Annotated in this window: 47 protein-coding genes and 1 riboswitch (1 of these 48 running past the window's edge); of the genes, 29 read left to right on the forward strand and 18 right to left on the reverse strand. The window is 55.4% G+C overall.

The features are described from left to right. The first annotated feature begins 185 nt into the window (after positions 1 to 185). The 6 genes from M6D89_RS14885 (at position 186) to M6D89_RS14910 (ending at position 9,200) form a co-directional block, all read left to right on the forward strand. Complete coding sequence (locus tag M6D89_RS14885; RefSeq protein ID WP_253968886.1) at positions 186 to 2,516, forward strand: TonB-dependent receptor domain-containing protein; 2,331 nt, start codon at positions 186 to 188, stop codon at positions 2,514 to 2,516. A gap of 18 nt (positions 2,517 to 2,534) precedes the next feature. Continuing rightward, complete coding sequence (locus M6D89_RS14890; RefSeq protein WP_253968887.1) at positions 2,535 to 3,896, forward strand: YncE family protein; 1,362 nt, start codon at positions 2,535 to 2,537, stop codon at positions 3,894 to 3,896. A gap of 147 nt (positions 3,897 to 4,043) precedes the next feature. After that, positions 4,044 to 5,810, forward strand: a complete 1,767-nt coding sequence (locus tag M6D89_RS14895; protein WP_253968888.1) for a DUF1631 family protein — start codon at positions 4,044 to 4,046, stop codon at positions 5,808 to 5,810. Between the two features lie 256 nt (positions 5,811 to 6,066). Next, positions 6,067 to 7,689 carry a tetratricopeptide repeat protein gene (locus M6D89_RS14900; protein WP_253968889.1) on the forward strand — a complete coding sequence of 541 codons (1,623 nt, stop codon included), beginning with the start codon at positions 6,067 to 6,069 and terminating at the stop codon, positions 7,687 to 7,689. A 21-nt stretch (positions 7,690 to 7,710) separates the two neighbouring features. After that, the gene (locus M6D89_RS14905) at positions 7,711 to 8,214 is read left to right on the forward strand and encodes a magnetosome magnetite crystal formation protein family (RefSeq protein ID WP_253968890.1); all 504 of its coding nucleotides are present in this window, start codon (positions 7,711 to 7,713) and stop codon (positions 8,212 to 8,214) included. Between the two features lie 5 nt (positions 8,215 to 8,219). Next, entirely contained in the window at positions 8,220 to 9,200 is a 981-nt protein-coding gene (locus tag M6D89_RS14910; RefSeq protein WP_253968891.1) for a 2-hydroxyacid dehydrogenase, read from the forward strand. A 45-nt stretch (positions 9,201 to 9,245) separates the two neighbouring features. On the opposite strand, the gene M6D89_RS14915 is transcribed toward M6D89_RS14910, so the two are convergent. Genes M6D89_RS14915 through M6D89_RS14930 form a run of 4 tightly spaced genes read right to left on the reverse strand, consistent with a single transcriptional unit; the run spans position 9,246 to position 14,213 of the window. Continuing rightward, complete coding sequence (locus M6D89_RS14915) at positions 9,246 to 10,466, reverse strand: hypothetical protein (protein WP_253968892.1); 1,221 nt, start codon at positions 10,464 to 10,466, stop codon at positions 9,246 to 9,248. A gap of 19 nt (positions 10,467 to 10,485) precedes the next feature. Further along, positions 10,486 to 11,226 (reverse strand): outer membrane lipoprotein-sorting protein, encoded by a 741-nt coding sequence (locus M6D89_RS14920; protein WP_253968893.1) that lies wholly within the window; start codon positions 11,224 to 11,226, stop codon positions 10,486 to 10,488. A 49-nt stretch (positions 11,227 to 11,275) separates the two neighbouring features. Further along, positions 11,276 to 13,645 carry an efflux RND transporter permease subunit gene (locus tag M6D89_RS14925; RefSeq protein WP_253968894.1) on the reverse strand — a complete coding sequence of 790 codons (2,370 nt, stop codon included), beginning with the start codon at positions 13,643 to 13,645 and terminating at the stop codon, positions 11,276 to 11,278. Positions 13,646 to 13,682: 37 nt separating this feature from the next. Next, positions 13,683 to 14,213 carry a peroxiredoxin-like family protein gene (locus tag M6D89_RS14930; RefSeq protein WP_253968895.1) on the reverse strand — a complete coding sequence of 177 codons (531 nt, stop codon included), beginning with the start codon at positions 14,211 to 14,213 and terminating at the stop codon, positions 13,683 to 13,685. Positions 14,214 to 14,449: 236 nt separating this feature from the next. On the opposite strand from M6D89_RS14930, the gene M6D89_RS14935 reads away from it, so the two are divergent. The 11 genes from M6D89_RS14935 (at position 14,450) to panD (ending at position 24,527) form a co-directional block, all read left to right on the forward strand. Continuing rightward, the gene (locus M6D89_RS14935) at positions 14,450 to 15,076 is read left to right on the forward strand and encodes a TetR/AcrR family transcriptional regulator (RefSeq protein ID WP_253968896.1); all 627 of its coding nucleotides are present in this window, start codon (positions 14,450 to 14,452) and stop codon (positions 15,074 to 15,076) included. A 180-nt stretch (positions 15,077 to 15,256) separates the two neighbouring features. Then, positions 15,257 to 16,519, forward strand: coding sequence for a serine hydroxymethyltransferase (gene glyA / locus M6D89_RS14940; RefSeq protein ID WP_253968897.1), 1,263 nt, complete (start codon positions 15,257 to 15,259; stop codon positions 16,517 to 16,519). Between the two features lie 406 nt (positions 16,520 to 16,925). Further along, positions 16,926 to 17,375: a 30S ribosomal protein S6 gene (gene rpsF, locus M6D89_RS14945; protein ID WP_253968898.1), complete on the forward strand. Its 450-nt coding sequence runs from the start codon at positions 16,926 to 16,928 to the stop codon at positions 17,373 to 17,375. Positions 17,376 to 17,378: 3 nt separating this feature from the next. Further along, positions 17,379 to 17,606, forward strand: coding sequence for a 30S ribosomal protein S18 (rpsR, locus tag M6D89_RS14950; RefSeq protein WP_020209937.1), 228 nt, complete (start codon positions 17,379 to 17,381; stop codon positions 17,604 to 17,606). A gap of 11 nt (positions 17,607 to 17,617) precedes the next feature. Beyond that, positions 17,618 to 18,466, forward strand: a complete 849-nt coding sequence (locus tag M6D89_RS14955; protein ID WP_253968899.1) for a hypothetical protein — start codon at positions 17,618 to 17,620, stop codon at positions 18,464 to 18,466. A 36-nt stretch (positions 18,467 to 18,502) separates the two neighbouring features. Beyond that, complete coding sequence (gene rplI, locus M6D89_RS14960) at positions 18,503 to 18,949, forward strand: 50S ribosomal protein L9 (protein ID WP_253968900.1); 447 nt, start codon at positions 18,503 to 18,505, stop codon at positions 18,947 to 18,949. 141 nt (positions 18,950 to 19,090) lie between these two features. Beyond that, on the forward strand, positions 19,091 to 20,494 hold the full coding sequence (gene dnaB, locus M6D89_RS14965; RefSeq protein WP_253968901.1) for a replicative DNA helicase: 1,404 nt from the start codon (positions 19,091 to 19,093) through the stop codon (positions 20,492 to 20,494). A 137-nt stretch (positions 20,495 to 20,631) separates the two neighbouring features. Next, complete coding sequence (locus M6D89_RS14970) at positions 20,632 to 22,332, forward strand: M64 family metallopeptidase (RefSeq protein ID WP_253968902.1); 1,701 nt, start codon at positions 20,632 to 20,634, stop codon at positions 22,330 to 22,332. A 200-nt stretch (positions 22,333 to 22,532) separates the two neighbouring features. After that, positions 22,533 to 23,075 carry an MOSC domain-containing protein gene (locus tag M6D89_RS14975; RefSeq protein WP_253968903.1) on the forward strand — a complete coding sequence of 181 codons (543 nt, stop codon included), beginning with the start codon at positions 22,533 to 22,535 and terminating at the stop codon, positions 23,073 to 23,075. Positions 23,076 to 23,231: 156 nt separating this feature from the next. Beyond that, complete coding sequence (gene panC / locus M6D89_RS14980; RefSeq protein ID WP_253968904.1) at positions 23,232 to 24,083, forward strand: pantoate--beta-alanine ligase; 852 nt, start codon at positions 23,232 to 23,234, stop codon at positions 24,081 to 24,083. Between the two features lie 63 nt (positions 24,084 to 24,146). After that, complete coding sequence (gene panD, locus M6D89_RS14985; RefSeq protein ID WP_253968905.1) at positions 24,147 to 24,527, forward strand: aspartate 1-decarboxylase; 381 nt, start codon at positions 24,147 to 24,149, stop codon at positions 24,525 to 24,527. A 267-nt stretch (positions 24,528 to 24,794) separates the two neighbouring features. On the opposite strand, the gene M6D89_RS14990 is transcribed toward panD, so the two are convergent. Beyond that, positions 24,795 to 27,305 carry a G8 domain-containing protein gene (locus M6D89_RS14990; RefSeq protein WP_253968906.1) on the reverse strand — a complete coding sequence of 837 codons (2,511 nt, stop codon included), beginning with the start codon at positions 27,303 to 27,305 and terminating at the stop codon, positions 24,795 to 24,797. Here M6D89_RS14990 and M6D89_RS14995 point away from each other — a divergent pair. Next, entirely contained in the window at positions 27,304 to 27,540 is a 237-nt protein-coding gene (locus M6D89_RS14995; RefSeq protein WP_253968907.1) for a hypothetical protein, read from the forward strand. The genes M6D89_RS14990 and M6D89_RS14995 overlap by 2 nt on opposite strands. A gap of 586 nt (positions 27,541 to 28,126) precedes the next feature. Then, on the forward strand, positions 28,127 to 30,064 hold the full coding sequence (gene acs, locus M6D89_RS15000) for an acetate--CoA ligase (RefSeq protein WP_253968908.1): 1,938 nt from the start codon (positions 28,127 to 28,129) through the stop codon (positions 30,062 to 30,064). A 4-nt stretch (positions 30,065 to 30,068) separates the two neighbouring features. On the opposite strand, the gene M6D89_RS15005 is transcribed toward acs, so the two are convergent. Further along, entirely contained in the window at positions 30,069 to 30,959 is an 891-nt protein-coding gene (locus M6D89_RS15005; protein WP_253968909.1) for a GGDEF domain-containing protein, read from the reverse strand. 88 nt (positions 30,960 to 31,047) lie between these two features. Here M6D89_RS15005 and smrA point away from each other — a divergent pair, with 88 nt between their 5' ends. From smrA to M6D89_RS15025, 4 genes are all read left to right on the forward strand, one after another. Further along, the gene (smrA, locus tag M6D89_RS15010) at positions 31,048 to 31,626 is read left to right on the forward strand and encodes a DNA endonuclease SmrA (RefSeq protein ID WP_253968910.1); all 579 of its coding nucleotides are present in this window, start codon (positions 31,048 to 31,050) and stop codon (positions 31,624 to 31,626) included. A 337-nt stretch (positions 31,627 to 31,963) separates the two neighbouring features. Next, positions 31,964 to 33,148, forward strand: a complete 1,185-nt coding sequence (locus tag M6D89_RS15015) for an efflux RND transporter periplasmic adaptor subunit (protein WP_253968911.1) — start codon at positions 31,964 to 31,966, stop codon at positions 33,146 to 33,148. Beyond that, on the forward strand, positions 33,148 to 36,282 hold the full coding sequence (locus tag M6D89_RS15020) for an efflux RND transporter permease subunit (protein WP_253968912.1): 3,135 nt from the start codon (positions 33,148 to 33,150) through the stop codon (positions 36,280 to 36,282). Before M6D89_RS15015 ends, M6D89_RS15020 begins: the two co-directional genes overlap by 1 nt. A 134-nt stretch (positions 36,283 to 36,416) precedes the next feature. Then, entirely contained in the window at positions 36,417 to 36,620 is a 204-nt protein-coding gene (locus M6D89_RS15025; RefSeq protein ID WP_253968913.1) for a DUF1418 family protein, read from the forward strand. Between the two features lie 135 nt (positions 36,621 to 36,755). Here M6D89_RS15025 and M6D89_RS15030 read toward each other — a convergent pair whose 3' ends face one another. From M6D89_RS15030 to M6D89_RS15070, 9 genes are all read right to left on the reverse strand, one after another. After that, positions 36,756 to 37,043 carry a helix-turn-helix domain-containing protein gene (locus tag M6D89_RS15030; protein WP_253968914.1) on the reverse strand — a complete coding sequence of 96 codons (288 nt, stop codon included), beginning with the start codon at positions 37,041 to 37,043 and terminating at the stop codon, positions 36,756 to 36,758. Next, positions 37,030 to 38,364: a type II toxin-antitoxin system HipA family toxin gene (locus M6D89_RS15035; RefSeq protein WP_253968915.1), complete on the reverse strand. Its 1,335-nt coding sequence runs from the start codon at positions 38,362 to 38,364 to the stop codon at positions 37,030 to 37,032. The genes M6D89_RS15030 and M6D89_RS15035 overlap by 14 nt, the downstream gene beginning before the upstream one ends. A 332-nt stretch (positions 38,365 to 38,696) precedes the next feature. Next, positions 38,697 to 39,608 carry a bile acid:sodium symporter family protein gene (locus M6D89_RS15040; RefSeq protein WP_253968916.1) on the reverse strand — a complete coding sequence of 304 codons (912 nt, stop codon included), beginning with the start codon at positions 39,606 to 39,608 and terminating at the stop codon, positions 38,697 to 38,699. 112 nt (positions 39,609 to 39,720) lie between these two features. After that, positions 39,721 to 40,296 (reverse strand): YdeI/OmpD-associated family protein, encoded by a 576-nt coding sequence (locus tag M6D89_RS15045; RefSeq protein ID WP_253968917.1) that lies wholly within the window; start codon positions 40,294 to 40,296, stop codon positions 39,721 to 39,723. A 95-nt stretch (positions 40,297 to 40,391) separates the two neighbouring features. Beyond that, a complete protein-coding gene (locus tag M6D89_RS15050; RefSeq protein ID WP_253968918.1) occupies positions 40,392 to 40,859 on the reverse strand; it encodes a GNAT family N-acetyltransferase in 468 nt (155 codons plus the stop codon). A 24-nt stretch (positions 40,860 to 40,883) separates the two neighbouring features. Then, positions 40,884 to 42,677 (reverse strand): GmrSD restriction endonuclease domain-containing protein, encoded by a 1,794-nt coding sequence (locus M6D89_RS15055; RefSeq protein WP_253968919.1) that lies wholly within the window; start codon positions 42,675 to 42,677, stop codon positions 40,884 to 40,886. Positions 42,678 to 43,191: 514 nt separating this feature from the next. After that, positions 43,192 to 43,620: a DUF3429 domain-containing protein gene (locus M6D89_RS15060; protein ID WP_253968920.1), complete on the reverse strand. Its 429-nt coding sequence runs from the start codon at positions 43,618 to 43,620 to the stop codon at positions 43,192 to 43,194. 199 nt (positions 43,621 to 43,819) lie between these two features. After that, on the reverse strand, positions 43,820 to 44,101 hold the full coding sequence (locus M6D89_RS15065; protein WP_253968921.1) for a peptidylprolyl isomerase: 282 nt from the start codon (positions 44,099 to 44,101) through the stop codon (positions 43,820 to 43,822). A gap of 94 nt (positions 44,102 to 44,195) precedes the next feature. Continuing rightward, positions 44,196 to 44,411 (reverse strand): dodecin, encoded by a 216-nt coding sequence (locus tag M6D89_RS15070; RefSeq protein WP_253968922.1) that lies wholly within the window; start codon positions 44,409 to 44,411, stop codon positions 44,196 to 44,198. Positions 44,412 to 44,574: 163 nt separating this feature from the next. On the opposite strand from M6D89_RS15070, the gene M6D89_RS15075 reads away from it, so the two are divergent. Continuing rightward, positions 44,575 to 45,990, forward strand: coding sequence for a GTPase (locus tag M6D89_RS15075; RefSeq protein ID WP_253968923.1), 1,416 nt, complete (start codon positions 44,575 to 44,577; stop codon positions 45,988 to 45,990). Positions 45,991 to 46,010: 20 nt separating this feature from the next. Here M6D89_RS15075 and M6D89_RS15080 read toward each other — a convergent pair whose 3' ends face one another. After that, positions 46,011 to 47,777 carry a serine hydrolase domain-containing protein gene (locus tag M6D89_RS15080; RefSeq protein ID WP_253968924.1) on the reverse strand — a complete coding sequence of 589 codons (1,767 nt, stop codon included), beginning with the start codon at positions 47,775 to 47,777 and terminating at the stop codon, positions 46,011 to 46,013. A 125-nt stretch (positions 47,778 to 47,902) separates the two neighbouring features. On the opposite strand from M6D89_RS15080, the gene M6D89_RS15085 reads away from it, so the two are divergent. Together M6D89_RS15085 and M6D89_RS15090 are read left to right on the forward strand one after the other, a co-directional pair. After that, a complete protein-coding gene (locus M6D89_RS15085) occupies positions 47,903 to 48,421 on the forward strand; it encodes a thermonuclease family protein (RefSeq protein ID WP_253968925.1) in 519 nt (172 codons plus the stop codon). A gap of 373 nt (positions 48,422 to 48,794) precedes the next feature. Further along, complete coding sequence (locus M6D89_RS15090; RefSeq protein ID WP_253968926.1) at positions 48,795 to 50,615, forward strand: glycosyl hydrolase; 1,821 nt, start codon at positions 48,795 to 48,797, stop codon at positions 50,613 to 50,615. Positions 50,616 to 50,708: 93 nt separating this feature from the next. On the opposite strand, the gene M6D89_RS15095 is transcribed toward M6D89_RS15090, so the two are convergent. Then, complete coding sequence (locus M6D89_RS15095) at positions 50,709 to 51,761, reverse strand: aldo/keto reductase (protein ID WP_253968927.1); 1,053 nt, start codon at positions 51,759 to 51,761, stop codon at positions 50,709 to 50,711. A 289-nt stretch (positions 51,762 to 52,050) separates the two neighbouring features. Between M6D89_RS15095 and M6D89_RS15100 the strand changes: the two genes are divergently transcribed. Next, complete coding sequence (locus M6D89_RS15100; protein ID WP_253968928.1) at positions 52,051 to 52,782, forward strand: sulfite exporter TauE/SafE family protein; 732 nt, start codon at positions 52,051 to 52,053, stop codon at positions 52,780 to 52,782. Between the two features lie 559 nt (positions 52,783 to 53,341). On the opposite strand, the gene M6D89_RS15105 is transcribed toward M6D89_RS15100, so the two are convergent. Beyond that, positions 53,342 to 54,724, reverse strand: coding sequence for a TolC family outer membrane protein (locus M6D89_RS15105; protein WP_253968929.1), 1,383 nt, complete (start codon positions 54,722 to 54,724; stop codon positions 53,342 to 53,344). Positions 54,725 to 54,976: 252 nt separating this feature from the next. Beyond that, positions 54,977 to 55,072: riboswitch (TPP riboswitch) on the forward strand. 107 nt (positions 55,073 to 55,179) lie between these two features. Between M6D89_RS15105 and thiD the strand changes: the two genes are divergently transcribed. Both thiD and thiC read left to right on the forward strand, forming a co-directional pair. Then, complete coding sequence (thiD, locus tag M6D89_RS15110; RefSeq protein WP_253968930.1) at positions 55,180 to 56,064, forward strand: bifunctional hydroxymethylpyrimidine kinase/phosphomethylpyrimidine kinase; 885 nt, start codon at positions 55,180 to 55,182, stop codon at positions 56,062 to 56,064. Beyond that, on the forward strand, positions 56,051 to 57,671 hold the 5' portion of the coding sequence (gene thiC, locus M6D89_RS15115; RefSeq protein WP_253968931.1) for a phosphomethylpyrimidine synthase ThiC. 296 nt of this gene lie beyond the right edge of the window; only the first 1,621 of its 1,917 coding nucleotides appear in the window; the start codon lies at positions 56,051 to 56,053; its stop codon lies beyond the right edge, outside the window. The genes thiD and thiC overlap by 14 nt, the downstream gene beginning before the upstream one ends.

The following is a 57,671-nucleotide window of genomic DNA, read 5'->3' on the forward strand; positions in this document are numbered from 1 at the left end:
AGCGTCCAGCGTCCAGCGTCCAGCGTCCAGCGTCCAGCGTCCAGCGTCCAGCGTCCAGCGTCCAGCGTCCAGCGTCCGAAATGTTATATTGTTGCAATACGTGTTTGTTATGTTATAACATATGCGTCTTTCGCGGAACCCGTTCGGGTCGCTTTTCATTTTTTCTTCCGCCATCAGGGGGTTATGTGTTGAAACGGTCTTTGTTGTATCTGGGCTGTATGGTGCTGCCGGGGTTGGCCAGCGCCGCTACTATTCAAGGGGTTGTCCTCGACAGTAAGGGGCAGCCTGTTAGTGACGCCACTGTGCAGGTTGTGGGCGCGCGCGATAGCGTGATGACTAACAGCCAGGGCGAGTTTTCGCTCGAAGACCTGTCCAGTGATGATCTCGAGCTGCATGTCCGCGCGCCGCGCTATATGCACAAGAATGTTCACGTTCACGGCAGTCGCTCCGACCTGGAAATCACCCTGGATGGCACGGTGATGGAAGTGGTCGATGTGACCGGTTTGCCTTGGCACGTGTCGCAGCTGGAGTCGGCCACGCCGGTGACCGTCCTGAGTGGTGACTCCTTGCGCGATGCGCAGTCCGGGACCTTGGGCGATACCCTGAATGAACAGGTCGGGGTGCACTCCAGTTACTACGGCCCTGTTGCGGGCACGCCGATTATTCGCGGTTTGTCTGGCCCGCGGGTGCTGGTGGCGCAAAACGGCCTGGATGTGGGTGATGTCTCGCGCTCGGGCCCCGATCACGCGGTTACCGCCGAGGCGACTACTGCGCGTCAGGTCGAGGTTCTGCGCGGCCCGGCCACCTTGTTTTATGGCAATGGCGCTATCGGCGGGGTAGTGAATGTGGTTGATGATCGCATTCCCCAAGATACCGACACATTCGGCCAGGTGCAGTTGGAGTACAACAGCGCCAGCGACGAGCCGGTGGTCGAGGGCAGCGCCAATGTGGGTGTCAGTGACAGTGTGGCACTGCACGTAGATGCCTTTTGGCGCGATGCGGACGATCTGGAAATTCCAGGTTACGCCGAGGTTGATCCCGATGCCGATGCGACCTACGGAATTTTAGAAAACTCTGCTTACGAAAGTCAGGGCGCCACCTTGGGCGGCAGCTACATTGGTGACAATGGTTTTACCGGTCTCAGCGTAGGGCGTTTAGAGCGCACTTATGGCATTCCGGGGCACAGCCACGATGGCGTTGCGGTACAGGCCGAGCTAGAGCAGGACCGTTTGCAGTTGGTGGGTGAGTACAGTCTGGATCACGATCTTCTCTCGGAAGTACGCTTTCGCTACGGCTATACCGATTACGAGCACCGCGAGCTTGAGGGGGACGCCATTGGCACCACCTTCGCTAACGAACTGCACGAAGCGCGTGTTGAGCTTTTTCATCAGCCGTTGAATGAGTGGCGCGGCGCGGTCAGTTTTCACGTCAAGCGTGAAGACACCGAAGCCCAGGGCGAAGAAGCTTTTACGCCTCCCTCGGTGACTGACTCGTTTGCGGTTGCATTAATGGAAGAAAAACACTACGGCGACTGGCTGGTGCAGTTGGGTGCCCGTGTCGAGCAAGTAGACATTGACGCGACCGGTGTGCGCTTGGACGGCGAAGGCGAGCGCGGGTTGTATCGAGTGGAGGAGTCCTTTACCCCTTATAGTTTTTCTGCGGGCACTGTGTGGGATTTTACCGAGGGCTACAACATAGGCCTATCGGTGTCCCACTCATTGCGCGCGCCCAGTGCCACCGAAACCTTGTCACTGGGGCCGCACATTGGTGCAGGCAGTTATGAGGTGGGCGCGCTTTTCGATGTCCTTGCCAACGATCACGGCGACTGGGTGGTGAACTTCTCCCACGAGCCGTTAGAGATGGAAACCGCCAACAATATCGATATATCGCTGCGTAAATTTTCGGACGATGTCGGTTTTGTAGTGGGCGCGTTTTATAACCGTGTAGACGATTTCTACTACGCACGCGCGACGGGGCTGGAGGCCGAATCCGGTCACGACCACGACCATGAGCACGAGCACGCCGAAGACACCCACGAGGACGAGCACGATCACGGCGATGAGGAAATGCTGCCGGTGTATCAATTTACCGCGGCGGATGTGGATTTATACGGTTTTGAAGGCGAGCTGCACTGGCAGGTGACCGATCCGTTAATGCTGCGTTTTACCACCGACTATATCCGCGCCTCGATACGCGACGGGGGTAACTTACCTCGCATTCCCCCTATGCGTGTAGGTGCACAGGCCGAATATGAAGTGGGCCCCTGGCGCCTGGATGCCGGAGCGACCCATTACTTTGAGGCCGATAAAACCGCCGAGTTTGAAACCGCCACCGATGAGTACACCTGGGTGACCGCCGAGGTGAGCTACCAGCTACCAATTGGCAGCGATGCCAAGGTGTTCGTTCGCGGCGACAACCTGCTGGATGAAACAGCCCGGGTTCACAGCTCGTTTATTAAAGATATTGCACCGCGTGCAGGCCGTTCGGTCTCCGCCGGTATTCGCGCTAGTTTTTAAAGAATGTGGAGTTTACAGATGTCGTTACAAAACAAAATGAAGCCTTTGTCAGCCGTTATTCTGGCGTTAATGCTGAGCGCCTGCGGCGACAGCGAAACCAATATTTACGCCGAAGATGTGGCCGAGCCGGATCACGACGAGGATCATGATCACGACCACGACGAGCTTAGCCAGTCGCGTCTGCTGGTGGTCGAGGCAGGTACCGAACTTGCCCATGTTTTCGACACCACCGACGGTGACGAGGTGGCAAGCTTAACGCTACCGGCCCCGATTGGTTACGCCTATTCTGTGCCCGGCAACCGCTATGCGGCTTTTGTTCATCGCGATGACAACTGGGTAAGCTTTGTCGATGGTGGTGTGTGGACGGAAGACCACGGTGATCACGATCACCCCTATGCCGAAGCGCCAGCTATTCAGGATTTTTTCCTGGATGGGGTTAAGCCCACCCATTACACGTTCAACGACGAGCAAGTGGCCGTTTTTTACGATGGCAACAGCGAAACCGGTGACCCGGCGGGCGTTGCCAGCTTTGACGCCCACGCTGTGGCAGACAACGGCATGGCTGCTACCTTGACCTTGTCTACTCATATGCACGGCGCCGCGCAGGTACGCGGTGAGCACTTGCTGGCAACCATTCGGGATGCAGACAGCGCGAGTACCCTGCCCGAGCAAGTGGCGTTGTACCACCTGCACGACACTGAATATGAGCAAGAAAAAGTTTTTGCCGAGACTTGTCCGGTACTGCACGGCAGCGCGCAAAACGAAAATCACATCTTCTTTGCCTGCGGCGATGGGGTACTCGTGATTGACGAGAGCGCAGACTTTGCGGCCAGCAAAGTGGCCAACGGCGATGCTCTACCCGAGGACGCCCGTATCGGCACACTGCGTGGGCACGACCACATTCACGATGCGGTGGGCTGGACCGGCGGCACGATCGTTTTGGTTGAGCCCGACGCCGATACACTCGAGACGCTCAGCTGGGAAAACAGCGCCGGCGCTTCGGTAGTCAGTGGTGAATTTGCCGATAGTGGCGAGCTGTTTGTTACCTTGCTGGATAACGGATCGCTGGTGGTGTTCGACAGCCACGACTGGAGTGTTCACGGTGAAGTCGAAGCCGTAGACGCCAGTGTGCTGGGCGAAGACCAGCGCTTAAAGCTGGTGGTCGAGCCCCAGGGGCACACGGCCTACATCGTTAACCCGGGCGCGCAAAGCGTTGCGCTGGTGGATCTGGAGGTGATGGAGGTCAGCACCAAGTGGGAGTTGGACTTTACGCCTTTGACCGCCGCGTGGGTAGGCTATGCCGAGGAGCATGAAGAGGGCGAAGATCACGATCACGAACAAGAGCATGATCATGAAGAAGGGGAGGGTCACGCTCACTAAGCTTGGGCGGTTAAAAGCCGCCGTTTGATGTGGTTGTAATTCGATGGCGCCAATCCTCTTTTGTGTTTTATGATAAAAGAGGATTAGGCGCCATTTTTGCTTGGCCCCAGGGACCCTTTCAGTTTCATCGCATGGACTTAGACCGACGTGGTAGTAGACCGCAAGAGCAAACAGCGCGATCTGGCGCAAGCGCTGGATGATTTACGTCAGTGGCAGGGCGCCTCAGCCATCTTGCCAGACGACGCCGTCGCCCCGTTGTTGCAGGCCCAGCGCCTGTCTTTCGAGGACTTTAATGCGCTTCATCCGGGCATTGATCCAGCTTGGGTGGTTGCCCTTTGGTTGGTCCGCAGCCTGCGCGATAACCTGTCGTTAGATCCGGCACTGATTCCCCGGGTCGATAAGCTGCAGCACTGGCTGCTGGCTTTTATTGCCCGCGAACAGGGCTCAGCGCTTTGGTCTGAACCCAACTGGTGCGAGGCGTTGGATCGTCTTCTCTTTCACTGGCAAACTTGGTACCCCCATTTGGGTAGGGCGGGCGAAAAGTTTTTAGCTCGCACCGAGCAGTTGTTGGATAGTCTGGCCGTGCAAGCGCCGCCAGTTGCCCTGGTTGCGGTTCAAGATTTTAATCGCCGCTGCGATCGCGATTTGGAGCGAGCCGCACAGTTGGCGGGGCGTATTCGCGATTCTGAACTGGGGCAGCAAAAAGTCCAGCAAGCGCAGCGCCAAGTGGATGAGAGTGTCAGCCAGTGGGTTGCTGGCAGCCGGTTGCCCGACCCGGTTTTGCGCTATGTGCGCGAACAGATGGGGCCGGCCTTGGCCTATTACCTGATTAACGATCAGCACCGCGAGTGGCAGCAGTGGGGTGAACTATTGCAGTCCTTGTGTGCGGTGTTTGCGCCCAATAAAACCTCCGAGCAACTGGCGCTTTTGCGGCGCAGCGCACAGGCTTTGGAGGCGCGGTTAAGCGCGACCAAACCGCCCCCTGGCTGCGACAATTTGGGGTATCACGAATTTATTAACGACGCCATTAGTGCTATTGAAAACTTGTTGGACGGTGGTTTAGTCGACGCTCATATCGCGCCGCCCATGTCTCGCCCGAAAGGTGTCGCACGTTTGCGCTCCCACCGCCGCGATGACCAGGCCCATCAACTGCGTTGTGGTGACTGGGTGATTTTTAGTTCGTCGCAGCAAGGTGAGCTGCGTTGTCAGTATTTGTTGCAGTCGCCGGTCAGTGACGAGCTGATTTTTATTAACCGTCAAGGTCACAAGGTGTGTCAACAGTCGGTAGGGAAATACTTGGATGCCCGCGATCTCGGCCACGCCGCGCCCGTGGCCGATATTAAGATTTACAGTACGGCTTTAAATCAAGCGGTTGCGCGTCTGCAATATTGCTATGCCGAGCAAAGTGCCCAGAGGCAGTTGCGACTGGCACTAGAGGCGCGCGAGCGCGAGAGCCAGCGGAGGATAAAAGCCGAGCGCGAGCGCACCATGGCCGCCCGCAGGCAGGCCGACAAGGCGGCGCGTCAGAAAGCCATGGCAGAGGAAATGGCGCGTTTGCAGGCGTTAAAGCTGGCGCGGGAAAAAGCCGAGCAAGAGGCCCAGCACGCCCTGCAGCAACAGCGCTTGCAGGCGGCCCTGGAGCGCGTAGACACGTTGCGCGAAGGAGCTTGGGCTGAAATTCTCCGCCCGGACGGCGGTCGTGAGCGCTGCTCCCTGGGCATGATAATGCCCTCTACGCAAAAATACCTGTTCTTTGATAAATACCAGCGCAAGGTCGGCGAGTGGCGTCGCGAAGCATTGGCGCAGCTGTTGCTGGATGAGTGCATCGAGTTCTTCGAGGCCGAGCCGGGCTTTGATAGCCGCCTGGAACAAATAGTCTTCGGTCAGCGCCGCGGCGAGATCGCCGCCCCCTAGCGCACTGTTGAAAAACCCCTTACGTGCTCAGCCTTTCAGGCTGGTTCGTAATCTAGGCGCCGCTTTGAAGGTGTGCGCCCACCCATCGAGAAGTGGCAACGACGAGTAGGGGCCAGCCTGCTAGCCCCTAAAACGGTGTCCGCAAGCCCCTTCCTCGTGGTATAAAAGCTATTCTGTGTGGCAGTAGGTTAGGGCGCCGCTTGAGTGGTTGCCGCACCTGCCCACCCTTGGGGGTGACGGAAAAAAGGAGCGAACAATGGGTGCCTCTGGCGTAGAAGAACAATACCAACAAGCCCAGGACTGTCTGGAGCAGGGTAAGTACAAAGCGGCGTTAAAACGGTTGGCCCCGTTATACCAAGCGCAGCCTCATAATACCGATATCATATTGGCAACGGTAGAAGCGCTAGTGGCGCTGGATCAGGGCACCAAGGCCCGCTCGCTGCTGTTGTACAGTTTAAAACGCGATCCGCGCCAGGCCCGATTGTGGGGCGCGCTGGCCGACAGCTACTGGGATGAAGACGATCAGGCTTCGGCTCATAAGGCGTTGGACAAAGCCCAGGTGGTGCTACCCAATCACTTCGACTTAATGCTGCAGCGGGCCGATTTTTATGCCGATTGTGAAGACCGCGAGGCGCTGCAGCAACAGTTTGATGCCGCCATTGCCGCACACCCAGAGTCCGAAGTAGCGCTGTTGCGCCATCGCGCCGAAGCTTTAATTGGCCTGGCTTACGGGGCCGACGATGACGAGGCACAGGTCAAAGGCGGTCTGGGAATGGTGTTTGCCGTGGTGCCGCTACAGGCGGCACTAAACGATTTAACCCGTATTATCGAGCGCGACGGCGATTGGAATCACTATTTTAAGCGCGCCGATGTTCACAAAAAGCTGCAGAACTATGACGATGCCATCGCCGATTTTGACGCGGCCCTGGCGCGCTTGCCCGAGTCCGAAACCGATCTGCGCGAGCACCTGCAGCAAGAGCGCGACGGCTGCTTGAACAACGGCCGCAACGAGCGCGAGCGCCTGGCGCAAAACATGCGTGAATCCTTGACCCAGGTCGATGCCAGGGGCGTGAGCCTGGAGGATCACATGGCCAATAATATGGTGCGCGCGGTGGCCAATCAGCACGCTCAGGGCGGCGATATACTCGCCCTGCTAGAAGAAGTGGGTGACGATCCCCAGGAACAGATGGCTTTTAATGTCGCCCAGGAGATTGTCGCTAATGCCACCGAAGCCCCGGCCGATTACACGGCGGTTGATCCTGCAGAGTTTCCCCCACCAGCTCGTAAGTACAACGCCCGAGTGGGCGCACAGTTGGCGGATCTAGGTTTTCACTCGCTGGGAGATTTTGAACCTCGCGGGCTGCGCCAGCAAATGGGGCGGGCGGTATTGGTGAGTATATTCGTTTGTGAAGATCACACCGTGGCCGCTGCCTGTTATCGCCTGACACCTTTGCGTCCAGCCTGGTGGCTGTGGCTTATCCAGTGCTTGCTGGGCCAGTATAAAAGCTCGGAGGTCGTCGAGTTCGAAAGTGTTACCGAAGAGGGTGACTACATCATTACCAACAACACAGCCCAGGTCAACGTCTTTAGCGCCCCCATCAAAGGGGTGGATCTATTGGCGATGGAACCCAAGGCTGGTTTGGCCGAAGTGCTGCGGGTTCATAATACCCGCCTGGCCGGTTGTCAGCTGCAGGCGCTTAGTGATACTGAGGCGCTGTTCGCCGAACAAGAGCGCCTGCGCCAGATAAAGGTCGAACATCGCCAAAGCATCGGCTATGTCACCGAAGAAGAGCTTAAAAAACTGCTGGGTAAGCACTATGATGGACTGGCTGAGCGAGTGAAAAAATACCTTAACCTATTGAGTTCACAATCGGTTTAATGAGTGAAAAAGGAGTTGACGATGGATCTGGATAAAATTGAAAAGCTCAACGAGCTGAAAGAAAAAGGCATGATTTCCGATGAGGAGTATCAGCGCGCTAAAGCCAAAGCCCTGGGCAGTGCCAGTGCCTCGGATGTAGTGGGCGATGTCGATAATCGCAGCTACAGCATGTTAATGCATCTGGCGCAATTGTGTGGCTTTGTCATTCCCATGTGCGGGCTGGTGGTGCCACTGATTATGTGGGTGGTCAAAAAAGACGATGCCTATATTAACGAGCAGGGCAAGGTGGTGTTTAACTGGGTGATCAGTTCATTTATCTACTTTGTGATCTGCATTGTGTTGGCGATCTTTATCATTGGTATTTTCCTGGTCATTGCCCTGGGCATTGTCTCTATCGTGTTTATTATTATGGGCGCCATTCGGGCCAAAGACGGCACGATTCAAAACTACCCTATGAGTATTCCGTTTTTTACCGTCGATCCGGGCGCCGTCGAAAAAGCTGAGGCGTTAGAGAAAAAGGACTAGGCCCCATGAAAGTCGCGGTGTTTAACACCAAGCGCTATGACCGGCAAAATTTGGAATCGATTGCCGGTCATGCGCTGACATACATCGAAGCACACTTAAACGCTCAAACTGCTCCTTTGGCCCAGGGGTTTGACGCCGTGTGCTGTTTTGTTAACGATGAGTTAAACGAGGCGGTGTTAACCCAGCTGGCCCAGGGTGGGGTAAAGTTGGTGGCCATGCGCTGCGCCGGGTACAACAATGTCGACATGCCTGTTGCAGAGCGCTTGGGGTTATCGGTATGCCGCGTGCCCGAGTACTCGCCCTACGCGGTGGCCGAACACGCCGCCGCGCTCATCTTAGATTTAAACCGCCATCTGCGCCGGGCCCACAACCGCGTGCGCGAGCAAGATTACTCGCTGGACGGCTTGCTGGGGTTCGATCTACATGGCAAAACCGTGGGTATTGTCGGCAGCGGCAAAATCGGCCAGGCCTTTGCGCGCATTATGCAGGGCTTTGGGTGCCGGTTGTTGGTCACGGATCCATACCCCAACGACACCATGGCAGCCATGGCCGACTATGTGTCCCAGCAAGAGCTCTGGCGCCAGGCGGATATCATTTCGTTGCACTGTCCGCTGCTCGACTCCACCTACCATCTGATCAACGCCGACAGCATCCGCCAGATGAAACCCGGGGTTATGATTATTAACACCAGCCGCGGTGGCTTGATTGACACCCGTGCCGTGATTGCCGGGCTCAAGTCGGGGTGTGTCGGTTATCTGGGGTTGGATGTCTACGAAGAGGAGGCCAGCCTGTTTTTTGACGACAAGTCCGACAGTATTATTCAGGACGATGTATTCGCCCGTCTGCTCACCTTTCCCAACGTGCTGGTTACCGGCCACCAGGGCTTTTTTACCCGCGAAGCGCTGGGCCAGATTGCCCGGGTGACGGGCGAGAACCTGGATGCGTTTGCCCGTGGCGAGCGCAGTGGCCCGACGTTTGTGGCCTGACTCGACAATTTTTCGGGGCGCGATATTCGCTGTCAGATAAATTATTCAAAAATATCGTCGCAACTCAAGCTGTACATAATCGTCGTTCCTGATTGTGTATAACGGGTCGGTGGCTGGGACATGGTCGAATACTCTTATTTCTGCCTCTAGAGACCAGTAATTGCTCAGCCTGCGGCTCGCCTCGACGGATAGAAACCGAGTTCCCCAATCCAGATCTACACTGGCCGAGGCCAGCACTTCGGTGCTTTGAAAATCGTTGAGTCGCCAGCGCGCGCCCACCGCCAGATCGTTCTGATAGGAGGTGGCACGGCGGCCGCGGCGATCATCAAACTGGTATTCCAGCAGCAGGCCCACATCCGCAGCCGAGTCGGCGATACCAAAAATGCTGTATTCAAAGCCACCCACCACGGCGGTGTTACGTCCGTCTCCCCGTTGCTTGACGCTGATCGCCTCCAGTTTCCATAACCAGGCGCCGTGGGTTTTTTGTAAATCCAGTCCGCTTTGCTCGATCAGGGGGTAGTAGGGCGCCAGTACCGGCGCGCGGTTTCCGGGCACGGGTTTTAAAATGGGTTTGCGCGATGTGCCGGAAAAGTGCGACAGCCCGATATCCCAGCTGCCTAACACCCGGCTCCAGCGCAACGCCAGATCGATGCGCTTTTTCCCTGAACTGGATTGGTAGCTGGCTTTGTCGTGGTCCACCACGCGTGCGTCTCGCAAGCGCCCCTCGGGGCCGGGAAAGCTTCGCTCGCGAAATCCCAGCAAGGCGAAAATTTCCACCGTGCCCCACGCTTGTTCTGATAACAAACTGAACATCGGTTGGCCGAGTTTTTCCTCGCCATCAATGTCTTCTACCCAGTCGGTTTGATTGATGATGTCCACCAGGTGAACCGTTTCGGTTACGCCCCAAAAGACCTGACGAATCCCGGCATAGAGTTCTTTGTCGTCCAGCTCGCGCCACCAATAAAGCTCCGACAAGTCGGCGTGAGATCGCTCGGCGTCGGCGCTGTCGATTCGGGCAAAAGCCGAGATCACCAGGCGCTGGCGATAATTATCCCAATCGCGGTAGTAATCGAGTTGTGCGGCGACGGAATAGGCGTTGTCGGCTTGCTCGGCGTAGAGGTTGCTCTGCGTAAACCAGCGCGACTGTAAATCCACCGAGCCGCTAAGCTCACTGGTCTCAGCCGATACCTGCGCCGCGAGTAGGGTCCATAGTAGCAGCGCCGGAACTGCAGCTCTCAGTTGCGCCTTTAAAGAAACATAAAACATATCGTTAAAACAGCGGGCGCTACCTGGCCCGTTTAAGACTGTTTTTATTGAAGTCCCGATCCGAAAAGCCATTTTGAAACTGCCATTGGGTAAAGGTTAGCTCGGTACTTTTGCCGGTTTGGTGGTTAACCATTTCGAAGGTTTCGGCGCGCCAGTACTGGTCGAGATGCTGGCGATAATTGGACGCGGTCAGAGTTTTTAAATGCTCGCCCTTGCGGTCATAAAAATCAATTTTCCAGACGCGGTACTCGCTCTTATCAAGCCAAACCTCCTGTCGCGAATAGCCGGACTTGGGATCAACCGGAATGCGTTCAATAACAAAATGATCGCGTGCGTCAAAGTGCTCATCTCGAAGGTAGCGGTAGGTGTATTTTTCGATTTCCTGTGACGATAAATCTTCAAAGGCAAACTCGCTGCCCATAAAAGGGCCAGATTTGTTGCTCGATGAAATTCGCTTTACGCGCTTTAGCGCGGGCAGGTACAGCCACTGATCATCGGGCCCTGTTTTGTGGGTGAATGACAAAAACGCAGTGCCCTTCACATCGCGAGGGTTGTCAAAAACAATCAGAGTTTTGTCTCCGTCGTTTTGCTGCTCCAGCGTTTTGCTGCGCATGCGCCTTTCGGTTTGTTCGCCGTGTCGGTTGCGCAGCACCATCGCCATTTGGCTGCTGGTATCGCCAAAGCCGGCATCTCTGCGGTCGGCCTCGCGAGCAATGTTAAGGCCCCTTTTCTGAGAGGCGTCGCTCGGAGTGTCGGCCAATAGATTCGTCGACGGGGTTATGAAGATAGTGAAACATAGCATTAAGCGTCTAAACGGAGTTGCGTACATAGTCGGTGCCCTCGCTATCAGTAGTTGAAAGGGTTAAATGGCTGGGTTGGCGTTCTTTGCAGAGGCTTAACAGGGCGGGTAAAAGAGTGAAAACGGCTACGAGCGCAAAGGCGATAGTGATGGCGGTCAATACGGCCATCTTGGCATTCATGCCGAAGGAGGATTGGGCCAGCACGGTAAATCCGGCCACCAAAATAATCGATGTCACTACAATAGCGGCGCCCACAGAGTTAAAGGCGTAGCGAATGGCCGCGTTATTGTCGAGGCCCAGCTCCACACGGGCGCGTTGATACTTGCTGAGAAAGTGCACGGTGTCATCCACCACAATCCCCAGCGCCATACCCGCCACCATGGAAATGGCGACGTTAATCTCGCCCACCAGACCGCCCCAAACCCCAAAGGCCAGACCTGCGGGTAGCAAAGTTGGCAGTAGGCTTATGATTCCCAGTCGTAAACTTCGCAGCGCGAGCATGATGAGTGCCGCGATAATGAATACGGCCACCAAGGTGCCTATCAGCATGTTCTTAATATTGCGTTCGGCAATATAGGCGAACATGATGGCCGGGCCCACGCCGTGAGCTTGCAGCCCCGTTTTTTGTTGCAGCCATCGAGTCCCCCGCTCGGCGAATTGGCGCAATTGCGCCGAGGGCATATCTTTGAGGGTCACCACAAGCTGGGTCGAAGACTTTTTGACATTGAGCCGGTTGTTTAAATCCAGCCCGTAGGGCAAGGATAACTCGTACAGCAGCAGGTACTGAGCCGCCAGCTCAGCGTCGTTTGGCAGGCGATAAAAGTTTGGGTTGTCGGCATGCAAATTTTTATTAAGGCGCTGAAAGGTATCGCTGATGGAGTTGACGTGACGCACCTCCGGTTGTTGGCGCAACCATTGGGTAAAGTCGTGAACCTTGCGCAGAAACAGCGGATGGCTGACGCCGTTTTCGATGTTTGAATTGAGCGAGTACTGCACCTGATAAATGCCGGAGAAATGCTCATTGATAAAGTCAGTGTCCTGGCGAAAGGATGTGGACTCATCAAAGTAGGTGACAAAGTTATCGTCTAACTCATTAAGCGGAATCAGCGCTAATAAGCTCGCCGACACCAGTGTTACAGCCATTAAAACCCCCTTGGGGTGGTGCACGACGACATTCGCGAGGCGGTCGATAGTGCGATCGCCGACGGTTGCGCTTTGGGATTGGCGCGCTCTTAGCGGCAAGAGAGCAATGAGCGCGGGTAGCAGAGCCGTTGAGTAGACAAACGCGGCCATCACGCCAATGGCGGTAATGTTTCCCAGATCCCGAAAGGGTTGTGCATCGCTGAAGTTCATCGACAAGAAGCCCACCGCCGTGGTGGCCGATGTGAGAAATACCGGCCCAAGATTGACGCGGATACTCTCGCGCAGCGCTTCCAATTTACCCAGCCCTCGCCGCATGCCGGCGAGCAAGGTGATCAGAATGTGGATGGAGTCGGCCACGGCCAGGGTCATAATGATCGTGGGCGCCGCTGACGAGGGGGGCGTTAATTGAATACCAATATGACCCGCGGCCCCCATGGCTGAGAGTATGGAAAAAACAATAACCGCTGTCGTGGCGAGTGTGGCGGTGACCGAGCGCAACAGTAAAACGGTAATAAGTAAGATGACGCCATACATCATCGGGATTAGGCTGCTCATGTCGTTCATGGAGGCCTCGAAAAAGGCGTTAAACAACATCACCGTGCCCGTAGCCCGCACTTGCACGCCGTATTCGTTCTCAATGTTTTTCATTAATGCCCGAGCGGCGGCGACGGCTTCGGGGCCGGCATTCATGGATTTGTCGGGCAGCTGGAAGGTGACATTGACACCGACGATGGAGCCATCGGTGTTAACCAGCTTGCCTGCAAGGGCGGGCTCATTCAGGGCGATAGCCTTGGCCGCATTGCGCTCGGTGGGTGTCATGTCGATGGCGTTTTCCACCAAATCCTGGACCACCAGGCTGTCGCCATCGGCGCGGGTGTGTTGAAAGTTGGTCACCGAGTCGACGCGCAGAGAATAGGGCAGCTGCCAAGCCTGTTCTGTAAGCTGCTCAACCGCTGCAAGCGTATTGGCGGAAAAGCCCTCGCCCTCGCGGGGCACCACGGCGAACAGAATATTGTCCACTTTGGTGTAGGTGCGCTGGAGCTGCTCAAACGCTTGGCGCTGGGGGTTATCTTCGCTAAAGAAAACCCGGTAGTCGTTGTTCATTTGCACAAACCGCCCGCCCGATGCGGCCAGTATTGCCAGCGCGATGGATGCCAGTAGCACCCACCAGCGCCAGCGGATTACCCAATCGGCATAACGTGCGGCCCAGTGATGGCCGTTATTGTACGTGTGCATGGTGTTGTCTCCCTGTCTTTACGTCGCTTCCCGGTGCTTAATGGGTTCCGCGAATGGGGTAGTGATTGTCGGGATTGAGGATGAATTTAAGCCCCATCAGGATGGAGGCGGGCTCTGGGCGAGAAAAAGGCACGTTGGCAATATCAACCACAAAGAGTTCGCCTTTGCGGTTAATGGCAAACAGGGCGGGCTCGGCAAAGGGGTGATCTGTTTCGGTATTGGCCAGTGGGGTGGAAATATAGAGCCCGAGCCGTCTCATTTGGGCGACGCTCAAGCCGTAGCCTACCTCAAAATCCGGCGCCACCGACTTCATCTGCTCGCGCGCTTGCACGGCGCTGTCGGCCGAGACCGCGACCACATCCACACCCAGCGTCCGGAACTCCGGCAGCTGATGGTTCAGTTTTTTCAAGTGGTTGGTGCACAGAGGGCAGTGCTTGCCTCGATAGATAACGATCAGTCGCCACTGATATCCCTCGGGCGGCCGCGAGAGGTCCAGCTCTCCGCCTTCGAGTTTAGGCGTGGTAACGGCGGGGATTGTCTCGCCGGGCGTCAGTTTGGTGGAAGTCATATCGTCTCCATTTCTCGATAGTGTTTTGTAGTGATCGTTATTAAAGTCTATTTCCGAGGTGTGGGTCAAGGGGTTTTGTTGTGATCGATACAAAACATTGGTTGGGGTGACGGGTACGCGATATGGAAAAGATGTAACGGGGATAGGGTGGTCGGGTAGTCTTCGTGTTAAACTGCTAGAGTTTCATAGCGTTTAATATGTAAACGGCTACGGACTTCTAAGAGGCACTGGTGCAAATGACGAAGAAAAAAACCGGCAGACCGCTGTCTTTCGATAGAGGCGAAGCTTTGTTGGCCTCAATGCATGTGTTTTGGGCTAAGGGCTATGAAGGGGCGTCAATTAAAGATCTTACGTCCGCCATGGGTATTAATAGCCCCAGTCTGTATGCGGCGTTTGGCGATAAGCACCAGTTGTATTTGCAAGCTATCGACCACTACGCATCCAACGACGCCTGCGCACCGCTGGTAGCGTTTGAGACCGAGCCGGATATTGTTCAGGCTGTGCGCTCGTTTTTACTGGCGGTCATCGATTATAGCGTCGGCAACTCCAGTGGTGTGCGCGGCTGTTTTTTGAGTTCGTGCGTGTCCACCAGTGCGGGCGAGGTCGAGGGCGCACAGGAGCGGTTGCACAGTGCGATCGCGGAAACTGACGCGCGTATCGCGAGAAGGTTTGAGCTAGAAAAGGCGCGCGGGGCCTTGCCCGAGAGCTTCCCCTCGTTTGAGCGTGCCCAGTTGATGCTGGATCTGCGCCAGGGTTATGTGTTCCGTTGCCGCGCCGGGCAAGATGCTGACAGCATGCGGGCTGATATTGAGTTCAGAGTTAATATGGTACTGGCTCCGCCCCTTACGGTTTCGCCCGATTAAGAGTGTGTCGTTTCGGGGGCGATGGTGATCGTTTGCCGGGGAGCCTGTCGCCATCTTGGCTCGTTGAAATCGTGGCATATCGCTGAACGTTTGGTGTACAATCGCGGCCTTCTTTTTTTAACCTATCCCCTTTCAACAATCCGGTAGTGCCAGCGCTGCCCGTTAGTGTAGGAATTGTCCATGTTTGATAAAAGCCAAACAATCGCCTCGTTTGACCCCGAAATCTGGGACTCTATCGAGAACGAAAGCCGTCGTCAGGAAGAGCACATCGAGCTGATTGCCTCTGAAAACTACACCAGCCCGCTGGTAATGGCGGCCCAAGGCACCAAACTGACCAACAAATACGCCGAAGGTTATCCGGGTAAGCGCTACTACGGTGGCTGCGAGTACGTCGACAAAAGCGAGCAGTTGGCCATCGAGCGCGCCTGCGAATTGTTTGGCGCCGATTACGCCAATGTCCAGCCGCACTCGGGTTCACAGGCCAACGGTGCGGTATACCAGGCGCTGTGTAAGCCGGGCGACACCATTTTGGGTATGAGCCTGGACGCCGGTGGTCACCTGACTCACGGTGCCAAGCCTAATTTCTCGGGCAAGACCTACAACGCGGTGCAATATGGCTTGAACCCGGACACAGGTCTGGTGGATATGGAAGAGGTAGAGCGCCTGGCCGTGGAGCACAAACCCACCATGATCGTGGCTGGTTTTTCGGCTTACTCGCAGGTGTTGGATTGGGCCAAGTTCCGCGAAATCGCCGACAAAGTTGGCGCTTACTTACTGGTTGATATGGCCCATGTGGCCGGTTTAGTGGCAGCGGGCGTATACCCCAGCCCCATCCCCCACGCTCACGTGGTGACCTCAACCACCCACAAAACTCTGCGTGGGCCCCGTGGCGGTATCATCCTGGCCAAAGCCAACGAAGAGATTGAGAAAAAGCTCAACTCGGCGGTATTCCCCGGCGGTCAGGGCGGCCCTTTAATGCACGTAATCGCCGCCAAGGCCATCAGCTTTAAAGAAGCCATGAGCGATGATTACAAAACCTACCAACAGCAGGTGGTTAAAAATGCTAAGGCGATGGCCAAGGTGTTTCTGGAGCGCGGCCTGGATGTGGTCTCCGGCGGTACCGAAAACCACCTGATGCTGGTAAGCCTGATCGGTAAAGAGTACTCGGGTAAAGACGCCGATGCCGCGCTGGGCGAGGCCAACATCACCGTAAACAAAAACGCGGTACCCAACGACCCACGCTCACCGTTTGTTACCAGTGGCCTGCGCGTAGGCACCCCGGCCATCACCACCCGCGGCTTTGGCGAAAGCGAATGTACCGATCTGGCCCACTGGATGTGCGACGTACTCGACGGCCTGGAAAAAGGCAATGCCGAAGAGGCCATCGCCAGCGTGAAGCAGAAAGTGTTGGATGTGTGCGCGAAGTTTCCGGTTTATGGTTAATGGGCGCTGCGCGCGTCTGAGGTCGGATGTCTGACGTCAGACGCGCTGAACGCGGATTGCATAACGCGGGACGTTCAAAGGGTGGCTCTATTATCGAGCCGCCTTTTTTTATTTGGGCCGCCCATAAAATCATGCCGAAACTCGTTTTATCAAGGATAGGGGCAGTATTACCATCTTGTTCCGCGTTCCGCGTTCCGCGTTCCGCGTTCCGCGTCAGACATCCGACCCCAGACGTCCGACAGTTTTTTTTGCCCAAAATTTAACCTTGCTTTCCTCCCCCAAACTCCCTAGAATACCGCGCCCCTGTACCCTCTGGGTGCGGGTAGTAACCGGCTAAGCCCTGTGCTCGGCCACTCCTTGTCTTACCGGCAATGGCTGGAAGACTTTAATCCGTAAGGAGCGATTAATGCGTCATTACGAAATCGTATTTATGGTCCACCCGGACCAAAGCGAACAAGTGCCCGGTATGATCGAGCGCTACACCGCTACCGTTACCAACGGTGGTGGCCAGGTTCACCGCCTGGAAGATTGGGGTCGCCGTCAACTGGCTTACTCCATCAACAAAATCCATAAAGCACACTATGTTCTGATGAACGTTGAGTGTAGCGACGAAGCGCTCGAAGAGCTGACCACCAACTTCCGCTACAACGATGCCGTGCTGCGTAACATGGTTATCCGCACTGACGAGGCTGTTACCGAAGAGTCTCCGATTGCCAAGGCTGACAAAGAGAGCCGCGAGCGCAAGCAACCGCGCGCCCCACGTCGTGAAGAGTCTGAAAAGCCTGCCGAAAAGTCTGAAGAGAAATCAGAAGACAAAGCAGAAGAACAGACTACCACCGAGAAAGAGGGAGAATAATCCATGGCTCGTTTTTTCCGTCGCCGCAAGTTCTGCCGTTTCACTGCTGAAGGTGTAAAACAGATCGACTACAAAGATCTGGAAACACTGAAAGCCTACATCACTGAAACCGGTAAAATCGTACCCAGCCGTATCACGGGTACTAAAGCCAAGTACCAGCGTCAGCTGTCCACTGCTGTTAAGCGTGCACGCTACCTGGCACTGCTGCCGTACACCGACAGCCACGAGTAAGACTAACAGTTGTGCGCGCGCTGGCTGAATTTATTATGCGTGGCCGCGCTCAGGCTGCAGCGGTTGCCCTGTTAGGGCACTGGATTCCTCTACTGAGTCCGGCCACTGTTGCCCTGGTAACGCTTAGGCGGGGCCTGGCCGATGGGGCCATGGTTTTAGCCTGGGCAATGTTGCCCGCGATAGTGCTGGTCGCTATGGGGCAACACAACGCCGCACTGGCCATTATTGGCGCCGTCAGTATCTTTTTGACGGCAGGCATATTGCGCCGCAGTGCATCATGGCAGCACACCTTAATGGGGTTGGTAGCATTAAATACCCTGGGTGCGCTGTTGCTGGGAGCTGCTTTACCGCAGCTGGTCAGCGCCGCTGTCGACGGCATTGGTGAGATTTTAAAAGCCATTGTCGCCGAGGCCGAGCAGCCCATATCGCTGCCCGAGCCCAATGCCACCATGGTGTTGGGTTTATTGGCCGCCATGACCACCTTAAGTGGTGCACTGGGGCTGGTGTTAGGGCGCTGGTGGCAGGCGCTGCTGTACAACCCGGGCGGTTTCGCAGCCGAGTTTCGCGCTTTGCGCTTAGGCCCGGTGGCAGCGTTGGTGAGCTTGGGAGCAGCGCTTTACTGCTACCTGCAGCCGGCCACTATGGCGGTCTGGGCGTTGGTGTTTGCGCAGCCCTTGTTGTTCGCTGGTATTGCCTTGGTGCATTCGCTGGTGGCAAAGAAAGGCATGGGCGTGCAGTGGTTGGTGTTGTTTTACTCGGCGCTGATATTGTTGCAGCCGTTTAAGATTCTGTTAGTGATCGTCGCCTTTGGCGACACGTGGTTGGATATTCGCGGACGCATTAAGCCCAAACAGGTTTAATCCCGCAGGCAAAATTGAAACTAGAGGGTTAACGAGATGGAAGTTATTCTGCTCGAGAAAGTAGGTAAGCTGGGCGCCATTGGCGACAAAGTTACCGTTAAGTCAGGCTTTGGCCGCAACTTCCTGGTTCCGCAAGGTAAAGCGGTACCGGCAACGGCGTCTAACATTGCCGAATTTGAAGCGCGTCGCGCTGAGCTGGAAGCCGCTGCTGCGGAGAAGAAAGCCGAAGCCGAGAAGCGTGCCGAGAAACTGGCCGATCTGGCCGTTACCATCGAAGCCAACGCTGGCGACGAAGGTAAGCTGTTTGGTTCTATCGGTACTCGCGATATCGCCGAAGCCATCACCGCCGCCGGTGTTGATGTGGTGAAATCTGAAGTTCGTCTGCCGGAAGGCGTTATTCGCGAAGTTGGCGAATACGACATCGACGTTCAGGTTCACGCCGAAGTGATCCAGGCGATCAAACTGTCTGTTGTTCCCGAGTAAGTCTATCTACCGCCCGGGCTAAGCACCGGGCGTTAGTCTTACACGGCTGACAAACCGACAAAAATCGGGCACTATCGACAGCTTGACTGTTCGGGTGTCCGATTTTTTTTGCCCGCAATTTAAGGAATAAAAACTGCCGTCATGTCTTCCGAGGCTCTCACAAATTACAGCGCCGATAACGATGCCCCCACCAAGGGCGCACTGCCCAGCTCGGTAGAGGCCGAGCAGGCCGTATTGGGCGGCCTGATGTTGGACAACAGCCGCTTGGATGCGGTGCTGGAAATTGCCTCAGAGGTCGATTTTTACCGCGACGATCATAAGCAAATCTTGCGAATGATGATCGAGCTGCAGGAAGACGCCCAGCCGCTAGACCCCGTAACCTTATCCGAAGCGCTGGAGCGCCACGGCGAATTAGAGCGCGTGGGTGGGCTGGGTTACCTGACCGAGCTGGCCGCCAATACCCCGGGCGCGGCGAATATTACCGCCTATGCGCGTATCGTGCGCGAGCGCTCCACCCTGCGCCAGCTGATTGCCGCCGCGCAAGACATCAGCCAATCCAGCTACAACCCGGCGGGACTCGACTCAGATGATCTGTTGCAGTTGGCGGAAAAGCGCGTTGCGCAGATTGCCGAAGATCGCCCCAAAGAGGGCGGCCTGCGCGAAGTGAACGGGCTGCTGAAAGAGACCGTCGAGCGCATTGACGAGCTGTTCCGCTCCGGCGACGACGTTACCGGCGTGCCCACCGGGCTGACCGATCTGGACACCAAAACCTCGGGCTGGCAACCGGGCGAGCTGATTATTCTCGCGGCCCGTCCTTCTATGGGTAAAACCGCGCTGGCACTCAACTTTGTCGAATCAGCTATTTTCAGCCAGAGCACCCCGCGTCCGGTGCTGGTTTTCAGTATGGAAATGCCCTCGGCCGCGCTGGTGATGCGGATGATGTCCTCCATCGGCCGAATCGACCAGGGCCATATGCGCAACGGTAAGCTCACTGAAGAGGATTGGCCCAAGCTGTCGGCCGCGGTGAGTAAAATGAAAGACAAGCCGCTGTTCATCGACGACACTCCGGGCCTGACACCCCAGGAAATGCGCGCCCGTACCCGGCGTATCGCCCGCGAGCACGGCAACCCCGGCATGATTATGGTGGATTATCTGCAATTGATGCAGGTGGCCGGTTCCACCGAAGGTCGTACCCAGGAAATCTCGGAAATTTCCCGCGCCCTAAAAGCCCTGGCCAAAGAATTTGACTGCCCGGTCATCGCCCTTTCACAGCTTAACCGCAGTGTGGAGCAGCGCCCCAACAAGCGCCCCATGAACTCGGACTTGCGTGAATCCGGTGCCATCGAGCAGGACGCCGACGTTATTCTGTTTATTTACCGCGATGAATACTACAACGAAGACAGCCCCGATAAGGGTGTGTCCGAACTCATCGTGGGTAAACAGCGTAATGGTGAAGTCGGCACAGTGCGCGCGGCCTTTGTGGGTAAGTACACAAGGTTTGATAACTTGGCGGCGGATTATTTTGCGCAGCAGGATGATTATTAAGAAGTCTGACGACGGACGTCTGAGGTCTGACGCAACTCTCAAGGGCGCGGCCCTTCTGTAAGCATCAATGGGGTTTCGACGCCCCGGCTAATTGATACACTGCAGGTCTAATAAATCGAGACAAAGGATGTTGTGATATGCGTTTTCGATCCGTTTTTCCCCCGATACTAGCCGCCGTTTTGGTTGGCTGCGGCGGTGGCTCGTCGGACACGGCTGATTCCGCTCCCGCTCCCGAACCCGAGACTCCAATAGGTTTTGAGCTTGAGACCTCTGTGATCGAACTGGTAGAGGATGGCGTGGCCAATGGCATGCTTGAGTTTGCAGTCGAAGGGGCTCAGTATTCAAGTGTTAGTGTCTCTGCGACAAGCCTCCCCGGCAAAGGCAGGTTATGGCTGGAAGAGTCAGGTACGTTCGTTTATGCGCCCGAGGCAGACCAGACGGGTGCCGACAGTTTTGAGGTTCAGCTTTCCTCTAAAGGTCAAACTTCGCGCACCTTCCGAATTCCGATTCAAATCGAGCCGGTGAATGATGCTCCGGTTGTCGAGGTAACCGAAGGAAATTTTCCCCCGGTGGGGCGCTCCTCGGTGTTGTCGTTTCGTGTCGTCGATCCAGATTCGGAGATCAAAGACGTGCACGCCGATCTCGACGGCAAGTCTCTGACGCCAATGTCCGTTGACGACGGACTCTATCGTTATCAAATTCAACTCGACAATCAGGCGAGCGTCGATTTTCGCGAGCCTCTCGTGCTGACGGTTTCACTGCGCGAAGGCAACACGCGACTGGAAGACCGCCTTCATTTATACCGCTCTTTGCCCGGCAAGCGGGACGGCGCCTACACCATTATGGGCTCGGCAGATAAACCGGGCTATGATCTGGTGTTATTGTCAGATCAATACACCGCCGACCAGCTGCCGCTTTTTCATCGGGACATTGATCAGTTCTTGCAGGCCAAGCTTCACGAGCCCGCCATTAATCAGACGCTGGGCCACTGGAACCTGCACGTGCTTTTTGCGCCGGTAGAGGACGACTCTATCAGTCAGTTTCTGATTGGCGATGTCTGTGAAGGGATGTGCGGTGATAACGAGCTCATAGAGCAAACCGCACGGACTGCGTTTTCACAGTACGATCAAAGCATGGTGATACTCAATACCGAACAGCGCGGTGGCGCAGCGGGGGTGGTTGCCGTGACCAGCCGGGTAGATGTTGAAGCGGTCGGTTGGCACGAACTTGGACACCTCTATGCGAATTTGGCCGATGAGTACGACTCTCGCGCGGCGATTAGCGAGCACTCGGCATTGTCGTCCAAACCTCAACTGGCGTCGCCGCCCAATGTGACATTTGATTCCGAGCCGCGAAACGCCCCCTGGGCTCACTGGATAGAAAATTTTGACGATGTACCCGGCACCGAGAATGCTTCCAGCGACCAGGGAGTGGGTTTGTTCCTGGGCGCTGACGCCAGCGCAGCTATGGCGTATCGACCCACATTCACCAGCATGATGCGCAGTGGCAGCGACCCTTTGGGTCCGGTCAATAGCGAAGCCTGGATCTTGGGCATCTACCCCTATCTGGACATCGAGAACGCCGCCTATCCCGCCGAGCGCACCATTCAAAGCGAGGCTTCCGTGGTGTTCGGACTGGAGGGATTGTCGTACTCGCCCCTGCATCGCTTCCAGTGGCGCGTTGATGGTGTGATAAGCGCGGAGAATGCTTTGAGTTTTCAGTGCTGTGAGGCCAATGGCAGCCGCATCGTTCAATTAGAGGTGATCAGTACAACCCCTATGGTGCGGTTGCTCGAGCCTGAGAACCTGGTCGATACCATCAGCTGGACGCTTGAATAAACCGCTTGCGCAACAAGTGCTGACTCAATTGATCAAACCTTCCATTGAGTGCTGTGCCGCGAACGAATAGCGGCTGCTCCCAAGGGGGCGTCGCTCACCCTCCTTGCGGGGATTGACCCCCGAAGTGGCAGCGTCGAAAATACTGTTTAGCGTTCAGCGCCGTCCCCCATTAACCGTTCCCCGTTTCCCGGTCTTTTACAATGAACTCCCAAGCTCGCCTTCTCGATAAGCTCGCTAAAGACCTAAAACCCGGCCGCCTAGAATGGATCGGCCTGCGCAGCGCTCATCGCGGTGAGATTCAAGTCGTGGGGTCAGCCGAAGCAATTGCTAATAGGGGGCTTGCGGGCGATCATCGCAGCAGCAAAACCCCTGGCTCGGGGCGGCAGGTGACGCTGATAAGTCGTGAATTTATCCAGCAAATTTGCCTGCATACGGGTTTTGCTGAGATTGACCCTGTTCTGCTTCGCCGTAACCTCGTGGTCAGCGGGTTAAACCTTAATTTACTGCGCCATCAGCGGGTGCAGATTGGTGAGGTGATTATCGAGCCTGCGGCTCTGTGCCACCCCTGCTCGCGCATGAACCAGAACCTGGGGCCGGGCGGCGCCGCGGCCATGTACGGCTACGGTGGTTTATGCGCCAGAATCGTCCAGGGCGGCCGGTTAAGTGTCGGAAATAGCGTAGTGCGCCTGCCCCGTGAACCCGGTCAGCCGGGCCAATCACAAGGTTCTTTATTTGCTCGTTAGCATCCGCGCGGGCGTGGTTGGCGTATTATTGTCTGCGTTTTGCGTCAGGCACCAAACGTCAGCCCTCAGGCATTCAACCTCGCCCAAAAAATGTACATCCCCCGCCCGAAAGTGTATTATCCGCCCCCCGGAATTCACGGGTAGTTTGAGGCCATTATGCAGGTTTTCCATCATATTCGTTCTCTGCGCGACGCCCTGGCTGAGGCGCGGCGCGCGGGCAAGCGCATAGGCTTTGTGCCCACCATGGGTAACTTGCACGATGCCCACTTGGCGCTGGTTAAACAGGCTCAATCTACCTGCGATTGCGTGGTGGCCAGTATCTTCGTTAACCGTTTGCAGTTTGGTCTTAACGAAGACTGGGACCGCTACCCGCGCACTCTGGCCGACGATACCGCTAAGCTGGAATCCATTGGTTGCGACTATCTTTTCTGTCCTGAAGAGACCGAAATGTACCCCAACGGCATGGATGAGCAGACCCGTGTCATTGTACCCGCCATGACCGATGTACTCTGTGGCGCCAGTCGTCCGGGGCATTTTGAAGGTGTGACCACGGTGGTGACGAAGCTGTTTAATATTGTGCAGCCGGATGAAGCGGTTTTTGGCGTCAAAGACTTTCAGCAGCTGGCGGTTATTCGCCGAATGGCGGAAGATTTGTGCATGCCGGTGAAAATCACCGCGGGCGAGATTTACCGCGAAGACGACGGTTTGGCGCTAAGCTCGCGTAACGGCTTTATTACCGACGACGAGCGACCCCGCGTAAGCCAGCTAAACCGCACGCTGAATTGGCTGGGCGAGCAAATAAAGGCCGGACGGCGCGATTTTCTGGCCTTGCAAGACGAGGGGCGCGGGCAAATTGAGAACGCGGGTTTTAAGGTGGATTACCTGGAAATCTGCAACAGTCGCACGCTAAAACCGGCGGCAGACGATGACAGGGAGCTGACAGTCCTGGGGGCCATGTATACGGAAGGGGCCCGTTTGATTGATAATATATCGCTGGAAGTGGTCTAACAGCCTGCTAAACTTCCGGCGCTGGTGCCAAGGCGCCAATGATGAATACTGAAGGAGGAGCCCATGCTCTCTACCATGCTTAAAGGCAAACTGCATATGGCCGCCGTCACCCAGGCTGAGCTGTGGTACGACGGCTCCTGCGCCATTGATGCCGATCTGGTAGAACTGGCCGGACTGCGCGAGTTTGAACAGATAGATATTTACAACGTCAACAACGGCGAACGCTTTACCACCTATGTGATTCTGGCCGAACGCGGCTCTGGCACCATTTCTATGAACGGCGCCGCCGCGCGCAAAGTACAGGTGGGTGATCGGGTGATTATCGGCGCCTACGGCCAGTACACCGAGCAGCAGCTGGAAGGCTACAAGCCACGTCTGGTCTATCTGGACGACAAAAACAAAGTTGAGCGCACCACCAATACCATTCCGATGCAACTAGTGTAAAAGTCTGACGTCGGATGTCAGATGCGGGACGCGGATAGCGGAACGCAGGACGCTAAATAAAAAAGGGCGAACCGTGAGGTTCGCCCTTTTTTGGGTGTGCTTGTTAGGAAAATATATTTTTGTTGACGGCGGTTTCGACAAAACTGAGATAATCTTGTCCAACGTCCAACGTCCAACGTCCAACGTCCAACGTCCAACGTCCAACGTCCAACGTCCAACGTCCAACGTCCAACGTCCAACGTCCAACGTCCAACGTCCAACGTCCCATCAATTAACTGAAATACTCACTTCGCCCCGATGAGCATTGCCGTGCTCGTCTCCCACCCAGTAATGAAACACGTCGGTGCCGCGCATATCGGGGTAGGCGCGGTAGGTGATGCGACTGCCGGTGTGTGAGACTGTGCCGTATAGCGGGCTGACCACACTTAATATGCGCAGCGAGTCGCCCTCGGGGTCAGAGTCGTTGGTGATCAGGTCTAAGGTTATTTCGCCGCCTGCGGAGACCGAGCCAGAATCCTTCCCTGCTACGGGGGCTTGATTATCCAAGTCAATAATGCCCCGGTAGCGGGCATCACGCCAGGCGTGATATTGATTACCCAATCGGTTCACAACGTCGGGCCCCAGCAGAATTTTAAGCGGCTGCATATACACCTCGCCCGTGGCCCGGTCGCTAAAGTATTCACGTTTAATGGCGTAGTGCGCGCCGCTTTCGGTTTGGTAATAACCGGCCTGCGCTACCAGGGCAATCATATCCTTGTTGCCCATGCCAATAGAGTCATAACCGGCAGGTATGGGGTTGGGGCCAATGCTGTCGGTTTTGTTGCCGCTAAAACTGATGCCGGTGCCTGCGGTGGTGGCCGGGTCTAAGTATTCGTAATAGCCGTCAGCGTTTAATCCGTCGAATGTGAGCTCAAAGCGATTTGGGGCCAGGTCACTGCCATCGATAATGACATCGCTGGTATCTCGCTCATCGTAAACCTGCGTCACTCCGTTGATTTGTCCTCCAATCACCACAAACTGGTCCAGACCCATCGGGTTGCTACTGACATGATCTTTGTCCAGGTCTATGCCCACGTCAAAGTTTTCAATGCGGGCATCGCGCACCACCATGTCAGTGGTGTTGCGACCAAATTCAATCCCGGTTTCAGCACTACGGAATGGCTCAGAGGTCAGGCCAGTGACATCAAAGTCGCGCAACAGATAGTGAGAGGTGTACTCGATAGAGGCGCCGGTTTTTACCTCCCAGGCGGTGAAGTCGCTCATGACGGTGTAAATATCATGGCGTTGGCGCGGGTTGGCTTTGACAACAAATGTCCCCAAGGTGCTGGCATAGGCCTCGTTGCCGTGAAAGTGACGAATAGGAATTTTGTCGGCGGGCACAGTACCGGCCAAACCCACCGCCTGAGGGGCCATAAAGAGGCCTGGGTCGGTGCCGATCATGGTGTCCGAGTGATCGCGATGAAAGTAAGTAAAGCCTCGGTTAACGCTGGCGGCGATATTACCTACCGCGGCCACCATGCGGCCCTGAAACCAAAACCCATCGCCACTGCGAGCGATATCAAAGCCGAAAATGTCATTGTTATTCTTGGGGTTGTAGGCACCGCTAATGCCCTCGGCTTTAATCGCCAGATTGTGAGTCCAGGCGCCGGTCTCGTTGCCGGTTTCGGCGACAAAGCCCGCGCCAAAGGTATCGTAACTGACGTTATTGTGTAGCATGGCGTGGCTGTCGTGGTGCACATAGCCCCAGCCGGGCGAGCCGAACACCGCATTGCCTATACCCACGGCTGGGTTATTTTGGTCGCGCGTGCCCGAGCGGTGAAAGTGAAAGCTGTAGCGCCCCCGGACATTGGTGTCCGAGGCCATAGTACTTACATCTACCGCCTCGCGGTTGTTGCGCGATTTGTCGGTCCGGCCCAGTTGAAAAAACTCGGCATAGCGCACGTCTATGTCGTTGTTATGCATAAACATCACGTGGCCGCGCTGATGCACAGGTACAGAGCCGGCGCTTTCCGTCACAAAGCGAACATTGCGGCTAAAGTTGCCCACGCTGGCTTTTAAATCGTCCCTGGGTGATTCGTGGTTGTGCTGCAAGGGGGCGTCTAGCGTGACACTAGACCCGCTTACCGCTGTAATGGTACGGACTTCATCTTGGGTGCCGTGGTAGCGGACCTCGCGAATACTGTTATCCCACTTCCAGCCCGAAAACCGGGTGCCGGTTATGACCAGCGTGTCGCCTTCACGCCAACCCCGCGCACTGCGCGCTAGGTGCAGCTGGCTGTCTCCCGCCCGGGCGTCCGTGGCGAGCTTAAGGTGGGACACTTTTTCGGCGCCGTGTATTTCTAACGTACCGTGAGCGATAAGGCCCCGGCTCAGCAGCAATGGGTCCCAGTCGACATCTATGTCGCCATTGGCGGCAAAGACAATCTCGGCATTCACCGAGCGGTTGACCGGTTGGCTTTGGGTGCCAATAGTCAGGGTGCCGCGTGGGTCCACAAACAGAGTATCCAGGGTCATGCGGGTGTCGCTGTTGGTGGCGAAGTTGAGTTCCCCATCAACACGCAACGTATGTAGGCGCGCGGTATCACTTAACGCGTAGCTGACGGTATTGTCGCGCCCAATCACGACCCGTGCACCATCGCCTGGCACAGCGCCATTGTGCCAGATGCTTGGGTCACACCAGTCGCCATCGGCGATGGTGGCATGGGTGGCATCTTCGTAGGCCACCAGGGCATGGGCCGCCATATGTTCTGCCATTTTCGCAGCGTTAGAGTGGCTCATGCCGCTGTTGCTAAAGCTGGGGAGTTCCGCTGCTGGGTTTGGGCTGCCCCCGGCAGGAGGGCAGGCGCTGTTCTCGCTAAAGGCGACGGTAGTGTCTACCGAACTTGCTTGGCTAGAGCTCGAGGTGCTGCTATCGGGGGATGAACTTACCGGGCTTGAGCTAATGGCACTGCTGCTGGACACCGAGCTTGCAGCTAGCTCAGAGGCTGTCGACGAGGTGTTAGTGGCCGACTGATTACGGCTGGAGGAGCTGACCACTGCGACCGAGCTGCCTATGCTGGATGCTTGAGCCGCGCTTGATGGGCTCGATACCATGCTCATTGCACCGCTCGATTGCGCTGAGCTATTCGTTACTGTTTCTCGACTCGAAGTGGAGGAGGCCTGCGAGCTGGCGCTGCTGTGTGTTTGCGACGAGCGTTGTTGGGTTGCAGACGATGAGCCTGCGCCATCGGAGCCTCCGCCGCAGGCGGCCAGGAGTACACTGGTTAGGGTTACGGCAATATAGTGTGGGCGCACAATAAGCTTCCTTTGAAAGTAGTCCTGTGGCGATAGCGGGTGGTGTTTTATTGAGATTCACCGCATTTTATGCTGATGGTAGCGCTATCATTGGTGCGAGAGAATTCTATAGCTTTGCCAGGCGCAAGAGTGTGACGCATCGCACAGTATTTACGTGATGGTATCGATACGCATGGAGTAATGGTTTTGACAACGTTGTCTGTAGCGAAAAAGCTAAACCGCTGTTAAGCTTGAGCCATCGGCAATAACGGGCCTGTCACAGGGCGGGCCGTACAATAACAGACAAACCAGCGCGGAGATTATGTATGACCGAGCAACACGTTTATCCGGTACCTGAGGCACTCAAGCAAAAAGCGGCCATTGATGCCGACACTTACCAAAGTCTTTACCGCCAGTCGGTAGAGCAGCCAGACGCGTTCTGGGCGGCTCAGGCCGAGACTTTTTTAGATTGGCAAGAAAAGTGGCACACGGTCTGTAAAAGTGACCTGCGCAAAGGCGAAGTAGCCTGGTTCTTAGGCGGCAAGCTTAACGTCAGCGTCAACTGTATCGACCGCCACTTAGAGGCGCGCGGCGATCAGACTGCCATTATCTGGGAGGGGGACGACCCCTCGGAAGACCAGCTGATTACCTACCGCGAGCTGCACGAAGAGGTTTGCCGTCTGGCCAATGTCCTGCGTGAGCGGGGCGTTAAAAAGGGCGATCGGGTTTGCCTGTACATGCCCATGATCCCCGAGGCCTGCTACGCCATGCTGGCCTGTGCCCGCATTGGTGCCGTGCACTCGGTGGTGTTTGGCGGCTTCTCGCCCGACGCTTTAAAAGACCGTATTCAAAACGCCGACTGCCAAGTTGTCATTACCGCCGACGAAGGGGTGCGCGGCGGCCGTAAAATTCCCCTTAAAACCAACACCGACAAAGCCCTGGCCGAATGCCCCGATGTTCACACCTGCTTGGTGGTTAAGCGTACCGCCGGCGATATTCAATGGGAAGATTCGCGCGATGTCTGGTACCGCGACGCCGTCGAGGCCGCCAGCCCCGAGTGCGAACCCGAGTGGATGGACTCAGAAGACCCGCTGTTTATTTTGTACACCTCGGGTTCTACCGGTAAGCCCAAGGGTGTTTTGCACACCACCGGTGGTTACCTGCTGCAAGCGGCCATGACCCACAAATATGTGTTTGACCAGCAAGAGGGTGACGTTTACTGGTGCACCGCCGATGTGGGCTGGGTGACAGGGCACAGCTACATTGTGTACGGCCCCCTGGCTAATGGCGCCACCACATTGGTATTTGAAGGTGTCCCCACCTATCCGGATGCGGCGCGCTGCTGGGAAGTGGTCGACAAGCACGGAGTAAACAGCTTTTACACCGCCCCCACCGCCGTGCGCGCGCTGATGGGCGCGGGCGATGACTTTGTCAAACGCACCTCGCGCAAATCTCTGCGTATTCTGGGTAGTGTGGGCGAGCCCATTAACCCCGAAGCCTGGGAGTGGTACTACAAAGTCGTGGGCGACGAGCGCTGCCCGATTATGGACACCTGGTGGCAGACCGAAACCGGCGCCCATATGATGACGCCTCTGCCGGGCGCTACCGACCTTAAACCGGGTTCGTGCACCAAACCTTTCTTTGGTGTGCAGCCGGTATTGCTTGATAGTGAAGGCAATGAAATTGAAGGCGCAGGCGAGGGTAGCCTAGCCATTAAAGCCAGCTGGCCCAGCCAGTTGCGTACCGTGTACGGGGATCACCAGCGCTGCATTGATACCTACTACTCGACCTACCCGGGCTATTACTTTACCGGCGACGGCGCGCGCCGCGACGAGGACGGCTACTTTTGGATTACCGGCCGGGTGGACGATGTGCTGAACGTGTCGGGCCACCGTATGGGCACCGCCGAGGTTGAGAGCGCCCTGGTGTTGCATGAACAGGTCGCCGAGGCCGCCGTGGTGGGCTACCCCCACGACATCAAGGGCCAGGGCATCTATGCCTATGTGACACCTATGACCGGAGTAGAACCCAGCGATGAGCTGAAAAAAGAGCTGATTTCACTGTGCGTAAAAGAAATCGGTGCTATTGCCAAGCCGGATATTATTCAGTGGGCGCCGGGCTTACCCAAAACCCGCTCGGGCAAAATTATGCGCCGTATTTTGCGTAAAATTGCCGCCAACGAGCTCGACAGCCTGGGGGATACCTCAACCCTGGCTGACCCGGCGGTCGTGGACGATCTGATCGACAATCGCGCTAATCGCTAGCCTGTCAGGCGGCCCGATTAAGGGCCGCCCTATTTCGATCCTCTAGTGTTTCCAGGCTGTCGCCCGGCTGCGATTGCTGCATTTCCAAGCCTACACGGAGACTGATTAGCTCTCGTTCGCCCGTATCATTGGTGATTTCCACCTTTTTCAGCATGGCCACAATACGTTCCGCCAAGGGGCCCGCTTGCTGGGCGTCCGTGTGGGGTAAAAATACAGCCAGTTTGCGCCCACTCACACGCGCCGCGATATCGTTGCGTCGGGTATTTTTAAGCAGCACCCGGCCCAACTCGCTCAGTACCGCATCCCCCGCCTGTAGGCCGTGTTCGCGATTAATATCCGCCAGGTTGTGTAAAACCAGCATTATTAGCGTGCTGCACTGCTGATTGGCCTGGTGGGAATTGAGTAGCTCTGAGCCCTGGCTGTAGAAGTAACGCCGGTTAAACAGCTGGGTCAGCTGGTCGCGGGTCGATAAGCTGTGTTCCACTTGGCGGTAACTGCCCAGTAGCAGGCGACTCAGGCGGTAGGCTTTAATCAGCCGAACGAAGCCCAGGGTAATTAGCCCCACAGCGGCTACGGGTAGCCACCGCCAGGTGGTGATCATACTAAGGGGGAGGTCGGTAATCAGGTTGCTGAGCAGCCGGTGCCAAACGGTTAAAAATAGCAAGCCGCTGCCGGTCACCAGCAAGACCGCAATGGGGCGGCGAATAGGGGCAAAACAGCACAGCCACAGCAGGGTAAAGGTAAGTACCGTCAACGCCAAATCGGCGCTAAAAAACAGACTGTTTACGTCAGAAGTAGGTAGAATGGTGCCACTGGTAAAGGCGCCTGCCGTCCACAGCAGGCACAACAGCAAAGTGCCCAGCAACGTCAGCAGTGCCCGAGAAAAGTGACTCATGCTAACTCCTTGTCATTCGCCCACATGGGTAAAGCATAGTTCAAATTCATCCCTGTGCGAGCCCTAATTTACATAGCTGATCCCGATTATGAGTGATAACGAACAGGACATATTTCGTCAAGAAATGAGCGATGTTCGCCGCATCAAGGCCGAGAAAAAAGTAACCCTGCAAAAGGATAAACCCGGTGAGCAGCAGCTGGCCGAGCGCCGTGCAGCGGCCCTGGCTACCACGGTTAAGGACACCAACTTTCTCAGTGGCGAGCACATCGACCCGGTTAAACCTTTGGATATACTCGATTTTAAGCGCGATGGAGTGCAGCACGGGGTGTATAAAAACCTGCGCCTGGGCAAATACAGCATCGACGCCCGGTTGGACTTGCACCGCATGACCGTCGAGCAAGCCCGCACCGCGCTTTACCAGTTTGTGCAAGACTGCATGAACCACGATATCCGCTGCGCCCTTATTACCCACGGTAAAGGTGAGGGCCGCGAACATCCCGCCCTGTTAAAAAGCTGCGTCGCCAACTGGTTGCCGCAACTGGACGATGTGCTGGCTTTTCACTCCGCGCAAAAACATCACGGCGCCAGTGGTGCCACTTACATATTGCTAAAAAAGAGCGAGCAAAAGCGGCAAGAGAATTGGGAGAAGCACTCGCGGCGGAAATAGTCGCGTAGCGGTAAAGCGCGCGTCGGGGCTGATAATACTGAACGCTGAACGTCTGAGTCCTAAGGGGGCGAGGGTGGTGCGCTGGTGCGGTGGCCCTTAAGCTGATATTGTATGATAAATAAGGGTTGCCTATTCGCAAACCCATAATAATGGTAAGAATACCTTAAGCGAGCGTGTCGCTTACACCTCGCTAATCCACATCAATGAGATCATGCCTATCCCTGCCACTGTGTTGGGTTTGCGCACTGACATGTCTTATTGTCATCGGTATGCCTTGGGGCGCCGTAACACACGCTGAAAAACAAACAATATTGAACCGATCAGCCGGAGACTTTGCATGAATCACAATAACGAGACTCAGCCCGCCATGCCATTAAAGAAAATGCTGTGGGGGTGCGCGGTGGTTATCGCGATCGCGTTGGGAGCCTCTTATTTAATTCATAATAGCGAGCCTGTTGCCCAGCGCGAGGGCGCCACCAAGCGCACTGCCATGTTGGTGGATGTTATGCCGGTTGAGCGCGGTACTTACCGCCCCGTGATTGTCACTATGGGTTCAGTCTCGCCCTCGCAAGAGGTCACCCTACAGCCTCAGGTGAGCGGCCGAATAGCTTCGCGGGCGGATAACTTCCGCCCGGGCGCCTTTGTGGAAAAAGATCAGCTGCTGCTCACCATTGATCCGGCGGACTATGAAATTGAATTGGCCGCGCGCCAAAGCGCCCTGGCCCAGGCCGAAGCCGCTTTGAATATCGAGCAGGGCGAACAGGTAGTCGCCGAGCAGGAATATCGCCAGCTGGGGCGCGATTTGCCCGCGATGCAAGAGGCCCTAATGCTGCGCCAGCCCCAGCTGGCGGCGGCCGAGGCCGAGCGGCAATCGGCAAAAGCCCAGGTGGATAGAGCGGCGTTGGATTTGCAGCGCACCCGCCTGATGGCGCCCTTTGATGCGCAGATAGTCTCGCGCGCGGTTAACGTGGGCTCGCAGGTGGCGCCGGGCAATGCCCTGGCGCGGCTGGTCGGCACGGAAAGTTATTGGGTGATCGCCACCATCCCCCTGTCTAAAATGCCTCACATTGATTCGGTAAAAGATTTAAGTGTTGAGCTGCGCGATCGTTCCGCCTGGCCCGAGGGTGAGACCCGCGAGGGCAAGGTTCTCTCGCTGGTGGGCGAGCTGGACGAGCAATCGCGTATGTTGCGGTTATTGATTGAGGTGGACGACCCGCTGGCGCGCACCGAGGCCCACGCCGACAAAATGCCGCTGGTGCTGGGTAGCTATGTGGAGAGCCGCATAACCGCCGAGCCACTGCAAAATGTGGTGCGTTTAGAGCGCCAATACTTGCGCAAAAACGACACCGCCTGGGTGTATGAAGACGGCAAGCTGTCTATCCGCTCGCTGGATATCGCCTTTATGGATGCCGAGCACGTTTATGTTCGCCAGGGGCTTGCCAGTGGTGACCGCGTGGTGACTACCAGCTTGGCACGTATCAGCGACGGCGCTGATCTGCGTTTGAGTGAAGGGGAGCAGTAATGAGCGATAACCAAGCGACCCATACGCGCTCCCAGGGGCCCATAGAATGGATGGCGCGCAACGCCATCGCCGCCAACCTGTTAATGATTATCTTGTTGGCGGGCGGCCTTTACATGGCGCTGACCATGCAAAAAGAGGTGTTCCCCGAGTTTGAAATCGATGTGGTGGAGGTGACCGTTACCTACCCGGGCGCCTCGCCGGAAGAAGTAGAGCAGGGCATTTTGCAGCCCATTGAAAGCTCGGTACGCGGCGTTCAGGGCATTCAAGAAATGACCTCCGAGGCCCGCGAAGGCTGGGGCATGGTCAGCCTTGAGCTGGTGGCAGGCGCCGACCGCATGAAAGCCTTTCAGGAGGTTGACCAGGCGGTGAACCGGGTGCGCACCTTCCCCGACGACGCCGAAGACCCCGAAGTGCGTATTCGCGACAACTCCCGTGAAGTGATGGAGGTGGGCCTTTACGGCGATATCGACATCTGGAGTCTGCGCAAGCTGGCGGAAAATTTGCGCGACCGCTTACTCACCGAGCCCGAGATTACCCAGGTGGACCTGGGCTGGGTGCCGGGCTACCTCACTCACGTAGAAATACCCCGCGAGCAACTGCGCCGCTATAACCTGACCTTGGGCGAAGTCGCGCAAATGATTGAGTCATCGGGGCGCGATGTGCCCGCCGGCTCGGTGGAAACCGACCGGGGTGAAATTCTGCTGCGCATGAATGAGCGCAAACAGTGGGCCGAAGAGTTTGCCACTATTCCCGTCGTAACCACTCCCGCCGGTGCAATCGTCACCCTGGGTGATATTGCCGAGATACGCGATGGCTTTGAAGAGACCGGGTTTCACTCGCAGTTTAATCGCCAGCCTTCGGTTGAGGTGAATATTTTTAGGGTGGGTAACCAGTCGCCGCTGGACATTTCAGCTGCCGTCGAGCGAGTGCTGAAAGAGCTGGACACCACCTTGCCCGAGGGCGTTCACCACCGCATTGACAGCAACAGCGCCGAAGATTTTAGCGACCGTTTAAACCTGCTGTTAAGCAATGGCGGCCTGGCGATTTTAATTGTATTAACCATTCTCACCATATTCCTCGAGCTGCGACTCGCCTTCTGGATCATGATGGGTATGACCATCTCCTTCGTGGGCGGCATACTGTTTTTGCCCGCGATTGGGGTCAGTATCAACATGATTTCCATGTTTGCTTTTTTGGTGGTGCTGGGCATTGTGGTGGACGATGCCATCGTCGTGGGCGAAAACATTTACGAGTACCGACAGCGCGGCTACAGTCATTTGCAGGCTGCCATTAGCGGGGCCAAAGATATCGCCTCGCCGGTAACCTTTACTATCTTAACCACCGTGGTCGCGTTTATTCCGGTAATGTTTATTCCCGGCACGACCGGCAAGTTCTGGTGGCCTTTCCCCGTCGTGGTGATTATCGTCCTGCTTATCTCGCTGGTCGAGGCTTTATTTATTCTGCCCGCCCACCTGGCCGAAAGTGGCAAAGGCCGCAAAAGCAAACTGGAAAACTACGCCCACGACCGTCAGCAGGCACTGGCGAATAAATTTAACGCCTTTGTGCAAAACCGCTATCGACCCTTTGTGGAAAAATGCATTCGGGTTCGCTACTTCACCATCAGCGTGGTGGTGTCAGCGCTGATTATTGCCGGCGCCTATGGCACCAGCGACCATATGGGCACGGTGATGATGCCCCGGGTGGCCGCCGATGAAATCGAAGCCGGTGTTCGTCTGCCGGTCGGTACCACCCTGGAGCAGGCCGCCGTGGTGGCGAATGCCATCACCGAACAGACTCACGAGATGTTTGAAAAGCACGACCTGTACAAGGCGGCCGAAGGGATTAAAACCAATGTGCGCGGTAAAAGTTTTATTGATGTCGAAATCGTTATGCTGCCACCGGATGAGCGCGATATTGGCTCGCGCGAAGTGATCGAGCTGTGGCGCAACGAAATTGGCGATATTGAAGGCGTGGATCAAATCACCTTCGAGGCCGAGCGTGGCCCCGGCGGCTGGCGCGACGACTTAAGTGTGGACTTGAGTCATACCGACACCGAACTTTTGGCCGAAGCCAGCCAGGTGTTTAAAGCGCGCATGGAAGAGTTCGCCAACACCCGCAACGTGAATGACAACTACAACAAAGGCAAGCTGCAATACAACTTTTCCCTGCGCCCCGAGGGCGAGTTGCTGGGCCTGACACCGTCCGAGGTAGGACGACAGGTGCGCGACTCTTTTTACGGCGCCGTGGCGATGCGCCAGCTGCGTGGCATTAACGAAATTGAAGTGCGCGTCAAACTGCCCCTGGAAGAGCGCCGTCAACAGCACACTCTGGATAATTTGCTGATTCGCACTCCCGATGGGGTAGAAGTGCCCCTGTACGACGTGGCCGATCCGCATCTGGCCGAAGCGTTTAGCTCGCTCAGCCGACGCAACGGCCGCCGGGTGATTAACGTGGGTATGGATGTGCACCCGCAAAGCGCGCTTAACCAGGTATCGGCGGCAATGAAACAGCAAGTGCTGCCCCAGCTGCGTGCCGAATATCCGGGCCTAACCTGGACATTTCGCGGCAGCGACGCGGAAATGCGCGAATCCACCCAAGTGCTCTGGGGCGGATTCGGCATGGCCATGTTCGTGATTTACTCGCTACTCGCCATTGCCTTTCGCAGCTACTTACAGCCGCTGATAGTCATGGTGGCGATACCCTTCGGCATTATCGGGGTGGTGATTGGCCACCTGGCACTGGGGTATGACCTATCGTTGGTCAGCCTGATGGGTATTGTGGCATTGTCCGGCGTAGTGGTGAATGGCTCGTTAATTCTGGTCGATCACGCCAACAAAACCCGCGACGAATACGACAGCGCCTACCAGGCGATCTGCGATGCCAGCGTGCGGCGTTTCCGGCCCATTTTTCTCACCACACTCACCACCTTCGGCGGGCTTTCACCCATTATTATGGAAACCTCCCGCCAGGCGGCGCAGTTGATTCCCATGGCGATCTCGCTCGGTTTCGGGATTGTATTTGCCAGCGCCATTGTGCTGATCGTCGTACCCTGTTTCTTTATGGTGTTGGATGATTTGAAACGCTGGCAGGCGAAGTCGAATGGTGGGGCAGAGAGTCGGATGTCGGACGTCTGATGTTGGACGGGACAAGAGGTGGGGAACGGTTTACGGCTAACGGGCGGTAGGCCGCCTCACCTTGCAAAGCAAGCCGAGCAACGGCTATTCTGCGACGCAAAATAATCATAGGAATACCACAAAAAGGAAAATTTATGAAACTACCCATCCACCTGGCGGTACTGGATTTTTTTGCCTGTATCTTAATTGGTCTGGGCATGGCCATGCACTTTGCTAATGTCGACTTCCTGCCCGAATCAATGCGCTTTGAAAAAGACGGCTTGGTGTTTATCGTCGTGGGAATCGCGCTTATGTTGCCAGCGGTGCTTTATATAGTGCGCGGATTGCGGAAGAGATAAATGATTTAAGGGGAGCGGATAACGGTTGACGGGGTGCCCAGTCGGACGTCTGACGACTGATGTCCGATGCTAATTAAAGACAGAAGAAAGCCACTTGCGAAAGAAAATCAACGAGCAAAATTTCGTTCCCCGTCTCTACAACCGCTTTTGCACCAACCCTGCCTCTAACCCAAAAGCCTTACAGCAACGGTTAATAGTGCTCAGGCGCGGGTCGCCCTGATTGTTTTCAAGCTGTGATAGGGCCTTGCGCGAAACTTTGGCGACTTTATCGCCGTACTCTGTTTGTGTCATCCCCAGTAATTCGCGCATGGTGCGAATGGCTTCGCCGATGCTGATATCACCGTGGTTAATTCGCTCCAACAAGGCGTTGCGCCCCTGAATAAAAGATTCCTGTTCCGGGGCCACGAGTTTATTCTTGGGCATGTAACAAGTCCTCAATCAGCTGGCACTGTTTTTTTATAGAGTGCTCACGCATTTGAATAATGTCTTCGTCCAGGCCTTGCTCGCGAGCAGTAGCGCTAAACGCTTTTAGAGCTGCAAGCCAGCGCGTAAAGGCTGCGAACAATTTGCCAGCGCTTACTTGGGGGTAGTGCGTCCTCACATAGTAAAAAATTTCGCTCCAATTCGGTTGGCCTGCAATTTCAAGAGGGGCTTGCCAGCGACATACGCGCGGAATCATTTCCGGGTCTAAAAACATAGGGGCGAAGTCGAACAGGGGTGACAGCCGGGTAGTGCCGTCCTCCAGCTTAATTAAGGCACTGTTGCGGGCGTGATTATCTTTGTTGCCCAGCGCGATATTGGCGACGTCGCGCCCAATAAACTCAATAATGTCTTGTTCGGGGGCATCGCTAAAGTTTGCCACCGCTGCAAGCAGCTGTTCTTGTGGAGGGCTTGCGCCAAAATCGGCAATGCCCGCTACGCTGCACAGGCTTTCCTGGCCGCGCCGTATAACGGCACTGTTTGCTATAGCGCGATCAAAGCGCGGAATAAACAAGGCATTGTTTTCATAATCTAGGGCTTCACCTACGTTAAGCCCCAGGGCTCGAGCAAGCTCTAAATACGCCCGTTCGTTGCTAAGCACTTGCCGGTCACGCGCGCTGTTACCGCGTGGGAATTTAACCAGCCAGTGCTTTTGCACCTGGGCGTCATCAATGGCGCCTTCCGCGTGCCAGCGATCATTGTGGTCCTGCACCAGCAAAAACTTGGGGGCCTCCCCCTGAACATCCGAAGCGCTGGCGGTCAGTGCGCCGTGGGCAAAAGCGTACTCAATAAAGTGCTCGCCTCGCTCGACAATTTCCGCGCGACTAAACCCCGGGTGTTGCTCGCCGGAGTAGGACATGCCCGGTCCGTCAGGCGCGACAATATCACGCCGATTTATGACTGCCTCGCGCACGCGTAAATTACCCGGCGGCGCTCCAGCCCCATGCATAAGCAAAGTCCAGTCTGCCGATGGGCCGTCATTCAAACCGTGTTTGTCGATAAGATGGCGGCGCCCGGCCCCGGTAGGTAGCAAATCCAAAACAAAGGCAGGCCAATGTGGGTAGGTATAGTTACTAAAACTGATCGGAAGCTGGCAACTGACCGCCCGCCAATCGGGTGACTCCTGCAGATGGTTGCCCGCGTAGCTTACGTGGTAGTCAAAGTGCCCACGCCCGTAAATACCGCGCTCGGGGTCATCCACTTGCACAATGCCCGCCAAGTGCCACCGCCCGCTATGGTGTATTTCAATGTGCGCCTTAGCCACAAAACCTCCTTTTGAGTATGCCTCCTATAATATGCATAAAAATATAAAAGTCCACTATATGAGTAATTAATAACTCATATAATGCGAAAACTGGCAGGATATGATTCTTTTAAGATGCAAAATTTTGGTCGTGGGGGCGGTAGGTGAGGGTGAGACAGCATGTTGTTCTATCGCCGGTTTAATCAGGGGGGCGTTGAGTAGACGGGGTTGAGTGTCACACCCCATGTAGCACAATCGTCTGTTCTGCGTTCTGCGTTCTGCGTTCTGCGTTCTGCGTTCTGCGTTCTGCGGTTTTTGCACCTCCGACATCAGTCGTCAGACATCCAACGCTTCTATCTCCTCTTTCTCCACCAACTCGCCAACAGCGACCCCGACACATTGTGCCAAACTGAAAACAGCGCCCCCGGTAGGGCTGCGGTGGCGGTAAAAAACTGTTGCGCCAGGGCTACGGCCAGCCCCGAGTTTTGCATGCCTACCTCGATAGCAATGGTGCGACAGGTGGGCTCGTCAAAGCGCAGTGCGCGGGCTAGCCAGTAACCGCCCAGTAAGCCCATGCCGTTGTGCAGTACTACAGCCAGCAGCACCAGCGCCCCGATGCTCGCCAGCCGCCCGGCGTTCAGCGCGACCACAATCGCAATAATCAGCGCAATTAATGCGACGGCAATGCTGGCCAGCATCGGCTCGAGCCGTTTTATCGTCTTGGCGGTAAAGTGATGTACAGCCACGCCCACTAGCACAGGTGCCACGACAATTTTGGCAATGCTTGCCAGCATACCCAGGGTATTAATTTCAACGGTATTCTTGAGCAGCATCCAAGTAATAAACGGGGTTAACACCACCGAGGCCAACGTTGATGCCAGGGTCATAGACACCGACAGCGCTACGCGGCCCCCGGCCAGCCAGGCAATCACATTGGATGCCGTGCCGCCCGCCGCCGAACCCACCAACACCATGCCAGTGGTCAGTTCCGCGCTTAAACCTAAAAACCGCGACACCGCCAGCGCCGCCAAAGGCATTACCGTAAACTGCAACGCAAGCCCCAGCAAAATCGGCCTTGGGGTGCGAACCACGCGCGCAAAATCCGCCGCCGATAACGTCAGCCCCATGGCAAACATCACCAGTGCCAGTAGCCAGGCAATGCCGGGTGCCATCGGGGTGAAAGTGGCGGGGAACAAGTAACCCAGCGTTCCCAGCAAAATGGCCCAGAGTGGGAAGAGGCGGTTAAAGTGGTGGAATGGCTGCATTTTTATGTGTATATAGAAGGAAGAATTTAACATGCTGCTTGAGCTTTTCGGGGCTTAGCATCGCTTTAACGGGCAGTGGCTAGGTTAGCCGCGTGCTAATGCCGGCGACTACTTAGTTGGGCTGCTCTTGTTGGGTAAGCATTGTCATGTATTTGGTAAATCGTTTTTGTCTGGTTTCGGGTTTCTTGGCGCTGATTAGGCCGTGCGCAATCACATACCGAGTTGATTTATTAAGCGTGGCAAAAAACTGCTTTGCCTTTGGTTGGTTTTCCAAGGCCGCCAAGAAATCTTCGGGCACGGTCATTTCGCTGACCACATAAGCGTTATTCCAGCGACCATCGGCTTTCGCTGCACGCACGTGGAGCAGCCCTGGCTCCTCCATCCGGCCTTCTTTTATCAAGCGTTCAACATGCTCCGTGTTTCTTTTAGACCAGTTGCTTCGTGCTGCTCTGGGCGTTATGCGCTGAAGGTAGGCCTGATCATCCAGTGATTTCTTGACCCCGTCAATCCAACCCCAGCATAGAGTTTCAATAACAATATCATTCCAGGTGACGCTTTGAACCCCTGTGCCTTTCTTAAATAGCTTTACCCACAGCTCGCTTTCAGTCGCGTGATTAACCTTGAGCCATTCCCGGAGCGTTTTTGGCGTTGGAAAGGACATGATCTTTTCTGGGGCAGGTTTGGGCATCAGGTAAAGCTCTGTTGTGGGTAACCTTCGTAAGTCAAAGCGAGTTGTGGTGAGTCTAGGCGCTGTCGCACCCTAACGAACTCGCCTGAACCACTTCATGTTTTAAGTTCTAGCTGGAACCTTAGCTTCAGCTCGTTACCTCGATCTAAGTAGGTGCCGACAACTCGCATGCCTGTCTTCAAGTTTACTAACTGCATCGGCAGGTTGTCGTTAGAAGTGGTGGTCTCAAGATAACGATACCCCTTCTCTTTGACTTCCTTTTGCAAAGCGAGTGCAAGTTCTGTGGCTATTCCACGGCACTGGTAATCTTTATGCACACCGCCAATCCAGCTTTCAAAATAACCTGGCCTAGGGCTGAACCCTATCTTGCAGCCCACTAACAGGTCATTCTCGTAGGCATAAATACCTATAATGCTGGCTCTGTTCCGAAGGGAGTGCTCGATCACATGCTCATTGAAGTCGCCAAAGCTTCGGAAGAGGCTTTCGATGCTTTCCATTTTCGTGGGGTAATCTTCGGCGATTTCTATGATCATTTTTAGGTCTATATTTAACGCCGAATTCACCGGCTTGTCCGGTGCAATGATTTGTTATGCACGAGTTGCGTCAAATCTAGATGCGACAGCTTGTGCAGCGCGAAAGCCTTCAACCTTGTGAGTTGATGATCCTTCGCGAACGAAAACGATATCTGAAACATCGGATACATCTTGCTGAGACGGAATCCATATACAAAGCACGTCTTGACCTCTGTAGTCTATGCAATCAATAGTGCCGAGCACGGCTGATCTCAGTGGCTCGCTGAGCCCAGAGCTTGCGAAATGATCCACCACTCTACGTTTGTAACCCTCTAAATCCACACCACTTATTTGCGCTTCACGCTCGATTCCCACTACATGTCTTGCGCCAACAGCTAGAGAGTCGACCCCGTCGAGAGCTTTGATTCTGGCTCGGTCGGCGTCATTGTCCGCAACTCCAATAAATATTGCACCTGTTGAGTCAGGTCCTATATTTGCAATTCCGCAAGCAGTCTCCACCAACCTATCTAGCAGGTTGAGGTTAGGTGATCGGGTATCATCAAGATTCAGGAGTCCTTGCTTACATTCATAGGCAGCCGTCTCTACTTTAGAACGCCTTAGCGCATTCTCAAATCGAATCGCGAGACCCGCGCCCTGCTGCGCAACGCCAGGGTCTTTCTCTTCGAAGAACGACTGAATTAGTCCTTTAGTAACGGCGATATTTTGAGCGCGCGGGCCACTTCTGATCTGCCCAGCTGCCACATGCAAACGGCCTTGAAGATTTGTAAGAGCATTCATAATACCCTCACTACTAAAGGGCGATTTGCCTTCAGTTATACACAATTCGTAAAACGCCATAAATATTGCGTAAAAACCAGTCTTAATAGGATTCGCCCCTGCATCAGGGTGTATTGTTCTCCTAAGAGCATTATCACTGTTGTCTATAGACTCTACTGCTTCTCGAATGACTGAAAAAATCGTAATTAAAGCATTTTTGAGTGCATCAACTCCGTAAGAGTTAAGCAAAACATTGATCTGTCTTGCTTGCTCGCTATCCACCGAATAATATTGATCCAGCGCGCTCCCGCTAAACCCAAACGGCTCACGCTCCAGAATTGAAATCGCTAAATCTGCCAAAAACTGTTCGTCTTCCGCTTCTCGTAATTGACTTCGTCTGATAATGCCTTGTTTACACCAAAATGTGCTATCTGCTCGCACTCCATATTCAGGGTCACCACCACTCACATCGACACTAACCTGAGGCATTTCGGATAGGTCTAGAGAGTTAGCTGAAGCATCGCCTCTAAGTTCAGCTGCGACATCTCGGATACAATTGGCAAAGGGGGAAATAACTCCTGCTTGTCGCCGCTCTTGATTACTTAATCTTCTTCCATACGAATTTATACGGCCGAAAACTTCGTTAACAGCTTCAGGATCGCTTGCAGGAAATTCTGTAACAGCAAAAGTATACTCAAGCAGATTTGCACAACTTTCAGCGTCTAGGAGTGTTTCAGCATCCGAATGTGCAACAAATCGTCCGTCATCTGAAACCTGCTTGGCTCTCGCAAGCTGCTCAATATCAAAGTAGTCTCCATTCAGGCTAAAAGTATTTTCAATAAAAGAAAATACAGCATTTAAACGCTGCATTCCGTCAATGATCTCATATACTTTTTTACCTTGATCATCCGTTCTTGTGGCTAAAAGAATAAGAGGTATTGGGTACCCGGCAAGAATACTGTCGATTAATTTTTGCTTCTCATCGACCGTCCATACCAGCTTCCTTTGGTACTGTCTGTTTACACGAAAATTTCCATCCGTGTATTCTCGATAAGCTTCCTGAACACTCATTCCGCGAGGAGTAACACTCATTTTCAACCTCTAATATTTCGCTTAAATCGCATCTTTTTTGCATAACAGCTAATTCAATTGCATGGTCATATATAGGCATTATGTCTATATCTAGCCATTTTTTCTATATATAGACATGTCTACATATGCACATGTCTATATCTGACCAACGTTAACGTTATTCTATAAAGCTCGTATCTATATCCGTACATTTCTCTGCGGCGCCTTCGATAATTCGGCTTTGAATGCCCATGCTTATCGCTGCGTTGCGTGGCATTAACGAGAGCTTTAGTTGTGGACTCCAGCGGGCGCCGGGTGAGTCGGGTTGAATGGTTTTTATAACGCGCACTCCCTTGCCTCTTCCTTGTGTTTTTAATTGTTGGGCGCCTTTCTTGGCGATTCTTTTGTTATAGGTACTGGGGCAATCTAAAGCGTTTTTCGCTTTGGCGCAACCGCTTGGCCGAGAGGCAAGTGGGCTGTCGGTCGTGCTGGTCGCAGGGTAGATCGCCTTGGTTGATTTATCTGGGGCTAAGCCTCAGCTCGTGACGAGTACGGCGATAACCGCTGTCAGGCAGGCTACCACAATAAATGTCAGCCTGGTGCGCAGCCTTTGGTAGTTGGTCTCTTGCCGAACCCACACCCGTTCACAGGCCCAGCAGGTGATGAAACCCAACGTCAGTCCCGTCAGCGCGACCAGCGGCCAGCCGGTTACGGCGCAATACAGTGCGGCCCAGCCACTGAGTGCGAGGGCATTGCTGGCGATTAATGCTCCGGCACGCGAGCCTGTCTCGCCCTGTACCTGGCCCCACAGGCTGCCCGCCATAAAGCTAAGGATGATGGCTCCGTAGCTGATGACCCCCAGCACCGCCGAGTGACGATAGTCGGGCAGGGTGCATGCGAGTGCGAGGCCGATAAAGGGGATTAACCCCGCATAACCGAGCCGGTTTCGTAGTGTTTGGTTCATGGTACCTCCTAACCTTTATTACGCAGGCGGTATGGGTACGGATGTATGGTGGGGGATTAGCGCTATTTGAGCCTCAGGGCGTGGGTATGGGTGGCTTTTGCGGGAGTCAGAAATATTTGCGGAATTGCGCTGGGAACAGAGGAGGGGCAGAGCCCCGGTGGGCCACCGAGTTGGCCCACCGGTCGCTAAAAAAATGCTTTTAGTCTTGACGCTCGGTCACTTCCAGCAGGTGAAAACCAAACTGGGTTTTTACCGGGCCCTGCACTTCATTCAGCGGTGCGCTGAAAACGACTTTGTCGAATTCCGGTACCATTTGGCCGGGGCGGAATGAGCCTAAGTCACCGCCATTGCGGCCCGAGGGGCATTTGGAGTGGTCTTGCGCCAGTTTGGCGAAATCTTCACCGCCTTGGATTTGGGCTTTCAGTTCGTTACAGGTGTCTTCGCTTTCTACCAGAATGTGGCGTGCGGATGCTTGGGCCATAGTCGAGTCTCTCTATGTGGTGATGGTTTCGGGGTCGATTGATAAGGCGCGTACGATAGTCGCTTTTGCGCTTTAATGCCAGAGTACAGCTTGTCTAGCTGCCTTCTATACGAAAGCCGATTTTCATGGTGACCTGGTAATGACCGACTTTGCCGTCGACGATATGGCCGCGGGTTTCGGTCACTTCAAACCATTCCATATGATTGACGCTTTTGCTGCATTCGGCCAGGCCGTTTTCAATGGCCTCTTCAATGCTGTTGGGCGACGAGCCGACAATTTCGAGCTTTTTGTAGGTGTGGTGATTGGACATATGCACCTCCGTGCGGAATAAATGAAATGTAACCCAATTAGCCAGATGCTGGCGTTTTAAGGTTATGTAAGGTTCGTTGTCCGTTTTACTTTGGTTCAGTGCTGTGGCAACGTCAAAGCTTTGAATGTGGCTACTGTTGCCGCATACCACAATAGATGGGGCTATGAGAGAGCTAATTCAACAGTTTGGTCGTTTGCGCCTGTTGGCGCTGGTAATAGCCTTCTTGCCATTTGCCGCTATGCCGCTGGCTGGCGTGGTTTGGCTTTGGCAAAACGGCCATTTGCTGGAATGGCTGCTGTTGTTGGTGGTCTGTGCCGGTATCGCCATGCTATTGCAGTGGTGGCTGGCCGTTAACGATAAACGCCGCACCTATGAGTCGCGCACCCGCGCCGATGGCAATTGGTCGTCCACCGCCGAAGGCGCCTGGGAGCATGTCGAGGAGCTGGCCGAGACGGCTGACCCCGCCGAATATCCGTTAAACGACAGCGGGGCCTTGCTGCAGTTGGCGCAGAACACGCTGGAGCGGGTTGCCGGGCATTTCCACCCGGAAAAAGAGCACCCCCTGCTGGCACTGACCTTGCCCCATACGCTATTGATTATCGAGCGGGCCAGCCGCGAGCTGCGCAAAGAAATCGTGCACACCTTACCTTTTAGTCACCGGCTGAGCTTGGGTAACTTGGTTCAAGCGCGCCGCCTGCAGCAAACGGCGGCTCGTTATCACAAGGCTTACCGGGTGGGCCGCGCGCTGATAAGCCCTGCTACGGCGGTTTATAAAGAGGTTAGCCGCGCGGTGAGTGGCCATATTCTGGATTACGGCAGTGATCGGCTGCAGCGCTGGTTGCTGCAGGAGTATGTGCGCAAGGTGGGGTTTTACGCCATTGAACTGTACAGCGGCAATTTGCTGCTAAGCGGCGAGCTGGTGGGCGCCGAGGGCCGCCCCCTGCAGGTGCTGGTGGTGGGCCCCGCGCAAAGCGGTAAAACCAGTGTAATTGAGGCCCTTGCCGGCGGTGAGACCGAGCCCGAGGCCGGCGATAAAAACATTAGCGTGGTACGAATTAGCTCGGCCGAATGGGGCGAGCTTGAGTTGTGGGACACGCCCGCCTGGAAAAGCCTGCCCAGACGTGAGGCCCGGCGCGCGGTGGCCGAGGCCGATACCATTATTTGGGTCAGTAACGTGGAGCAGCTGGATGCCGATTACGAGGCCGAACAACTTAGCCGGCTACACCGCTGGATGGGCGAGCGCGCCGGCCAGCCCGAGCCGCCGCTGCTGGTGGCGCTTACCTACTGCGAGCAAGGCGATGCCTTAGCGCTCACTCACGATTTGGCCGAAACTTTGGCCGTAGCGCCCGAGAATATGGTGGCGCTCTCGCTTGCCGACCCCTTGGCCCGCAAAGCCCGCCAGCAGTTGTCCGCCGCCTTTGCGTTGCACCACGCCCAGGCGGTCCGCAGCCATTACTGGCGCTACCTTAACCGCCAGCGCCGCGCGGAAAACCGTGAAATAGCCGGGCGCCAACTGCGCAACGTGGCGGGCAGTGCCTGGCGCACCGCGCGTGGGGTGTTTCGCCGCAAAAAACGATAAAGCGCGCGGCGGTGGTGCCGTTACTCGCGCTCGAATCGCAAGCCGGAAAATTCCAGCCACTGCCCGTGTTGATCGCGTTTGGCAAATACGGTTTCTCCCAAACTCCGGCCCAGCCCGGCGATGATGGCTAGGTGGTCGTTGACCGGTTGCAGCACATATTCCAAAGATTCGCCGGTGGCGAGTTTTGCCTGTGCCAGTAAGAATCCGTTTTTAATTCTCAGACCGCCGCTTTTAACGTCTGCCACCGGAAACTCGCGGGTAAGCGTATAGTCGCCTACGCGTTCGCGCCAGGCATTGGGAATAGGCACCGGCTCGATTTTAACCCCGGCTATGCGTTCAATACCCAGGGTGTCGGTGCCAATCAATAGCGTTTTACCGTTTACCTTGCGGGTACTAAAACCGATACGCCCCAAGTGTCCCAAGTCAATGGGAATAAAACCGAACAGCTTGTAATCCAAGTAATGCGGCCCCTGTTTCACCTGCTGCTGGGTTGCAAAGGTCTTGCCCGCAAAATGCGCTTTTAACGTTTCGTTTAGCACAGCAAATTGCGCCAGCCCCGCAGGCGTTGCGTAAAAACCCGTCATTTGCTCCAGGCTGCTATTGTCCCGCTCCGCCAGACGGGGCCATCGGCTGGTGATGGTGGGCGCCGGTTCGCCGTAGGTGGCCTGGTGCAGCAGTTCAATACTGGCTTCGCCCAATGCCCGCAGCGTATGGCTGGCGTTGGCGGAGTTGGACAGCAACACCACGCCATATCGATGTTGAGCCGAGAATAAAATAAGCGCGCGATGACTGTGAGTGGCGCCGTTGTGTGTATACAACTTTAAACTCGGGTGCAGCCTTCCCTGATATTCAAATACGCCCAGGCCAGCTTTTGTACCGGTATTCAAATCAGCGTGCGAGGTGTAGTCACTGAGAATGGTCGCAACCGATTGCGGCGAGATTATGGCTTCGCCGTCTACCTTGCCTTGAGTGGTGAATAGCGTGAGCAGCTGGGCCAAATCGATCGCGTTACTGCTTAAGCCGCCCGCCGGAATATCTCGCAGTAATAGTTCCGTACGGGGTTTGTGGTTTTGGTATCCATGGGCGACGGGCGGCTCGTCGGGCGAGGAGGAAAATTCAGCGCTCTGCATGCCCATCGCATCCAGCAGTGATTGCATGGTGTTGGCGTAGGGCGTATTTGCAGTTTTGGCTATCACTGTACCGATCACATCAAACCCCAGGTTTGAATAGCGGTACACTTCGCCGGGTGGGCTGGCTAAATAGGTAGACGATAAATAAGGAAAAACACTGTCCACCGGCTCGGGTGGGTCGAGGGTCCACATACGGTAGGCTAAATCCGATGGCAAGCCCGATTGGTGCGTCAGTAAATCGCGCAGGGTAATAGGCGCGGTATTGTCAAAGCGGCTGTGGAAGGAAAAGTCCGGCAAGTAAGTTTGAATATTTTCATCCAGCGCTAACTGCTCAGCTTCCACTAGCTGCATGACTTTAACGGCATTCACCAGCTTGGATAACGAGCCTGCGCGAAACAGGGTTTGATCGGTCGCCGGTTGCTGCGTTGAGGCATCGGCGTAACCAAAACCTCCGCTCCAGATTAACTGCCCGTGGGCAACCACAGCCATGCTTAAACCGGTGACTTTGTCTTGCGCCATTTTATGTTCGGCCAGGCGTTCAAGGTAACCGGGCAGGGCGGCGAATTCGCCTTGTTTAACCTCGGGTGCGGGCGGTGGCGCCATAGCGCACGCGGTGAGAAAAAGCAAAATCGTTAACAGGGCGCTACGATGCGTCATTGCTGTCCTTAATGGTGAAGGCTTAATAGAAAGGTATAGGCTCTTGCCAGTGATCTTGGTTCAGTTTAAACCCAAAGTCGGCCACTGTGCTAACCTCAACTTAAAGCTTTTAAAGGTGATTACAAGTGACTTTAGGGCGTATTGTTGTAAGCGTTCTTTGTATTTTTGGTTTAGGGCTTGGTGAGTGTTTCGCATTCGAGTTAAAAAGCAAAGGCGAGATCGTGTGGGTGGCCGATGGCGATTCATTTCGGTTTCGCCCCGACAACGCATTAATGTGGGTAAAGCTTAAGTCTTTTGCGAAAACGCGCGATGGAAAAACAACCCACTCGTTACGAGTGGATGATCGGTTTCACTTGAAGGATATGTCGTTTCTGGTACGGGTGGGCAATGTGGGTACGGCCGAGTCCGGCACGACACAAGGGCGCTTGGCGGAGCAGTTTGCTCGCTCTGTTTTAGAAGGGGCAGAAGGAACTCTTTATTGCTGGGACATCGGTTACTATGGTCGACCGATTTGCTCCTTCTGGACCGATAACTGGGAGTATGGGCAGGCCCTGATTGAAAAAGGTTATTCAGATTATGAGACTCGCTATGGCGAGCATCCGCGTTTTCATAAAAAGTATTTAAAAGCGAGTGGGCGGCGTTAATACTCTCAGTTTTTGGCGCGATTTGTTTGTCGCTTTAACTCCGTTATGCGTTTTACGGTTTGCGTTATCGTTACCAAATTTTATCGTTTTGGTTAGAGCTGCTAAAAACCGATAACGATAACGGAAGATTTACCCGCCTTGTAATTTTGCACCAGTGCTCAATTCCCTGTTTTCTGTCTGCTTGCTTTGCGTTGCTGTGATCAATGTCTCTGTGTTTTTTAATTTTTCGGCGAATGATGTGGCCGGGCTTTTGATGGTCGGTTACATCGTCCATTATTTTTTTGTTGCAGATGTTTGCCAAAGGTTGCTCCTTTTAATGCAACAAAAGTACAAGCCCTTTTAATAACGCAAAATTAAAGCAACGGAGTGAAATATGATAGAGACACGGTATCGGCCCGCTTGGCGGGTTGCTCTGGGATGTGCTTTGTTTGGTTCAGCCCTTAGTGCCGCTGCCAATACGGTGAGCGGCCCCAACCAAACATCGGCGACCTTAAGTATTCAAAACGATTGGGGCAGTGGTTACTGCGCGTCGGTTTCAGTTGATAACAGTGGTTCGGCCGCGTTGACCGGCTGGCAGGTAACGCTGCATACCAATAATTCAGACATCAATAATTTGTGGAACGGCCAGTTAAACGGCAATAGTGTCACTAACATGGATTACAACGGCCATGTGAGCGCGGGTAGCAATACCAGCTTTGGTTTTTGCGCTACCGCTAATGGCAGTGAGGCTTATCTGCCTGAACTTGTGGCTCTGCAGGTTGACGGTGGTGCCGCAAGCTCTAGCAGCTCGTCATCCAGTAGCGTTAGCAGTGCCAGTAGCGTGAGCAGTTCGTCGGAGTCGTCTTCAAGCTCTGTGTCGTCCAGCAGCGTGAGCAGCTCTTCTTCCAGCAGTTCATCGTCCAGTTCCGCGGGTGGCGATATGATTCCCAATGCGACCAGCAGTGGCTGGCCCTATTGCCGCAGCAGTGATTCCGATCCGGACGGCGATGGCTGGGGCTGGGAGAACAGCCATTCGTGCATTGTGTATGGTTCGCAGCCCGATCCGGGGCCGGGGGATTTTCCTTACTGCCAAATTGGCGCCGAGGAGATAACCCTGTGCGCAACCGACAACGGCAGCTGGGGTAGTGAAGACGGCGGTGTGTGCTTGTCGCGCAGTATGTGTCCGGGCATGGGCACTAATGACCAAAGCGCCATGCGCGATTTGCCGGTAAACCCCGATGCCAGTGCCAGCGCTGTCGCCGTTTATGATTATCTGCAGTCGATTTGGGGCAGTTATATGCTCTCGGGGCAGATGGACCAGACCTGGCAAGATGCGATTGATCAAACCCAGCGTGTCATTAACGATACCGGCCGCGCCCCGGCGATGATGGGCTACGACTTTATGAACTACGGGTTGTACTGGAACGGCATTTCCGGGCTGACTCAAACCGAAGAGGCCATCGAGTACTGGAACCAGGGCGGCCTGGTAAGCTTTACTTGGCACTGGCGCGATCCGAAGGCGGCCGAGGGTGTGATTGGCGAGTTTTACACCGAGGACACCGACTTTGTCATTCCCGTTGTAAACGGCGAGCTGGACACCGCGAGTGAAAGCTTTGCCAACATCGAAGCGGATGTGGATATGATTGCCGCCGAACTACAGCGCTTGGAAGACGCCGGTGTGCCGGTGCTGTGGCGCCCGCTGCACGAGGCCTCGGGCGGTTGGTTCTGGTGGGGTCGCACTGATCGCGCCGACGATGTGCCCGCCGCCTACGCCCAGGTGGTGCTGTGGCGCTACTTGTACGAGCGCCTGACCAACCATTACGGCCTGGATAATCTTATTTGGGTGTGGAACGGTCAGGGCGGCGCCTGGTATCCCGGCGATGAGTATGTGGATATTGTCAGCCACGATATCTACGACGGCCAGCAAAACTACGAATCGCAGATTGATGTGTACGAGCTGACCGCCGCTTATCCTCACGAGGTTAAAATGGTCGCGCTGAGTGAAAACAGCAACATTCCCGACCCGGACCAAATGGCCGCCGATGGTGCCTGGTGGTTGTGGTTTATGGTATGGAATGACGGTGACACCGCCGAGGGTGTGACCAGTTCATCTAACTTCTGGACTGGTGAGTACTTTAATACCAACGCCCACAAATCACATGTGTATAACCACGAGTGGGTGATTACCCTGGACGAGTTGCCGGACTTTCCCTGAGTGGATTAAGCTGGCGTAAACAAAGGGGCTGATCGGTTGATCAGCCCCTTTTTTGATTTACAGCCCTTCGCCTGTCATCCATACCCGCAACCGTTAAAAGGGCACGGGGTAGGTACGGTGTACCTCGGCAATGTCCGCGAGTACCGAATCGTTTAGCGTGATCGAAAACGCGTCTATGTCTTCTTGCAGTTGTTCCATACTGGTGGCGCCGATAATAGTCGAGGTAACGCCATCGACTTGGTTGCACCAGGCGAGCGCTAACTGCGCAGGCGTTAAACCGTGCTTTTGCGCAAGATCGCTGTAGGCGGCAACCGCCTGGTTGCTGAGTCGGGTGTCGCGGAACAGACCGTTGCGTTGTACCAAGTTCCAGCGGGCACCGGCGGGACGGGCGCCGTTTAAGTACTTGCCAGTGAGGGCGCCGGTGGCCAATGGTGACCAGGGCAGATAGGCCACCTGTTGGTGAACACAATTTTCGATCAAAAACGGCCAGTCGCGGGTTTGCAGCAAGTTAAATTCATTTTGAATCGAGGTGACACGGGTGAGTTTATGCTTCTCGGCCAGACGAATGTATTCGTTAATGCCCCAAGGGGTGTCGTTAGACAGACCAAAGTGACGAATTTTGCCCGCGCGGACGCTTTCATCCAGCGCCTGCAGAATTTCCAGCATTTGCGCCGAGTGCGCCGCGGTATCCACATCGGTAAAGTTAATGTGCCCCGGTGCGTGTTTACCAAAGTGTGGCGAGGTGCGGTTGGGCCAGTGCAACTGGTACAGGTCAATATAATCGGTTTGCAGTCGGGCGAGGGAATCGTCAATGGCCTTGATGATGGCCTCGCCGGTAATATCACCGCCGCCGCGAATGTATTTAAGACCATTGCCGGCGATTTTACTGGCGAGATAAAAGTCGTCGCGCCGGCCGGGGTTGGCGGCAATCCAGTTGCCGATAATGGTTTCGGTAGTGCCGTAGGTGTCGGCTGTGGGCGGTACGGCATACATTTCGGCGGTGTCGATAAAGTTAATACCCTGCGCCAGCGCGTGTTCTATCTGTGCATTGGCGTCTGCCTGAGTATTTTGTTTGCCCCAGGTCATAGTGCCCAAACAAACTCGCGATACTGACAGGCCACTATGGCCAAGTGTTGTGTACTCCATAACGTTTACTCCCGCTGAATGATGAGTAATCTGGTAAGGTTGCTATTGATTTGGCAATTCGTGCAGCACATTAGTCACAGCCGTGTAGTATGGGGATGGTTATCATGAATCGCTACAAAGCTTACGTTACTTGATGCGCAAGTGGGCGAGGGTGAGTGCTTACTAATCGCTTAACTTGCCCAATTGGTGAGAAAAACACACAAAGTTTTGCAAAAAAGGTCGCCTGAATGGGCTAACTGCCGTTAGAATTGTATGACATATTTATAATGAGCGATTAGAGAAGTTCCCATTGTCCGATATTAGCCTGCTGCAATTGTTACTCGCCAACTTGGCGCTGCTTGCTGGCTCCTGCCTGCAGGGGGTGGCAGGTTATGGTATCGGTACACTCTCGGCCCCACTGCTGTTTTTGATCAGTCCTGCTTTCCTGCCCGGCGTTGCGTTAATTAATGCGGTGCTGCTGAATATTCTGATGTTGGTGCGCAACCATCAAAGCCTGAGTTTTCGTCAGGTACGCTACGCTATTGGCGGTAACATCGTGGGTACGGCGCTGGCGGCTCTGACCCTAACCGTGCTAAGTGCCCAGGGGTTTGATCTGGCCTTCGGGGTGCTTATTTTGCTGGCGGTAGGTATGAGTGTGTTGGGCGTGAAGCCGCGCTTGAACGACCGCAACAGCATTTTGGCGGGCGGCGCGTCGGGGTATATGGGCACTATTACCGCTGTGGGTGGGCCGCCCATTGCGCTGATTTACCAGAACGAAACCGGGCCTTTGGTGCGGGCGAATCTTTCGGCTTTTTTCTTGTTTGCCAGTCTGGCCAGCGTGGTAGCCCTGGCACCGGCCGGTTATATTGGTTTGACGGAGCTTAAGCTGTTTCTGGCGACCTGTCCTGGGGTTTTTGCCGGTTTTTGGCTGTCGGGGCACCTGGTCAATCGTCTGCCTTTTGCATCGCTACGGCCCATCATCCTCTCCATTGCCGCCATCGCTGGTATTGCCGCCGTGGTGCGCGGGCTTATTGCTCACTAAGGAACCTCTGATTAAGTCCTCAGCAGCCTCTGGCTTACAGAGCTTTTCGAGGTCAAGGCAGCGAGCCGATGGCGTGCTGACGGCCCGGTGAGGTGAGCCAACGCAGAGATCGGAAAGCTCTGCAAGCCCCGAAGGGCGCGGCCAAAACGTTCATCCGCTGTGTTGCCTACACGGATGTAGGTAAGGGCCGTGAGCAGGACGCGGAAGGCTTGCACTTCTTGCCAAGGACTATGGCCATTGCCTGCGAAGTGCGCCAAGGGCAATGGATTGCCCGAATGCCGGAAAGGCAGGAGCACTTTCCGGCGAAGGAGTAAACGTTTTGGACTCGCGCAGAGACCGCTGAGGACTTAACCAGAGGTTCCCTAGCTCTTAGCTTACGGCGGGTAAACTCTCTCGTTAACACCTTCGGGTAGCTCTGCTCGCGCTGAACGGGCCCAAAGTATACGGGGCATTTCAGGTTCCGAGAGGAGTTGAACTTCGCATCTATCGTTTGGCGCCTCAATAAAAAAGGGGAGCCATGGATAGGCTCCCCTTTTTGATGGTTACCGTGCACTTGGCGCTATAAGCCGTATTCGCTGCGACGCACCACTTCGGTTTGCTTAAGATAACTGTCGATACGCTCCACATCGGCCGGGGTGAGCATGCCGGCGGCTTCGCGCAAATTAGTCATTTGAATCAGGTAGTCGTACAGGGCGTTAGAGTAATCGCGACGCGCCTGATACAGCGATTGCTGCGCCAGCAGCACTTCAACCAGGTTGCGGGTACCCACTTCAAAGCCTGACTGGGTCGCTTTTACCGCGCTTTCGTTGGAGACAATAGCCTGCTTACGCGCTTTGACTCGCGCCACGCCGGTTTCTACCGCCAAGTGCAGCGAGCGGGTATTTTGAATCACGTTGCGCTGTTGAAAGTTAAACTGCTCGTCGGCCTGCATGGCCTGGGCGTAGGCCTGGCGGCGCTGGCCCGAGGTACGAAAACCGCTAAAAATGGGCACGTTCAGGCTCACACCCACCGAGTACCCGTCCTGCTCGTTATAGTTGAACGGCGTAGAGTTGAGGTCAGACTCGTTATCGGACTCGCTGTATCCGGCGCTGAGCCCCAAAGTGGGGTAGTGGTTGGCGCGGGCGGCTTTAGCCTGTTGTTCAGCGGCGTTGGCTGCTGAGCTGGCGGCTTTAAGAGTGAAGTTGTTTTCCAGCGCAAACTCCACCCAGCTGTGGCGATCGGCGGGCGAGGGCGGAACGACAGGAAAGTCTTCGCCCAGCGGCGCAATGGCGTCGTGGGATTGGCCGGTAATAACTTCCAGCGCTTCGTAGTTGATACCTAACTGGCCGCGCGCTTCCAGGGTGGCGGCCTGAGCACTGTCGTAGGCGGCCTGGGCGTCGTGCACGTCGGTAATGGGGGTTAAGCCCACCTCAAAGCGCTGTTTGGTTTGTTCCAGCTGTTGGCCCAGGGCTTTTTCTTCGGCCAGGGCCACTTCCAGGTTATCCACCGCGCGTAGCACATTAAAGTAGGCTTCGGCCACTCGTACGATCAGGCTTTGCTGGTCGGCCGAGTACTGGGCCTTGGCCTGCTCACTCAGGGCGGCGCCCTGTTGGTAAGTGTGCCAGGCGTTTAAGTCCACCAGTGCTTGGTTTAAATCCAGGCCCCATTGGGTGGTTTCTCTTTCGGTGGTGCCGGCGGGTTCGATACCTGCTTCACCGCGGCTAATCTGGTACTCGGAATCAGTTTCGCTGTAACTCACGCCCGCCGAACCACTTATTTGTGGCAGCAGTGCGGCGCGGCCGATGGTTTTGTTTTCCAGCCCCGCTTCAAACGCGGCTTTGTCAGCCTTGAGCTGGGGGTCGTTTTCCAGCGCCAGTTGGTAAATGTCCTGAATGGATTCGGCGTGTGCGCCACCGCTGAAGGTGATCAGCGCGGCCAGTAAATAGCGTTTTGTTTTGGTCATGTGGTTGTCCAGTAGCTCCAGCGTCCGTCGGGCAGTTGCGCCTTGTATGACGACCCTGCCGCGTAAAAAGTTGCACCACTTTGTTCAATCGCTCGACGCGTGTGTTCGCGCGATTAAATAAATACAGCGGGTGAGTTTAGCGGTTTGGGGGGCTCAGGTCGAGATGAATAAGCGTTCATTTTTTCTCTTGGGGGGTAAAAAACCGTAAATCGCTCGCTTTACAGCGCCAGAGGAGTTCTCTAGACTGCCCATTCTGTCTTGTCGGGGTGCCACGCATGGGTGTGGCTGAGAGAGTCCCGTCGACCTGATCCGGTTAGTACCGGCGTAGGGAACGAGCGTATCTATGACACTGTATTCCAATTTTGTAGATGCCAGCGCTAAATGCTGGCCCTTGCGCGATGGCTTAACGCCGTCGGGCTTTGCGCTGTTTCCTGCCCGTTTCAAGGAAGCAGCTTATGTTTACCTCCCCCCCAAGTAACCCAGCCACCTGGCCCCTAGCACTGACCATTGCCGGTAGCGACAGTGGCGCCGGTGCGGGTGTACAGGCCGATCTTAAAACCATGGCGGCACTGGGTGTTTACGGCGCCTCGGCCATTACCGCGCTGACCGCCCAGAACACCTGCGGCGTGCAAGGCGTACACCCGGTGCCCGCCGACTTTGTGCGCCAGCAGATACATTCGGTGCTGACCGATATGCCGGTCAAGGTGATTAAAACCGGCATGCTCGCCAATGCCGAGATTATTCAAGCCTTGCACAGTTGTTTGTTAGAAACACCGCTGCCACTGGTGCTTGACCCGGTGATGGTGGCAACCAGCGGTGACCGCCTGTTGGCCGACGAGGCGGTGAGTGCACTGCGCAAGTTATTGATTCCCCGCACATTGGTATTAACCCCCAATATTCCCGAAGCCGCTGCCTTGCTGGATGAGCCCGAGGCGAGTGACGTGGAAACCATGGTGCAGCAAACCCGCCGCCTGATGGCCATGGGGGCCCAGGCGGTGCTGCTAAAAGGCGGACACATGCACCACCCGGACGAGGCGGTGGACGTGTATCTGGACGACTCGCGCTGCGAGCTGCTGCGCTCGCGCCGAGTGCATACCGACAACACCCACGGCACCGGCTGCACCTTGGCCTCGGCTGTGGCCGCTTTTATTGCCCGTGGTCTTCCACCCTTTGAGGCCTGTCGCGAGGCCAAGCATTACTTAAGCGGCGCCCTGGCAGCGTCAGACACTTTGCAAGTGGGCCGAGGTCACGGCCCGGTGCATCACTTTTATTCCTACCCCACGCCGACAGCCAGTGCTGTTGCGTCATTAGCCACGGAGAATTCCTATGAGTCAGAATAATCAAACCGCCCAGCGCGCCCTGAGCGAAACCGCCGAGGTGGATAACGCCTCGATTCAGCCCTTTCCCAAATCCGAGAAAATTTACGTAGCCGGCTCGCGCACCGATTTGCGCGTGCCCATGCGCGAGATTAGCCTGGCCGAAACACCGACTGACTTTGGTGGCGAGTCCAACCCCCCGGTCCGTGTTTACGATACCTCTGGCCCCTACACCGACCCCGCTACCCCGGTGGATGTGCGCCAGGGGCTGGCCGAGCTGCGCGCTGCCTGGATTGCCGAGCGCGACGATACCGAGGCGCTAGAAGGCATGAACTCGGCCTTTACCCGCGCCCGCTTGGCCGACCCGTCGCTGGCGCATTTGCGCTTTAACCACCAGCGCACGCCGCGCCGCGCCAAGGCGGGCAAAAACGTCAGCCAAATGCACTATGCGCGTCAGGGCATCATCACCCCCGAGATGGAATACATCGCCATTCGCGAAAACATGGCGCTGACCCAGGCTCGCGAGCAGGGTATTCTGGACAAGCAGCACAAGGGCATTGATTTCGGCGCGGATATCCCCGACGAGATTACCCCAGAGTTTGTGCGCAGCGAGGTGGCCCGCGGCCGCGCGATTATTCCCGCCAACATCAACCACCCAGAACTCGAGCCGATGATTATCGGGCGTAACTTTTTGGTGAAAATTAACGGTAATATCGGCAACTCGGCGGTGACCAGCTCCATTGAGGAAGAGGTGGAAAAACTCACCTGGGGCACCCGCTGGGGCGCCGATACCATTATGGATTTGTCCACCGGTAAGAACATTCACGAAACCCGCGAGTGGATTATCCGTAACTCTCATGTGCCCATTGGCACCGTGCCTATCTACCAGGCGCTGGAAAAAGTGGACGGCGTGGCCGAGGATCTGACCTGGGAGATCTTCCGCGATACCTTGATTGAACAGGCCGAGCAGGGAGTGGATTACTTCACCATCCACGCGGGTGTGCTGTTGCGCTATGTACCGCTGACCGCCAAGCGAGTGACTGGTATTGTCAGTCGCGGCGGCTCGATTATGGCCAAGTGGTGTCTGGCACACCACAAAGAAAACTTTTTGTACACGCATTTTGAAGACATCTGCGAAATTATGAAGGCCTACGATGTGTCCTTCTCGCTGGGTGATGGTCTGCGTCCGGGCTCGGTAGCCGATGCCAATGACGAAGCTCAGTTCGGCGAGCTGGAAACCCTGGGTGAGTTGACCAAGCTGGCCTGGAAGCACGATGTACAGTGCATGATCGAAGGCCCGGGCCATGTGCCCATGCACATGATCAAAGAAAACATGGATAAGCAGATTGAGTGCTGCGACGAGGCGCCTTTTTACACCCTGGGGCCGCTGACCACCGATATCGCCCCCGGCTACGACCACATTACCTCGGGTATTGGTGCGGCCATGATCGGCTGGTACGGTTGCGCCATGCTTTGTTACGTAACCCCCAAAGAGCATTTGGGGCTGCCTAACAAAGACGATGTAAAAGAGGGTATCATTACCTACAAGATTGCCGCTCACGCAGCCGATTTGGCCAAGGGCCACCCAGGTGCCCAGCTGCGCGACGATGCCCTGTCTAAGGCGCGCTTTG

The sequence above is a fragment of the Gilvimarinus xylanilyticus genome (genome assembly GCF_024195295.1).
Taxonomy (GTDB): Bacteria; Pseudomonadota; Gammaproteobacteria; order Pseudomonadales; family Cellvibrionaceae; genus Gilvimarinus; species Gilvimarinus xylanilyticus.

What these genes read in the sequence shown, in the direction of transcription:
- M6D89_RS14990 (WP_253968906.1), bottom strand. Translation starts at nt 27,305, where the DNA reads ATGAGCCACTCTAACGCTGCGAAAATGGCAGAACATATGGCGGCCCAT.
- glyA (WP_253968897.1), top strand. Translation starts at nt 15,257, where the DNA reads ATGTTTGATAAAAGCCAAACAATCGCCTCGTTTGACCCCGAAATCTGG.
- thiD (WP_253968930.1), top strand. Translation starts at nt 55,180, where the DNA reads ATGTTTACCTCCCCCCCAAGTAACCCAGCCACCTGGCCCCTAGCACTG.
- M6D89_RS15065 (WP_253968921.1), bottom strand. Translation starts at nt 44,101, where the DNA reads ATGGCCCAAGCATCCGCACGCCACATTCTGGTAGAAAGCGAAGACACC.
- smrA (WP_253968910.1), top strand. Translation starts at nt 31,048, where the DNA reads ATGAGTGATAACGAACAGGACATATTTCGTCAAGAAATGAGCGATGTT.
- M6D89_RS15055 (WP_253968919.1), bottom strand. Translation starts at nt 42,677, where the DNA reads ATGAGTGTTACTCCTCGCGGAATGAGTGTTCAGGAAGCTTATCGAGAA.
- M6D89_RS14910 (WP_253968891.1), top strand. Translation starts at nt 8,220, where the DNA reads ATGAAAGTCGCGGTGTTTAACACCAAGCGCTATGACCGGCAAAATTTG.
- rpsR (WP_020209937.1), top strand. Translation starts at nt 17,379, where the DNA reads ATGGCTCGTTTTTTCCGTCGCCGCAAGTTCTGCCGTTTCACTGCTGAA.
- panC (WP_253968904.1), top strand. Translation starts at nt 23,232, where the DNA reads ATGCAGGTTTTCCATCATATTCGTTCTCTGCGCGACGCCCTGGCTGAG.
- M6D89_RS15080 (WP_253968924.1), bottom strand. Translation starts at nt 47,777, where the DNA reads ATGACGCATCGTAGCGCCCTGTTAACGATTTTGCTTTTTCTCACCGCG.
- M6D89_RS14970 (WP_253968902.1), top strand. Translation starts at nt 20,632, where the DNA reads ATGCGTTTTCGATCCGTTTTTCCCCCGATACTAGCCGCCGTTTTGGTT.
- M6D89_RS15045 (WP_253968917.1), bottom strand. Translation starts at nt 40,296, where the DNA reads ATGCCCAAACCTGCCCCAGAAAAGATCATGTCCTTTCCAACGCCAAAA.
- M6D89_RS14905 (WP_253968890.1), top strand. Translation starts at nt 7,711, where the DNA reads ATGGATCTGGATAAAATTGAAAAGCTCAACGAGCTGAAAGAAAAAGGC.
- rplI (WP_253968900.1), top strand. Translation starts at nt 18,503, where the DNA reads ATGGAAGTTATTCTGCTCGAGAAAGTAGGTAAGCTGGGCGCCATTGGC.
- dnaB (WP_253968901.1), top strand. Translation starts at nt 19,091, where the DNA reads ATGTCTTCCGAGGCTCTCACAAATTACAGCGCCGATAACGATGCCCCC.
- M6D89_RS15020 (WP_253968912.1), top strand. Translation starts at nt 33,148, where the DNA reads ATGAGCGATAACCAAGCGACCCATACGCGCTCCCAGGGGCCCATAGAA.
- M6D89_RS15040 (WP_253968916.1), bottom strand. Translation starts at nt 39,608, where the DNA reads ATGCAGCCATTCCACCACTTTAACCGCCTCTTCCCACTCTGGGCCATT.
- M6D89_RS14975 (WP_253968903.1), top strand. Translation starts at nt 22,533, where the DNA reads ATGAACTCCCAAGCTCGCCTTCTCGATAAGCTCGCTAAAGACCTAAAA.
- M6D89_RS14925 (WP_253968894.1), bottom strand. Translation starts at nt 13,645, where the DNA reads ATGCACACGTACAATAACGGCCATCACTGGGCCGCACGTTATGCCGAT.
- M6D89_RS15030 (WP_253968914.1), bottom strand. Translation starts at nt 37,043, where the DNA reads ATGCCCAAGAATAAACTCGTGGCCCCGGAACAGGAATCTTTTATTCAG.
- M6D89_RS15090 (WP_253968926.1), top strand. Translation starts at nt 48,795, where the DNA reads ATGATAGAGACACGGTATCGGCCCGCTTGGCGGGTTGCTCTGGGATGT.
- rpsF (WP_253968898.1), top strand. Translation starts at nt 16,926, where the DNA reads ATGCGTCATTACGAAATCGTATTTATGGTCCACCCGGACCAAAGCGAA.
- M6D89_RS15075 (WP_253968923.1), top strand. Translation starts at nt 44,575, where the DNA reads ATGAGAGAGCTAATTCAACAGTTTGGTCGTTTGCGCCTGTTGGCGCTG.
- acs (WP_253968908.1), top strand. Translation starts at nt 28,127, where the DNA reads ATGACCGAGCAACACGTTTATCCGGTACCTGAGGCACTCAAGCAAAAA.
- M6D89_RS14930 (WP_253968895.1), bottom strand. Translation starts at nt 14,213, where the DNA reads ATGACTTCCACCAAACTGACGCCCGGCGAGACAATCCCCGCCGTTACC.
- M6D89_RS15105 (WP_253968929.1), bottom strand. Translation starts at nt 54,724, where the DNA reads ATGACCAAAACAAAACGCTATTTACTGGCCGCGCTGATCACCTTCAGC.
- M6D89_RS14995 (WP_253968907.1), top strand. Translation starts at nt 27,304, where the DNA reads ATGCCGCTGTTGCTAAAGCTGGGGAGTTCCGCTGCTGGGTTTGGGCTG.
- M6D89_RS15005 (WP_253968909.1), bottom strand. Translation starts at nt 30,959, where the DNA reads ATGAGTCACTTTTCTCGGGCACTGCTGACGTTGCTGGGCACTTTGCTG.
- M6D89_RS15070 (WP_253968922.1), bottom strand. Translation starts at nt 44,411, where the DNA reads ATGTCCAATCACCACACCTACAAAAAGCTCGAAATTGTCGGCTCGTCG.
- M6D89_RS15025 (WP_253968913.1), top strand. Translation starts at nt 36,417, where the DNA reads ATGAAACTACCCATCCACCTGGCGGTACTGGATTTTTTTGCCTGTATC.
- M6D89_RS14890 (WP_253968887.1), top strand. Translation starts at nt 2,535, where the DNA reads ATGTCGTTACAAAACAAAATGAAGCCTTTGTCAGCCGTTATTCTGGCG.
- M6D89_RS14900 (WP_253968889.1), top strand. Translation starts at nt 6,067, where the DNA reads ATGGGTGCCTCTGGCGTAGAAGAACAATACCAACAAGCCCAGGACTGT.
- M6D89_RS15095 (WP_253968927.1), bottom strand. Translation starts at nt 51,761, where the DNA reads ATGGAGTACACAACACTTGGCCATAGTGGCCTGTCAGTATCGCGAGTT.
- M6D89_RS15060 (WP_253968920.1), bottom strand. Translation starts at nt 43,620, where the DNA reads ATGAACCAAACACTACGAAACCGGCTCGGTTATGCGGGGTTAATCCCC.
- M6D89_RS14935 (WP_253968896.1), top strand. Translation starts at nt 14,450, where the DNA reads ATGACGAAGAAAAAAACCGGCAGACCGCTGTCTTTCGATAGAGGCGAA.
- M6D89_RS14915 (WP_253968892.1), bottom strand. Translation starts at nt 10,466, where the DNA reads ATGTTTTATGTTTCTTTAAAGGCGCAACTGAGAGCTGCAGTTCCGGCG.
- panD (WP_253968905.1), top strand. Translation starts at nt 24,147, where the DNA reads ATGCTCTCTACCATGCTTAAAGGCAAACTGCATATGGCCGCCGTCACC.
- M6D89_RS15015 (WP_253968911.1), top strand. Translation starts at nt 31,964, where the DNA reads ATGAATCACAATAACGAGACTCAGCCCGCCATGCCATTAAAGAAAATG.